The following is a 55,756-nucleotide window of genomic DNA, read 5'->3' on the forward strand; positions in this document are numbered from 1 at the left end:
GCTGATATGGCTCAGTTGGTAGAGCGCATCCTTGGTAAGGATGAGGTCCCCAGTTCGACTCTGGGTATCAGCACCATGAAAACGAAAGCCTCCCTGAAAAGGGAGGCTTTTTTGTTTTTACCATTCAGCTCATCGAGATCTGTCTGGCATCGAGATAGAAGCGGGCCTGCCCGGAAGCCTCTATCTGAATGGTTGCGACCAGCTGTTCGTTCCGTCTGTACTCCCACGGTTCGTCGATCACGGTCAATGGTGGCTTGTTGATGTCCAGCGTCTGCTGATACTCGTGAAACAAGCCTGCGCTGCCGATCTCGGTCAATCCTGCTCTCATCCCGGTCCACGCCCTTTATCGTTGCTCTCCTTCAATGATGTCAGTCTCATCTGCATTCTGTGTGAACGCTTTTCTATTAAATTGATCCGAGCTAAGTTGTGGATTGGCAAAGGCTATCAGCGTCTCTAAGGGGAAAGGTACATGTTGATAAAGAATGTGCGTCTGAGTGGCAGGGAGGGGCTGTGGCAGATCCTGTGTCAGGATGGTCTGATCAGGACCATAGCCCCCATGAGCCAGATCCTCCTCTCCACCCGGGAACTGGATGGGGAGGAGGGGATGGCGATGCCCCCCTTTATCGAGCCCCACATTCACCTCGATACTACCCAGACCGCCGGTGAGCCGAGCTGGAACCTCTCCGGTACCCTGTTCGAGGGGATAGAGCGCTGGGCCGAACGCAAGGCGCTGCTGACCCATGAGGATGTGAAGCGGCGGGCCATACAGACGCTGAAGTGGCAGATCGCCAACGGCATCCAGTTCGTTCGCACCCATGTGGATGTCTCCGACCCCAACCTGGTGGCTCTGAAAGCCATGCTGGAGGTGCGCGAGGAGATGAAACCCTGGGTCGAGCTGCAGATCGTCGCCTTCCCGCAGGAGGGGATCCTCTCCTATCCCAACGGCAAGGCCTTGCTGGAAGAGGCGCTCAAGCTGGGAGCCGACGTGATCGGCGCCATTCCCCATTTCGAGTTCACCCGGGAGTATGGGGTCGAAAGTCTGCATTACGTCTTCGATCTTGCCGAGAAGTATCAGGTTCTGGTGGATGTGCACTGCGACGAGATCGATGACGAGCAGTCCCGCTTTATCGAGACCCTGGCGACGCTCGCCTACGAGCGTGGTATTGGCCATCGCGTCACCGCCAGCCACACCACCGCCATGCACTCCTACAACGGGGCCTATGCCTCTCGCCTGTTCCGATTGCTCAAGATGGCGGACATCAACTTCGTCGCCAATCCGCTGGTGAACATTCACCTGCAGGGACGTTTCGATACCTACCCCAAGCGCCGTGGCATCACCCGGGTGAAGGAGATGCTGGAAGCGAACATCAACGTCTGCTTCGGCCACGACGATGTGTTCGATCCCTGGTATCCCATGGGAACGGCCAACATGTTGCAGGTGCTGCACATGGGGCTGCATGTCTGCCAGATCATGGGCTACGAGCAGATCAACGACAGCTTGAAGCTCATCAGCAGCCACAGTGCCCGCACCCTGAACGTGCAGGATCGCTATGGCGTCGAGGTGGGAAAACCGGCCAACCTGCTGATCCTGCCCGCCGAGAGCGGCTTCGATGCGGTGCGTCGTCAGGTGCCGGTGCGCTACTCCATCCGCCATGGCCGCGTGATTGCCGAGACCCGGCCAGCGCAGACCTCCCTGCATCTGGATCAGACAGAGCCGGTGGATTTTCGCCGATGAGGCGGCCAACCCCGCAGATTAATTGCCCCGCTATCCCCGCTTGCCGGCATTTTGCATAATGTCGGCCTGACACTTATGGAGCCTCCCTATGCAAACCTGGTTATTTGTCGCGGCCGGTGGTGCCATCGGCGCCTGCCTTCGTTTTGGTATCGCCGAGTTGATGGCGCTGCTGCTGGGACGCCACTTCCCCTACGGCACCCTGGTGGTCAACGTGGTGGGCTCCTTCATCATGGGCATCGCCTTTGCGCTGATCAGCCATGGCCATGTGGTGGAACACCCCATGAAGCCGCTGCTGATGGTGGGTATCCTCGGTGCCCTGACCACCTTCTCCTCTTTCGCCCTGGATACCGTGGTGCTGGCACAGCAAGGCGCCTATCTGAAGGCACTGCTCAACATAGGTCTCAATCTCTTCCTCTGTATGGCCATGGTGATGCTGGGAATGCAGTTGGTTGCCAGCCGGGTTTAAGGTGTCCGCAGGTCACCGGCTCTGGTAAACTGGCGGCCATTCTTTGCTCTATGGGTGTTTGAGGGATGTCGGAACAGACTAATACTACGCATTTTGGCTATAAAACCGTGGCGGCGACCGAGAAGGAAACTCTGGTGGCTGGCGTCTTCCATTCGGTGGCGGCCAAGTATGATCTGATGAACGATCTGATGTCATTCGGCATTCACCGCCTGTGGAAGCGCTTCACCATCGACTGTTCCGGTGTGCGCAAGGGTCAGAAGGTGCTGGATCTGGCCGGTGGCACCGGGGATCTGACCGCCAAGTTCTCCCGCATCGTCGGCGAGACGGGTCAGGTGGTGCTGGCGGACATCAACGACTCCATGCTCAAGGTGGGCCGCGACAAGCTGCGCAACCTGGGGGTGGCGAACAACGTCTCCTACGTGCAGGCCAATGCCGAGGCGCTGCCCTTCCCGGACAATCACTTCGACGTCATCACCATAGGCTTCGGCCTGCGCAACGTGACCGACAAGGACAAGGCGCTGGCCTCCATGTTCCGGGTGCTCAAGCCGGGTGGCCGTCTGCTGGTGCTGGAGTTCTCCAAGCCTTCGACCGAGGTGATCGCCAAGCTCTACGATCTCTACTCCTTCAAGCTGCTGCCGAAAATGGGCGAAATCGTCGCGAACGACGGGGAAAGCTACAAGTACCTGGCGGAATCCATTCGCATGCACCCGGATCAGCAGACCCTGGCGGGCATGATGGAGCAGGTTGGCTTCGAGCAGGTGGAGTTCTACAACCTGACTCAGGGTGTGGTTGCCCTGCACCGTGGTTACAAGTTTTAAGGTCGCCTATGCCGATGGATGCCATGGTCACCGCGGTGATCGAAACCAGCCTCAACCAGTTGCTGGAGCTCGACAAGCAGAGCCCGGCGCGGCTGCGCAAGCTCGTGGGCAAGGTGCTCAAGCTGGAGCTGCGTGAGCTCAAGCCGCTCTGGTTTGTCTTCTCCGAGCGTCGACTTGACGTGCTGGCCCGCTATGAAGGGGAGCCCGACGCCGTGCTGAGCCTGTCGCTGACGGCGATCGGCCTGCTGAGGGATCCTTCCGCCCTGACTCGCTATATCCGCGAGGAAAAGCTGGACTTGAGCGGCGATCCCCAGCTGGTGCAGGCCTTCAGCGCCCTGCTGGGGGAGCTGGACATCGACTGGGAGGAGGAGCTGTCGCGCTATACCGGCGACGTGCTGGCTCATACCCTGTGTGGCGGCGCCCGTCAGGCCCGTCGCGTGGTGGGCCGCGAGTTGTGCCGCTCCCAGCGCCAGCTGGCCGAGTACCTCACCGAGGAGGCCCGCCTCGCCCCCGGCCCGCTGGAAGTGGCGAGCTTCAACGACGACGTCGAGCTGCTGGCACAGCACATGAAGGCGGTCGAGTTGCGGCTCGCCCGCCTCGAGCAGCAGGTGAGCTGATGACCCCCAAGGAGTTCAAGCGCCTCTATCGTATCGTCAGCATCCTGCTGGAGCAGGGCATCGACGAGCTGGTTCCCGCCCGCTATCAACCCTGGCCCGGACGCCTGGTGCGCCGCAGCCTGTTCTGGCTCAAGAACAAACAGCCGGAGCTGTGCCGGGGCGCCCGTATTCGCCTCGCCTTCGAGGCCCTGGGCCCCATCTTCATCAAGTTCGGCCAGATGCTGTCGACCCGCCGGGATCTGCTGCCGCCGGACATCGCCGAAGAGCTGGCTCTGCTGCAGGACAGGGTGCCCCCCTTCTGCGGGCAGGAGGCCAGGCGCCAGATAGAGGCGAGCCTGGGTTGCCCCATCGAGACGCTGTTCGATGACTTCGACGAGACGCCGCTGGCATCCGCCTCCATTGCCCAGGTCCATACCGCCCGCTTGAAGGAGAATGGCCGGGAGATCGTCATCAAGGTGATCCGTCCCGACATAGAGCCCGTCATCGAGGCCGATCTGCGGCTGATGCAGGCGCTGGCCCGTCTGGTGGCCCGTTTCGTGCCCCAGAGCGCACGACTGCGCCCTGTCGAGGTGGTGGAGGAGTACCGCAAGACCATACTCGACGAGCTGAACCTGATGCGCGAAGCCGCCAACGCCATCCAGCTGAGGCGCAACTTCACCGGCTCGGAGGCGCTCTATGTGCCCGAGGTCTACACGGATCACTGCCGCGAGCAGGTGCTGGTGATGGAGCGCATCTACGGCATTCCCGTCTCCGACATCGCCGCGCTGGAGGCCAACGGCACCAACATGAAGCTGCTGGCGGAGCGCGGGGTCGAGGTCTTCTTCACCCAGGTGTTCCGTGACAGCTTCTTCCACGCGGACATGCACCCGGGCAACATCTTCGTCTCCTACGAGCATCCGGAGAATCCGCTCTGGATCGGCATCGACTGCGGCATAGTCGGCACCCTGAACCGGGAAGACAAGCGCTACCTGGCGGAGAACTTCCTCGCCTTCTTCAACCGTGACTATCAGCGGGTGGCGCAGCTGCACGTGGAGTCCGGCTGGGTACCGCCCGACACCAAGGTGGACGAGTTCGAGTTCGCCATCCGCACCGTGCTGGAGCCCATCTTCGAGAAGCCGCTCTCCGAAATTTCGTTCGGCCACGTGCTGCTCAACCTGTTTAACACCGCCCGTCGCTTCAACATGCAGGTGCAGCCCCAGCTGGTGTTGCTGCAGAAGACCCTGCTCTATGTGGAAGGGCTGGGGCGCCAGCTCTATCCCCAGCTGGACCTGTGGCAGACCGCCAAGCCCTACCTGGAAAGCTGGATGCACGAGCAGGTGGGCCCCAAGGCGGTGCTCAACGCGATCCGCGAGAAGGCCCCCTTCTGGGCGGAGAAGCTGCCGGAGCTGCCTGAGCTGGTCTACGAGACCCTGCGCCAGGCGCGGCATCAGCAGCACCACTTCGAGCAGATGTTTGCCGATTTTCGCCTGCACAGCCGCCGTCAGGGACAGGCCCGCTACCTCTTAGGGGTGGGAGCCAGCCTACTGTTGGTGGGTGTATTCTTGCTGACCCAGAAACAACATATTGAGTGGGGACAAATCAGTCTCGCCGGCGCCGGGTTATGCTGGCTGCTGGGCTGGTTGAAGACCCGCATTCATTAATTAAACTGCGCCATCAGGCGCCTATCCTGGAGAGAAAGTCATGGGTGGTATCAGTATTTGGCAATTGTTGATCATCGCAGTCATCGTCGTGCTGCTGTTCGGTACCAAGAAGCTGCGCGGTATCGGCGGTGATCTGGGTGCGGCCGTGAAGGGGTTCAAGAAGGCGCTGTCGGATGATCCGGCCGATGCCAAGCCCGAGCAGAAGGATGCGGAGTTCCCGGCCAAGCAGCTGAACGAGACGGCCAGCAGTGCCGAGACCGCCAAGCAGAAAGACAAAGATCAGGCCTAAGCCATGTTCGACATCGGTTTTTGGGAGCTGGTCGTCATCGGTGTCGTCGCCCTGGTGGTGCTGGGTCCCGAGCGGTTGCCGGTCGCCATCCGTACCGCCAGCCACTGGATCAGGCTGATCCGCAGTACCGCCAACTCGGTCAAGACAGAGCTGGAGCAGGAGCTGAAGTTGCAAGAGCTGCACAATGATCTGAAGAAGGCCGAGCAGTTGCAGATGAACAACCTGAGCCCAGAGCTGCAGGAGTCCATCGAGCAGTTGAAGGCGGCGGCCCAGTCGGTGAACCGTCCCTATCAGCCACAGCAGGAAGCGCAGAACGAGATCCGCCCGCCACGCTCCGAGCCGGTCGCCCAGGTTGAACCCGTCGTCCCGGTGGAGCCTGCCGTGCAGCTGACCGAGGTGCCGCCGGTCAACAGCCAGCGCGAGCCCGTCAGCGAGTCGGCCGGCAAGGGGGAGGTGAAGCCATGAGTCAGGCCGAACAACCCCTTATCAGCCACCTGGTGGAGCTGAGAACCCGCCTGCTGCGTTCCATCTCCGCCATCCTGCTGGCGTTTGTCGCGCTTATCTACTTCTCCAACGACATCTACGATTTCGTGGCCCGGCCGCTGCTCAGCCAGCTGCCTGAAGGAACCAGCATGATAGCGACGGATGTGGCGACTCCCTTCATCACGCCCATCAAGCTGACCCTGGTGGTCTCCTTCTTCGTGGCCATCCCCTATCTGCTCTATCAGGCCTGGGCCTTCATCGCCCCCGGCCTGTACCAGCACGAGCGGCGTCTCGTCATGCCGTTGGTGGCCTCCAGTGCCGTGCTCTTCTATGCCGGCATGGCGTTCGCCTACTACGTGGTGTTCCCCCTGGTGTTCGGCTTCTTCACCAGCACGGCCCCCGCCGGGGTGACGGTGGCGACCGACATTGCCAGCTATCTGGACTTCGTGCTGACCCTGTTCTTCGCGTTCGGGGTGGCGTTCGAGATACCTGTGGCCACCATATTGCTCTGCTGGACCGGGGTCACCACCCCCAAGAGTCTGAAGGAGAAGCGCCCCTACGTCATCGTCGGGGTCTTCGTGGTCGGCATGCTGCTGACCCCGCCCGATGTCTTCTCCCAGACCCTGCTGGCGATCCCCATGTGGGCCCTGTGGGAGATAGGTCTCTTCTTCGCCCGCTTCTATGTGAGGAAAGAGGACGAGGAAGAGCAGGAACAACCGGATGTGGAGAGCTGAGGCTCTGTTCGTCATCTGTTTGCCGGACGGCGAGAGGATGACGAAGTCCGCAGGAATAGCAGAACGAGGGGAGCTGAGGCTCCCTTCCTCTTTTCATGCATCCGTTCGAGGCGTATGGTGATGCCCCATCGAGTAGATGGTTTTCAAATACCTGATATGCATTCCTTTTGTTCGGAACCTCTGATCCCATGATCGACATTGGTCTCAACCTCACCAGCCCCCAGTTTGCCGGCGAACAGCCAGCACTGGTGGCCCGCGCCCGCGCCGCCGGGGTGGAGGCGCTGATCCTGACCGGTACCGATCTGGCCGGCAGCCACGAGAGTGCGGCACTGGCCGCCGAGTGGCCCGGTTACTGCTTCTCCACCGCCGGGGTACATCCCCACGATGCCAAGAGCGTGGATGAGCAGACCCTGCCCGCCTTACGCGCACTGGCGGCGCTGCCCCAGGTGGTGGCCATCGGCGAGTGCGGCCTCGACTACAACCGCGACTTCTCCCCCCGCCCGGTGCAGGATGCGGTGTTCGACACCCAGCTGGCGCTGGCCGCCGAGCTGGGGATGCCGGTGTTTCTCCACTGCCGCGATGCCCACACCCGCTTTGTCGAGATCCTGCGGCCCTGGTTGCCCAGATTGCCGGGGGCCGTGCTGCACTGCTTCACCGGCTCCGACGAGGAGCTGGACGAGTGCCTGGCGCTGGGGCTGCATATCGGGGTGACCGGCTGGTTGTGCGACGAGCGGCGCGGCCAGTTGCTGCGCGAGCAGGTGGCGCGCATTCCGGCCGGTCGGCTGATGATCGAGACCGATGCTCCCTATCTGGTGCCGCGGGATTTGAAACCGCGTCCGAAACGCAACGAACCCGCTTTTTTGCCGCACATCGCCCAGGTGGTGGCGGCCTGCCGTGGTGAAGCGCCCGAGGCCTTGCTGGCCCATACCCGGGCCACCTCCGCCGCATTTTTCCAACTTCCTCTTCTGGAGTGATTCATGGCCATAACTCTTCCGGGCGCCTTTCCGGGTCGCCGCCTGCGCCGGGTGCGCAAACATGATTTCAGCCGTCGTCTGGTGCGCGAGAACCAGCTGACCGTCAACGATCTCATCTATCCGGTGTTCGTGCTGGAGGGGGAGGGTCAGCGTGAGGCCGTCGCCTCCATGCCGGGGGTGGACAGGCTCTCCATCGATCTGTTGCTGGCGGAGGCCGAAGAGCTGGTGGCCCTCGGCGTGCCCGCTATCGCCCTGTTCCCGGTGACGCCGCTGGCGCAGAAGAGCCTGCTGGCGGAAGAGGCCTACAACCCGGACGGGCTGGCCCAGCGGGCGACCCGCGCCCTCAAGGCCCGCTTCCCGGAGCTGGGTGTCATCACTGATGTGGCGCTGGATCCCTTCACCACCCACGGTCAGGACGGCATCATCGATGACGAAGGCTATGTGCAAAACGACATCACCACCGGGATCCTGGTGAAGCAGGCGCTCTCTCATGCGCAGGCGGGGGCCGATATAGTGGCGCCGTCCGACATGATGGATGGCCGCATCGGAGCGATTCGCGCCGCGCTGGAGGAGAACGGCTTCGTCAACGTCCAGATCATGGCCTACTCCGCCAAGTACGCCTCCAGCTACTACGGCCCGTTCCGCGATGCGGTGGGCTCCGCCGCCAACCTCGGCAAGAGCAACAAGGCCAGCTACCAGATGGATCCGGCCAACGGCAACGAGGCCCTGCACGAGGTGGCGCTGGATATCGCCGAAGGGGCTGACAGCGTCATGGTCAAGCCGGGCATGCCCTACCTGGACGTCATCCGTCGGGTGAAGGATCAGTTCGGGGTGCCGACCTTCGCCTACCAGGTGAGCGGCGAGTACGCCATGCACATGGCGGCGATCCAGAACGGCTGGCTGAAAGAGAAGGAGTGCGTGCTGGAGTCCCTGCTCTGCTTCAAGCGGGCCGGTGCCGACGGCATCCTCACCTACTTCGCCAAGCGGGTCGCCCAGTGGTTGAAAGAGGACGCCCAACGCTGAGACGGGTAGCGTCGATGCCCTCACAATGCCGGCCCTTTGGCCGGCATTGTCGTCTCCGGATGCCGGATCGCTGCATTAATGAGCAGCTTTTGGCGAAATCTGGGCAGCAGACCCGGCTCTGGGCGGCAAAGGCTTGATAAATGGGGTTTCTGCCTACATCTTAGATGGTCCAAGCAAGCTTCTGGACGGCAGGGGCTGCAGAGCATTTAGAGGTACCGCAGATGACTAACCCTTTGCTGACGATGGACTCGCTGCCCCCCTTCAGCCAGATCCAGCCCGATCAGGTGCAGCCTGCCGTGACGCAGGCCATCGCCGATTGCAAACAGAAGATTGCCGATGTGCTGGCGCAGAAGGAGCCCCACACCTGGGACAGCCTGATCGCCCCGCTGGAAGAGGTCAATGACCGCCTGTCCCGGATCTGGTCGCCGGTCAGCCACCTCAACGCCGTACAGAACAGCGAGGCGCTGCGCGCGGCCCATGACGCCTGCCTGCCGCTGCTCTCCGAATTCCAGACCTATGTGGGCCAGCATGAAGGCCTCTATCAAGCCTATCTGGCCCTCTCCGAGAGCGACGACTTCCTCCTGCTGAGCGGCGCCCAGCGCAAGGAGATCCAGAATACCCTGCGCGACTTCCGCCTCTCCGGCATAGGTCTGCCCGCCGAGGCGCAGCAGCGCTATGGCGAGATCCAGTCTCGCCTCTCGGAGCTGGCCTCCCGCTTCAGCAACAACGTGCTGGATGCGACTCAGGGCTGGAGCAAGCTGGTGACCGACGAGGCCGAACTGGCCGGTCTGCCCGCGAGCGCGCAGGCGGCCGCCCGCCAGATGGCCGAGCTGAAGGGCAAGGAAGGTTGGCTGTTCACCCTGGATATCCCCTCCTATCTGCCGGTGATGATGTATGCGGACAACCGTGCCCTGCGGGCCGAGCTGTATGAGGCCTTCACCACCCGCGCCTCCGACCAGGGCCCCAACGCCGGCAAGTGGGACAACTCCGCCATCATGAGCGAGCTGCTCACCCTGCGCCGCGAGCTGGCCCAGCTGCTGGGCTTTGCCAACTACGCCGAGCTCTCCCTCGCCACCAAGATGGCGGACAAGCCCGAGCAGGTGGTGAGCTTCCTCACCGATCTGGCGGCCAAGTCCCTGCCCCAAGGCAAGGCCGAGCTGGAGGAGATCCGCACCTTCGCCGCCGAGCAGCACGGCCAGAGCGAGCTGGCGGCCTGGGATCTCGCCTACTACGCCGAGAAGCTCAAGCAGCACAAGTTCTCCATCTCCGACGAGCAGCTGCGCCCCTACTTCCCCGCCAGCAAGGTGGTGAAGGGGCTGTTCGAGGTGGTGAAGCGGGTGTTCGGCATGAAGGTGCGCGAGCGTCTCGGCATCGACACCTGGCACCCGGACGTGCGCTTCTACGACATCTTCGATGCCGAGGACGAGCTGCGCGGCAGCTTCTACCTCGACCTCTATGCCCGGGAACACAAGCAGGGCGGCGCCTGGATGGATGTCTGCCTGGGCCGTCGCTACCGTCAGGATGGCTCGCTGCAAAAGCCGGTGGCCTACCTGACCTGCAACTTCAACGGCCCGGTGGATGGCAAGCCGGCCCTGTTCACCCACAACGAAGTGGTCACCCTGTTCCACGAGTTCGGCCACGGCATTCACCACATGCTGACCCGGATCGACGTGGCCGGCGTGGCCGGCATCAATGGCGTGGCCTGGGATGCGGTGGAGCTGCCGAGCCAGTTCCTGGAGAACTGGTGCTGGGAGTCCGAGGCGCTGGCCTTCATCTCCGGCCATCATGAAACCGGCGAGCCGCTGCCCGCCGATCTGCTGGAGAAGATGCTGACCGCCCGCAACTTCCAGGCGGCGATGCAGATGCTGCGTCAGCTGGAGTTCGCCCTGTTCGACTTCCGTCTGCACCAGGAGTTTGACCCGGCCAATCCGGATCAGATCCCGGCCCTGCTGGCGGAGGTGCGCAGCCAGGTGGCCGTGATGACGCCGCCGGCGTTCAACCGCTTCCAGCACAGCTTCTCCCACATCTTCGCCGGGGGTTATGCTGCGGGCTACTACAGCTACAAGTGGGCCGAGGTGCTCTCCGCCGATGCCTTCTCCCGTTTCGAGGAGGAGGGGATCTTCAACCCGGCCACCGGCCAATCCTTCCTGAAGCACATTCTGGAGAAGGGGGGATCCAAGGAGCCGATGGAGCTGTTCCGTGCCTTCCGCGGTCGCGAGCCCAAGGTGGATGCCCTGCTGCGTCACAGCGGGATAGCCGCCTGAGGCCCGGCGCCTTCGCCGGCGTGAGCTTCAAGCAGGTACAGATTTGCGACATAGTGGGATCACAACGTGATTTTTGAGAGAAAAAGGGACCTTTTGGTCCCTTTTTTCAAGGCTTTTTAATATCTTGCGGAGTGCATGTTTGCACTGGCCCCGCCTCTTCAGTAGAGTCGGGTTCTACCTTCCAAGGAGAGAAAGAACCTTGCCATGAGGCGAGCACTCGAGTCTGTCTATCAAATCATCTCCAGCCTGTCTCATTCGAGTGGTCAGGGATATTTTGATACCTTTGTGAGTGAAATCGCCAACGCGGTCGGGGCTGACTTCGTCCTGGTTTCAGGCAAGGATCAGGCCGGGCTCTTCTTCACCGTGCATGCCGCCTATCCTGCCTCTCTCGACATCAATTCCTACAGCTTCCCCCTCGCGGACACTCCGGGCGAGATCGCCATGCAGCAGGGAGAAGCCTGGTTCAGCGATCGTACCCGGGAGCTGTTTCCCCATGCGGCCGTGCTGGAGCGTTGCCAGGTCAGGGCCTATGCCGGCGTCGCACTGAAGAGTGCCGAGGGCGAGACCCTGGGGCTGTGCAGCGTCATGTTCAAGCGGGCCACTCCCAGAATGGACAAGATCATGGGGCTGCTGCGACTGCTGGCGCCGCTCGCCGGCCGTGAACTGGCCCTGATGTATCAGCAGCAGCGTCAGTCGCCCCCAACCCAGCCGGAATGCCCCGACTTCCTGGACACCATGATGTCCCATGCGCCGGTCGGCATCGGCAAGCTCGATCTGAACGGCACCATCCTCTGGGTCAACCCAGCCATCGAGAAGATGCTGGGCTACAGCCAGCAGGAGCTGCTGCGGCTCACCGTCGCCGAGCTCAGCCACCCAGACGACTGGCTGACCAGCATCCCGCTCTACGACGCCCTCAAGCGGGGAGAGCGCCCCGCCTTTACCCAGGAGAAGCGCTACCTGCACCGGGACGGCTCTGTGCTGTGGGGCCGGGTGACAGTGACCCTGATCCGCAACGAGCAGATGCATCCCGACTACCTCATGGTGGTGCTGGAGAACATAGACCCCATGAAGCGCCATGCGGAGCAGCTCAAGCTCTCCCACCGGGTCTATGACAACCTCTCCGAGGCCATCCTGGTGTGCGATGCCGACAGTCGCATCATCTCGGTGAACCCGGCGTTCGAGAAGATCACCGGCTACAGCGAGGAGGAGGCCCGCGGTCAGCGTCCCAGCCTGCTCAAGTCCGGGCTGCACGATCAGACCTTCTACGCCGACATGTATCACGCCCTGGAGCGGGTGGGGATCTGGCGCGGCGAGGTGTGGAACAAGCGCAAGAACGGCAAGCTCTATCCCCAGCAGCTGATGATCAGCGCCCTGCGGGAAGGGGGCAGGATCAGCCAGTACATCGCCATCTTCAGCGATCTCTCCCAGACCAAGCTGGCGGAGCAGAAGATTGCCGCCCAGGCCAACTACGACAACCTCACCGGGCTGCCGAACCGCTGGCTGTTCGGCCGCTGCCTCGCCCGCTTCTGCGAGCGGGGGGAGCGCTTCGCGCTGATGGTGCTGGATCTCAACAACTTCAAGGCGGTCAACAACAGCATGGATCACCATGTGGGTGATGCCCTGCTGCGAGAGGTGTCGGATCGGCTGGTGAGCCGGGTGCGCACCGAGGATCTGGTGGCCCGCATTGGTGGCGACGAGTTTGCCTTCCTGGTGCCCGGCATCGTCAATCGCCGCCAGGCCGAGGTGTTTGCCAAGCAGGTGATAGGCGGCTTCGCCCGACCCTTCATGCTGGCCAATCAGCACCTCTATGTAACCGCGACCCTCGGCATCACCCTCTGCCCCAACGACGGCGGTGACAGCGACGAGCTGCTGCGCAATGCGGAGCAGGCGCTGTTCGTCGCCAAGCGGCAGGGACGCTCCCTCGGTACCTACAGCGCCTCCATGCGGGAAGAGGTGAGCCAGCGCCACCAGATGCAGCAGGATCTGGCGGAGGCCATCAAGCTGGCGCAGCTGACCATGGCCTATCAGCCCATCTGGGACAATCGCAGCGGCCGGGTCGCCAAGCTGGAAGCCCTGGTGCGCTGGTATCACCCCCACTGGGGTCAGGTCTCGCCGGCAGACTTCATCCCGCTGGCGGAAGAGGCGGGGCTCATCCAGGGGCTGGGTGCCCTGGTGCTCTGGCAGTCGTGCCGGGATCTGGCGAGGCTGCAGAAGTCCGGTTTCCCGGAGTTGCAGATGTCCATCAACCGCTCCACCCTGGAGTTCCAGACAATCGATCCCGAGGCAAACGAGTGGCTCAGGGTGATCCGCCACTTCGACCTGGACCCGGCGGACATCATCATAGAGATCACCGAGTCCCTGCTGATGGAGAGCAGCGATCAGCACAGGGTGCGGATCGATGCCCTGCGCGAGGCGGGCTGCAAGCTGGCTATCGACGACTTCGGCACCGGCTACTCGGCCCTCAACTACCTGCGCACCTTCCCGGTGGATCTGGTCAAGATAGACAGATCCTTCGTGCGCCACATCCCCTTCAACGAGCAGGACAGGCTGCTGCTGGACGGCATCATCAACATAGTGCACAACCTCGGCATGCAGGTGGTGATCGAGGGGGTGGAGACCCGGGAGCAGCTCAACTTCCTGTGCCAGAAGGGCTGTGCCTTCACCCAGGGCTATCTGCTCAGCCGCCCGCTGCCCTATGACGATCTGGTGGAATACCTGATCCTCAATCGCCAGGGGATGAACCTGGCCAACCTGACCACAGTGAGCTGATCCCCCGCTTCTGCTATCATGCCCGCTTCCGTGCCGCCATGAGTCTTCGTTATGCCCCATATCCAGGTTTTCAGTGAAGTGCCCGCCCGCGACGGCGAGCTGGACGCCCTGCGACTGCGTCTGGCCGAGGTGGAGTTTCCCGCCCCCTTTGCGCTGGTGCTGACTGACACCAGGCTGGAGCTGCGTAAGCTGGATGAGCCCAAGCTGGGTGCCGTCTATGTGGACTTCGTGGAAGGGGCCGTTGCCCACAGGCGCAAGTTCGGTGGCGGCCGCGGCCAGTCCATCGCCAAGGCGGTGGGGCTGAAGTCCGGGGCCATGCCGACCGTGGTGGATGCCACCGCCGGGCTCGGCCGCGACGCCTTCGTGCTCGCCTCCCTCGGCTGCAAGGTGACCCTGATAGAGCGCAGCCCCGTGGTGGCGGCCCTGTTGCAGGACGGCCTGGCGCGGGCGGCGCAGGATCCCGAGATAGGCTCCTGGGTCAGCGAGCGCATGCATCTCCTGCAGGGGCCTGCGGTGGACAACCTGCTGGCGTTGCCGGAACGGCCAGAGGTGATCTACCTGGATCCCATGTTCCCCCACAAGCAGAAGTCGGCGCTGGTGAAAAAAGAGATGCGGGTGTTCCAGTCGCTGGTGGGGCCGGATCTCGATGCGGATGCCCTGCTGCCGGCGGCGTTGCAGATGGCACAGAAGCGGGTGGTGGTGAAGCGTCCGGACTACGCGGGCTGGCTCAACGAGCACAAACCGAGCATGGCCATAGAGACCAAGAGCAACCGCTTCGACGTCTATGTGATGGCGGCGCTGGCGGGTTAACTGCCGGTGTGAGTCGCGGATGCAAAAAAGGAGGGCCAACCTGTGTTGGCCCTCCTTTTTGCCTTGAGGTCAGCTGGCGGGGGCGAAGCGGATATGCCGCGCTTCCCCCTGCCAGACGAGATCCAGGGTCGCCAGGTCGGCGAGGCTGAGACGCTCGCCGCTCTCCAGCAGCAGATACTCGACGCCGTCGCTGGCCTCTATGGTGCGGATCCTGTCATCCCATCGGCGACCGTCGCGGCTGGCGAGGGTCACCGGCAGTTGCCAGCGGGCGGCTATCTCGAGCCAGTCGTAGAGGTCACAGCTGATGGGTTGGTAATCCGGCATGATCGACTCCCAGACTGGCTGGTGATGAGGTCAGGCTTCCTGCACCCGGGTGGGCCAGCCCATCTTCTGCTGGCGCTCCACCTCGAGCCGCAGCTCGCTGGCGCGCAGGTAGTGTTCGTCCATCCACCCCTTGGGCAGGGTCAGGGTCAGCGACTCCTCCTCGGCCTGCAGGGTGAAGCTGGGCACTGTGCCCTGGGTACGGCGCATGCAGAGGATCAGCGCGATGCGCAGGATGCGGGCCAGCCGGATCGCCTGGCGACCGGTGACGGCGCCCTGCTTCTCCAGAGTGTCCAGCTTGAATTCGTCCCGCTGGTTGAACAGCAGGGCCGACAACAGCTTCTTCTGCGCCGGGGTGAAGCCCGGCATGTCGATGTTGTCGATGATGTAGGCGGCGTGTTGCGGCGCCTTCTTGTACTCGATGCAGAGGCCGATCTCGTGCAGCAGGGCGGCATAACGCAAGATCGGGCGACCGTAACGCTTGGAGAGTCGCCAGGCCGGTTGCAGCTGGTTGAACGCCTCGACGGCGGTGTCGCGCACTCGCTCGGCGTGTTCCTTGTCCAGCTGATAGCGGCTGATCAGGCTGTCGGCGGTTCTGTCCCGGGCATCACAGTCGTGATTGTTGCCGAGCAGACCGTAGATCAGGCCCTCCCGCAGGGCGCCACCCGCCAGCGTCATGCTCTCTATGTTCAGGGTCTCGAAGATGGCGATCAGGATGGCGAGGCCGGAGGGGAACACGGTCAGCCGCTCGGCGGCCAGCCCTTCCAGCTGCAGCCGATCCAGCCTGCCACAGGCGATGGCCTGACCCATCAGCTCCTGCAGCTTGGGCAGGGTGACCCGTTCGCTCTTCCCTTGCGCCAGCATGATCTCCTGCAGCGCCTGGACAGTGCCGGAGGCGCCGACACAGGTGCGCCAGCCGAGGGCGCGGTAATCTTCCGCCACCTTCTCCAGCACCGTCCTGGCGGCGGCAATGGCCTGCTGGAAACGGGCCTCGGAGAGCTCGCCGTCACCGAAGTGGTTGTTGAGCCAGGTGACACAGCCCATGTGCAGGCTGTTGAGCAGCTTGGCCTCACTGTGTTCGCCTATCACCAGCTCGGTGCTGGCGCCGCCGATGTCGATCACCAGCCGGTTGCCTTCCCCGGCGGAGGTCCAGGAGACCCCTTCATAGATGGTCTTGGCCTCTTCCTCGCCCGAGATGATCTCGATGCTGTGGTTGAGCACCCGTTCCGCTTCGCTCAGGAACTCGTCGACGTTGGTGGCGAGGCGCAGGGTGGCGGTACCCACCACCCGGATGTTGTCGGACGGAATGTCCTGCAACTGCTCGGAGAACAGGCGCAGGCAGTCCCAGCCCCGCTCCATGGCGGCACGGTTGAGGCGAAACTCAGGGTCGAGACCGGCGGCGAGGCGAACCTTGCGCTTGACCTTGGTGACGGTGCGCAGGGCACCGGCGACCTCGCGCACCACCAGCATGTGAAAGCTGTTGGAGCCGAGGTCGATGGCGGCATAGAGCGGCGAGTTGTGCAACTGGGCCCGTCCCTCAGTTCTTGCGTGGCGGACGGCGGCGGTTGTTGCTGTTGCCACCACCCTGGCGATCCCGCATGTTGCGGTTCACCGGCTGACGGTTGCGGAACACCCGTTTCGGGGGGGTCACGTCATCCAGCAGGGAATCGCGATCGTACTTGCTGACCGGGATGGGGTGATGGATGTACTCCTCGATGGCCGGCAGGTTGAAGGCATAGTCTTCACAGGCCAGGCTGATGGAGTGACCGCTCTTGCCGGCACGACCGGTACGACCGATACGGTGGACATAGTCTTCGGCGTCGTCGGGCAGGTCGTAGTTGAAGACGTGGGTCACGTCCGGGATGTGCAGACCACGGGCGGCCACGTCGGTGGCGACCAGGATGTCCAGGGTGCCCTTGGTGAAGTCTTCTAGGATCTTCATCCGCTTCTTCTGCGGCACGTCACCGGTCAGCAGGCCGACGCGGTGGCCGTCGTTCTCCAGCCACGCATGCACGTCTTCGCAGACATGCTTGGTGTTGGCGAAGACGATGGCTTTTTCCGGCCACTCCTCTTCCATCAGGGAGAGCAGCAGCAGCATCTTGTCTTCGTTGGAGGGGTAGAACAGCTCCTCCTTGATCCGCACGCCGGTCATCTGTTCCGGCTCGATCTGCACGTGTTCCGGGTGGTTCATGTGCTCGTAGGCCAGCTCCTGCACCCGCAGGGAGAGGGTGGCGGAGAACAGCATGCTCAGACGCTCGGTGGCGGGCGGCATGCGGCGGAACAGGAAGCGGATGTCCTTGATGAAGCCGAGATCGAACATGCGATCCGCTTCGTCCAGCACCACCACCTGGATGTTGCCGAGATCGATGACCTTGGACTTGAAGTAGTCGATGATGCGGCCGGTGGTACCGATCAGGATGTCGACACCCTGTTCCAGCACGGCCAGCTGCTTGTCATAGCCTTCGCCACCATAGGCGAGACCGAGCTTGAGCCCGGTGGAGGCAGACATGCCTTCTGCATCGTTGTAGATCTGGACCGCCAGCTCCCGGGTCGGGGCCATGATGATGGCGCGGGGCTGATTGACGAGGCGCGGCCTGGTCAGCGGATGGGTCAATAGATAGTTGAAGGTCGCGGCCAGGAAGGCAAGGGTCTTGCCGGTCCCCGTCTGGGCCTGACCGGCGAGGTCATGGCCTTCTACCAGCAGCGGCAGAGACAGTGCCTGGATGGGCGTACAATAGTGAAATCCCTTTGATTCCAGACCAGCCAGAACTTCGGGTTCGAGGCCCATTTGGGCGAATTTTTCGGTCGTTAGATGTGTTTTGCTCATGGCGGTAGGTTATCAGGTTAGGCTTGCAATAATAAACAGGATCATTTCAAATAGGGCAACTATTGCCTTTGTTGAACCATCAATAAAGCCTTAATTACTGACTGGAGTTGGAGATGAGTGACAAGATTGTTCAGCTGAGCGATGCCAGCTTCGAGGCCGATGTAATCAAAGCCGACAGCCCCGTTCTGGTCGATTTCTGGGCTGAATGGTGCGGTCCGTGCAAGATGATTGCCCCGATCCTGAACGAAGTCGCCCAAGAATATGCCGGTCGCGTGACAGTGGCGAAATTGAACATCGACCATAACGCCGACACTCCGCCCAAGTATGGCATTCGCGGTATCCCGACCCTCTTGCTGTTCAAGAATGGCGAAGTGGCAGCGACCAAGGTCGGCGCCCTGTCCAAGACTCAGCTGAAAGAGTTCCTGGACGGTAACCTGTAATAATCAAGAAGGAGCGCATTGCAATAATGCGCTCCTTGTGTTTTATCACCTAGACGCTCATCCCGATTGGTGCTAGTTTATCGCTCGTTTGCTAACCTTTTTGCCTGACTCTTTGCTTAACAGCAGCCTGGCAAGTCAAATCCGATCAGCATCAATCCAGCAGACTGTCTCCTCATTTCAATCCTTGCTTACAGACTTTCACCACTATGAATCTGACTGAATTAAAGAACACTCCTGTGTCCGAGCTGGTACAGCTTGGCGAATCCATGGGGTTGGAAAATCTGGCTCGGGCGCACAAGAAAGACATCATCTTCGCGATCCTCAAGGCGCACGCCAAGGGTGGCGAGGATATCTTTGGCGACGGTGTGCTGGAAATCCTGACCGACGGCTTTGGCTTCCTGCGCAGCGCAGACGGCTCCTATCTGGCAGGCCCGGATGACATCTATGTCTCCCCGAGCCAGATCCGCCGCTTCAACCTGCGTACCGGTGATACCATCTCCGGCAAGATCCGGCCGCCGAAAGAGGGTGAACGCTACTTCGCCCTGCTCAAGGTCAACGACGTCAACTACGACCGTCCTGAAAACTCCCGCAACAAGATCCTGTTCGAAAACCTGACCCCCCTGCACGCCAACGAGCGTCTGCGCATGGAGCGTGGCAACGGCTCTACCGAAGACATCACCGCCCGCGTGCTGGATCTGGCGTCCCCCATCGGTAAAGGTCAGCGTGGCCTGATCGTCGCACCGCCCAAGGCCGGTAAGACCATGCTGCTGCAGAACATCGCCCAGAGCATCGCCTACAACCACCCGGACTGCGAACTGATCGTTCTGCTGATCGACGAGCGTCCGGAAGAAGTGACCGAGATGCAGCGCATGGTGAAGGGTGAAGTGATCGCTTCCACCTTCGACGAGCCTGCCTCCCGTCACGTCCAGGTTGCCGAGATGGTGATCGAGAAGGCCAAGCGCCTGGTCGAGCACAAGAAGGACGTGGTGATCCTGCTGGACTCCATCACCCGTCTGGCCCGTGCCTACAACACCGTCATCCCGTCATCGGGCAAGGTGCTGACCGGTGGTGTGGATGCCAACGCCCTGCATCGTCCGAAGCGCTTCTTCGGTGCGGCCCGTAACGTCGAGGAAGGCGGCAGCCTGACCATCATCGCCACCGCGCTGATCGATACCGGCTCCAAGATGGATGAAGTCATCTACGAAGAGTTCAAGGGTACCGGCAACATGGAACTGCACCTCTCGCGCAAGATTGCCGAGAAGCGCGTCTACCCGGCCATCGACATCACCCGCTCCGGCACCCGCAAGGAAGAGCTGCTGACCGCGCCGGACGAGCTGCAGAAGATGTGGATACTGCGCAAGATCATTCACCCCATGGGCGAGATCGACAGCATCGAGTTCCTCATCGACAAGCTGGCAGCCACCAAGACCAACGACGAATTCTTCGACTCCATGAAGCGTCAGCAGAAATAACTGCATCTTGGAATGACAGAACCGCGGCCCAGGTCGCGGTTTTTGTTTATCTATTTCATGGCTGGCTTAGTAGTATGTAGCCTCGATGTCACAAGGAAAGGGACGTCATGAAGCTGGTATTTCTCATTGGACTCTGCTGGATGCTGGCTGCCCCTGTGCATGCCGATACCCCGCCGCAGCTGCAGGCACCTCTGGTGGCGGACGAGGGGTTGGAGGGGCACCGGGCGTACCTGGATAGCCGCATGGCATTGGAGCAGTTTGATGCCATGGACTCGCTGCTCGAGACCCTGTCGGTAGGGCAGCGGGAGTACTTGCTGCATCAGTTGCTGAGCGGGCTCAAGTCATCGGCCGCCCCCAGCCCCGCCCTGCTGGCCTGGGTACGGGAGCAGGCCGCCAAGGCGCCGCAATGGCTGGTGGAGGGGGAGGTGGACGGTTTCCTGGTGCAGCTGCCCGCCTATGATTTTGCCGCCGAGGCCCGGCTGGTGCTCAACCACTGGCAGCAACTGGCCTGGCAGGACAACTACCGCCAACTGCTGGAGCAGAACAGCTTCGACTACAAGCAGCTCTACTACAGCCGCAACCCTGAGCTGGCCCGGCAGCAACAGGCGCTGCTGGCCGTGCTCGATGACCAGCCCGCCCCAGTGCTGCGACGCGAGGCCGACCGGCTCGCCTCCCTCAATCTCTTCCTGCCTGACAACCAGTTGCTGCTGCACCTCATCGAACGGACGGGCGACACAGCGCTCTACCTGAAGCTGTGGCGCCAGCCTGTGGATCACGACAGCCTGGCGGCCCTGCATTCCATTTCCCGCTTCCATACCGGTCAGGAGGCGAGCGATCTGCTGATTGCCGCCAGCCGCAACGGGCGGTTGATGATCCCCGCCCTGCAGCAGCTCAGCCAGCTCTCGCCGCTGCCGGACGGTGCCCAGCAGTATCTGCTGGCGGAGCTCGGCAAGCACCAGTATGGCGGCCTGGTGGCCGGTCTCTTGCTGCAGATGGACGAGCCCAGGCTGCTGGGCCAGCTGGCGGACAGGCTCACCCGGCAGGAGCGGCGTCACGCCTCGTCCATCATGCTGCCCGATACGGGTACACCGGATGCGCGGCCAGGGTTATAATGCGGAACCTCCTGACCCCGCTAGGGTACCTGCATGAAATACAAGGACTTGCGTGATTTCATCGCGCAGCTGGAACAAACCGGACAGCTCAAGCGCATCAGCCGCGAGATAGACCCCTATCTGGAGATGACCGAGATCAGCGACCGCACCCTGCGTGCGGGCGGCCCGGCCCTGCTGTTCGAGAATCCCAAAGGCTATTCCATGCCGGTGCTGACCAACCTGTTCGGCACCCCGGATCGGGTCGCCATGGGCATGGGCCAGCCCAACGTCGGTGCCCTGCGCCAGGTCGGGGTCTGGCTCTCCTACCTGAAAGAGCCAGAGCCGCCCCGCGGCCTCAGGGAGCTGATGGAGAAGCTGCCCATCTTCAAGCAGGTGCTCAACATGCCGACCAAGCGGCTCTCCTCCGCCCCCTGCCAGCAGGTGGTGCTGGAGGGGGATGCGGTGGATCTGGACCAGATCCCCATCCAGCACTGCTGGCCCGGCGATGTGGCGCCCCTGGTGACCTGGGGGCTGACCATCACCCGTGGCCCCTACAAGAAGCGCCAGAACCTCGGCATCTACCGCCAGCAGAAGATCGGCAAGAACAAGCTCATCATGCGCTGGCTGGATCACCGCGGCGGCGCCATCGATTTTCGCGAGTGGCAGGAGGCCCACCCGGGTGAGCGTTTCCCGGTGGCGGTGGCGCTCGGTGCCGATCCTGCGACCATACTCGGCGCTGTGACGCCGGTGCCGGACAGTCTCTCCGAGTACGCTTTCGCCGGCCTGCTGCGGGGCAGCCGCACCGAGGTGGTGAAGGCCCTGAGCTGCGAGCTGGAAGTGCCCGCCAGCGCCGAAATCGTGCTGGAAGGCTATCTGGAGCCGGGGGAGATGGCGCCCGAGGGCCCCTATGGGGATCACACCGGCTACTACAACGAGGTGGACGAGTTCCCGGTGTTCACCATCACCCACATGACCATGCGCCGTGATGCCATCTATCACAGCACCTACACCGGCCGTCCGCCCGATGAGCCTGCCGTGCTCGGGGTGGCGCTCAACGAGGTGTTCGTGCCGCTGCTGCAGAAGCAGTTCCCCGAAATCGTGGACTTCTACCTGCCGCCGGAAGGCTGCTCCTACCGGATGGCGGTGGTGACCATCAAGAAGCGTTATCCCGGCCATGCCAAGCGGGTGATGCTGGGAGTCTGGTCCTTCCTGCGCCAGTTCATGTACACCAAGTTCGTGATCGTCTGCGACGACGACATCAACGCCCGGGACTGGAAGGACGTGATCTGGGCCATCACCACCCGGATGGACCCGGCGCGGGACACCACCCTGATCGAGCACACCCCCATCGACTACCTCGACTTCGCCTCGCCGGTCTCGGGGCTCGGCTCCAAGATGGGGCTGGATGCCACCAACAAGTGGCCGGGGGAGAGCAACCGGGAGTGGGGTCAGCCCATAGTCCAGGACGAGGCGGTGAAGCAGAAGATCGACGGGATCTGGGACGAGTTGAAGATCCTCGACTGAGCGACCCACCCGGGCTGGCGGCCATACCGACGCAAAAGTGCGGTATTGCCGTGCCGAATTGGGTATGCTCGACTGACTTGACCACCAACTGGTCGCCATAAAAACAGTGAAACCATGAGCGAAGCGGGCCGGGCAGGCCCCTCACAAGGACAAGAATGCAACGTATCAAGTGCCGCGTAGAGGAACTGCGCGAATATGTCGACACCATCTGGCACGTGGCCCTGACGCCGCAGCAAGCGGTGAGCTTCAAGCCTGGCCAGTATCTGCTGGTGGTGATGAGCGATTCGGACAAGCGCCCCTTCTCCATCGCCAACTCGCCGACCCGCTCCGGTGTGCTGGAGCTGCAGATCGGTGCCACCCCGGAAAACGCCTACGCCGGTCAGGTGCTGGCCCGCATGCGCGAGCAGGGGGAGATCGAGATCGAGCTGGCGGCGGGCAAGGCCTTCCTGCGCGACGAATCACCGCGCCCCCTGATCCTGATGGCGGGCGGTACCGGCTTCTCCTACGCCCGCGCCATCCTAGAGTATCTGATCGATACCGGCAGCAAGCGCCCGGTGTTCCTCTACTGGGGCGTGCGCCAGGCGCACTGGCTCTATGAGCAGGGGCAGATGCAGCAGTGGGAGCGCGACTATGCGCCGCTCACCTTCATCCCCGTGGTGCAGGAGCCACAAGCGGACTGGACCGGCAAGACCGGCCTGGTGCACAAGGCCATCATGGATGACTTCGTCAGCCTGCATGACTACGACATCTATGTGGCCGGTCGCTTCGAGATGGCGGGTGCCGCCCGCGAGGAGTTCAAGGTGCTGGGTGCCGAGCCCGAGCGCATCTTCGGCGACGCCTACGAATTTATCTGATCACCGCCTTCCCGAGGAACGCCGATCCGCTCCCTGCTCCCCTCGCGAGAGAAGGCGGGATGAGGGGGTGAGCAACTTGGTTCGCCAGCCCGCATCGGCCCATCCCCCTCGGGCATCAGAAACAACAAACCCCAGCCTGGCTGGGGTTTGTCTTATGTGCCGACGGGACGTCGCGCCGGATTACTCGCCCTTGGCGGCGAGCTGCTGTTCCAGCTGGGCCAGCTTGGCCTCGAGGGCGGTCAGCTTCTCCCGGGTGCGCAGCAGCACCTTGGTCTGCACGTCAAACTCTTCGCGGCTCACCAGATCCAGCTTGTTCAGCTGGGCCTGCAGCACCTGACGGGTCTTCTTCTCCACCTCTTCACCCATGCTGCGAATGCCGGGCGGCAGGGCGTTGTGTATCTGTTTGGCGATCTCTTCCAGTTTTTTCGGGTCGATCATGGGGTTCTCCTTAAGCAATGGCGCCATTCTACCGACAAATCCCCCCCTTTGCCGAGATCGGGGTGGCTTTTTGCGCCACTGGCGCTGAAAGGCTCTGGTCGGGTCTGGTGATAAGGGGAAGGCTGCTACCCTCTTTCGCCGGGGATCAATTCCAATTCCTTGATGTTGTACACAAAAAAATCAGATCAGATGACCGACCAGAGGCTTATTAATTGTTGCGTTGCTGTTAATATGACTCGGTCGGGTTTGGACCCTACCCCGTCAGGCTCATCATGGATAACAACATAAAAGAGATAAGGATATGAAAAAGAAGCTAATTTACGCGGCCGTCGTCAGTGCGCTGCTGAGCGGTTGTGGTGGCAGTGACGACAACAAAGGCGATACCTCAAGCTATCTCGATTATCTGCTGAGCGGCACCAATGCGGCGCGCCCCAGCGCCCTGGCCGCCCGTGCCAGTGACGGCACCCTGAAGTTCTCGACCGAAACGGCCGATCTCTCCAATCCAGTCTCCGCCCTCTCCACCCTGGATGGCTGGTCCACTACCCAGGCGATCCAGATAGTGCCCGTGACGGCCTCAGGCATCACGGTCAAGGCGCCGTCCGCCGCCGAATTCGGTGCCTCGGTGGCTCCGCTCTACCTGCTGGAGCTGGAGTTCGACAGCGCAGCCCTGCGCCCGAGTGGCGTGAAGAAGGTGCTGGCCTACGGGGTGGACTTCGTGGTCGCCGAGTCGGCGGGCAAGCTGAACCTGGTGCCGCTCAAGCCGCTCAATCCGGCTTCCTACTACATGATAGTGGCGACCGATTCGCTCAAGGACAGCAGCGGCAACCCCCTGCGACCGGGTAGCGACTACAGCAACTACAAGACCAGCACCGGCAGCAATGCCCAGGAGCAGACCATCAGCGGCCTGATCGCGCTGCAGGAAGGGCTGTTCAAGGCTGCCACCGGCATCACCAGCGACCACGTGATCTTCTCCGACTGGTTCGGTACCCAGTCCGGGGCCGACGTGCTGGTGGCGGTGAAGGGTGCGGCCGCTTCCGTACTCAAGAGCCCGACCCTGGACGCTGCCGCCCTGTGGAAGCAGGATGCCCTGGGCAACACCAGCCTGCCCGGTACCTACACCTTGGGGGTGACGGCAAACGCCGCCTTCCTGACCCAGCTGGAAGCCGAGCCCTTCCTGCCCCAGGAGCAGAAGGATGCCATTGCCGCCGCCTTTGGCCCAGGCACCCCGCTCAACGGCCTGGCGCAGGCAGCCAAGGTTTATAGCGGCACCGTCAAGCTGCCCTACTTCCTCTCCTCTCCGGCCACCGCCGGCTCCTGGGACAAGGCCAGGACCCAGTCCTGGCACGGCGCCATCCCCAGCCTCTATGCTATCGCCAATGCCCTGAAGGCACAGGATGCCGAGGTGATCGGCGGCCTGGTGGGCGCCGGTGTGGATCCGGCCCTGCTGGGCGAGCTCATCGCCGACCCGAGCCGTCAGGCCGAGCTGCTGGCGGAGGCGAGCAAGCTGATCGGGGTGACCCTCACCTCCGGCGGCCAGCCGCTGGATCCCGAGATGAACATAGGCCGCTTCAACCCGCTGCCGGCGCTGGAAGAGGTGCAGTCCGTGCCGATGCGGATCTTCGCCGCCGCGCCGCTGACAGCCATCACCGATGTGATCATCTATCAGCACGGCGTCACCTCGGTGAAGGAGAACGCCTACGCCCTGGCCCTTGGCCAGATCGGCGCCGGTGCCCAAGCAAAGAAGAACGTGGCCGTGGTGGTGATCGATCATCCGCTGCACGGTGAGCGCGGCTTCGCCCTGACCGGCAGCATGGACTCGGTCACCACGGATAAGAACCCGACCCCCTACCTGAACCTGAGCTACCTGACGGTGGCCCGCGACAACCTGAAACAGAGCGTGACGGATCTGCTGGGCCTGCGTCTGGCGGTCGGTCTGGCCAATGCCAAGGGCTTTTCCTCCAATGGCCAGCCTTCCAAATTAGGAGGTGCCGGTCTCAAGGTGCATTTCCTGGGTCACTCCCTGGGCGCCATCGCGGGGGCCAACCTGCTGGCGGTGGCCAACCAGTCCGTTGGCAACCCGACGGCGGATGCCCTGTTCAAGTTCGACACCGGCGGCCTGGCCATGCCGGGTGGCGGCATAGCGCCGCTGCTGCTGAACTCGCCGACCTTCGGCCCGACGATCCAGATGAGCGTGCTGACCGCTGGCAGTGCGGCCCTGAAGGCGGCCTTCACCGCCTATGCGCCTAACTGCAAGACGGCGGTGCCGACCTGCTTCGTCAACGAGTTCCTGCCGAGCCAGGACGCCGCCACCCAGGCCACCGCGGCCGGTACCCTGCAGAGCTACAGCTTCGCTGCCCAGTCGGTGCTGGACTCGGCTGATCCGATCAACCTGGGTCGCGGCATAGCGGCGGACTTCCCGCTGTTTGCCACTGAAGTCGTCGGCGACGGCGCCCTGAGCCTGTCGGATCGGGTGATCCCGAACAGCATTGCCACCGCCCCTCTGGGTGGCACCGAGCCGCTGTTCAAGGTACTGGCCCTGCAACCCCTGAGCGCGACCGGCGCGGCCAACCACCACGCTACCCGCTTCGTGGCCGGTGGTCACAGCTCGCTGCTGGCACCGGACGAGAACTTCGATCCGACCGGCGCCGTCACCACAGAGATGCAGACCCAGTTCGGCAGCTTCTTCGCGAGCGGTGGCACCGCGGTCAAGGTGACCGACGCCAGCCTGCTCAAGCAGTAAGCCGGCCGACCAATAACAACGCCGCCCCTGGGGGCGGCGTTTTCGTTTCTGCGACTCGGGTCGGGCCGGCCATCTGGCTGGCGGCTGCCGAGCAGATTGCAGCCGCCTCGATGACTACAACAACTCAGGCGGGCCTGTGGTGCCTGTCCAGCCAGCCTTGCGCCAGACCGACCAGCAGACCCACCAGATGGGCCATGTTGGCGGTGGGGGTGCCTAGCATGTCGAAGAAGCCGAGCACCAGCCAGATCAGCATGAAGCCCATCAGGGCCGGTGGCATGGTGAGGCCGCAGGCGGGCTGCAGTCTGGCACGCAGCCAGCTGTAGCCGAGCAGGGCATAGACCACCCCGGATAGGCCGCCAAAGCGCGGGCCGCTCACGAAAAACTCGGCGATATTGGGCAGCGCGGCCCCGACCAGCAGCAGGATAAACAGCTTGCCGCTGCCGAGCCGCTGCTCGATCTGGCCGCCGAGATACCACCACCACAGCAGGTTGAACACCAGGTGCAGCACCGAGAAGTGGATAAAGGCCGGGGTGACGTAGCGCCAGGCCTGCCAGTCGGTGAACTGGGCCAGGGTCGGGTGGAACGCCAGCTCGTCGAAGATGGGCAGGCCTATGGCATCCAGCGCATAGATGGCCAGACAGGCGATGATGACCACCAGGGTCAGGGGACCCGCCTGATGGAGGAAGTCGGTGACCGGATCCGTCATCCCCTTGCTGTAGTCGATACGGGCATCCGCCCGGCCGGATTGCCAGGAGGCCTCCATGTAGCGGGGGTGATTGGGCTCGGCGAGGAAGCGCTTCACCTCCTGCTGGGCCTGGGCGAGGCGCTGCTCGTCCGCCAGCCAGACGGAGACGCCGAGCTCGGACTGGGTCAGCTCGCACGAGATGCCCAGGGTGGCGAGGTAATCCACCAGCGCCTGGGCCATGCGGGCGTCCCCCAGCACCAGCAGCTGGATCATGCCGGCCGGGGAGGAGTGCCCCGCCCCTGTCATGCGTCCCCCGCCTGGATCGGGAACTCCCTGCGCCAGGCCTCGAAGCCGCCGTCCAGGCTGTAGACCTCGTCATAGCCCTGTTGCAGCAGATACTGGGCCGCTCCCTGGCTGCTGTTGCCGTGATAGCACATCACTATGACCGGCGTGTCGAAGTCCACCTCGTTCATGAAGCGAACCAGGGAACCGTTGGTGAGGTGGAAGGCGCCGACCGCGTGGGCCGTCTCGAAGGATTGGGGATCGCGAATGTCCACGAGACGGGCTTCGCCTGCGCTCAGCTTCTGGTGGGCATCATGGGCGCTGATATGGGCAAACTGGTCCATTGAGATGTCCTGAAAATGGAGGATTGAGGGCCAGTTTACCGCAAGCCGTGGCTTGCGCTAAGTCCGCAATGTGCCTTGCCATGTGCCGCAGGATCGCAATTTCCTTCAATATCGGCTTGGGCGGGCCGGATAGGCTGGTGGCTCAATCCTTTGCGTGAGCATCATCCATGGAAATCAGTCTGTTGCTGTCCATGTCCGGGTTTGCCCTGGCCATGTCCATCTCCCCCGGTCCGGTCAACCTGGTCGCCCTCGGCACCGGCGCTCGTTATGGCTTTCCGGCCAGTCTGCGCCACGTGGTGGGGGCGACCCTGGGCTTCATCCTGCTGCTCCTGCTGATGGGGCTGGGCCTCGGCGGTGCCCTGTCCCGCTGGCCGGTGGCGGCGGGCGCCATCCACTGGGGCGGCGTGCTCTTTCTCTGTTACATGGCCTGGCAACTGCTGGTGGACAGGGGGCAGCTGGAGCGGGTCGAGGGGGCGCCCCCCGCCTTCTGGTACGGGGCCCTGATGCAGTGGCTCAATCCCAAGGCCTGGCTCGCCGCCAGCATGGGGATGGGAGCCTATGGTGTCGCGGGCGGGGTGGGGCAGGTAGCCCTGTTTACTTCTATCTATCTGGTGATCTGCCTCGGCTCCATCGCCTGCTGGGCCTATGCCGGCAGTTGCATGCAGGGGCTGCTGCTCGTGCCTCGCCGGTTGCGCTGGTTCAATCGGGCCATGGCGCTCTTGTTGCTGCTCAGCGCAGCCTATCTGGTGCGTTCAGCCTGACGGGCGAGCTGGGTCCTGTACTGGCCCGGGGTGGCGGCGACCCGGCGCTTGAACTGGCGCTGGAAGTGGGCCTGATCCGCGAAGCCGCTGGCCAGGGCGACCTCGGCCAGGGGCTGCCCCTGCCTGAGCAGGGTGCGGGCGTGGCGGATCCGTCTATCCAGCAGATAGGCGTGAGGAGTCATGCCGTAATGGTGGCTGAAGGCGCGTACGAAGTGGGAGGGGGTGAGCCCGGCCACGGCGCTCAGCTGTGACAGGCTGAGGGGGCTGGCGCTGTCGTCCTGCATCAGCTCGGCAGCCCGTTGCAGGTGCCGGGGCGGGCGATCGTCCCACCTGGCCGGGGTGAGCCTGGCCAGCAACTGGCGGCTGAACAGGTGGCAGGCCACCTCGCGGGCCAGGGGATCCGGCGCCTCTACCAGCTGGTGATGGAGGTGTTGCAAGCCCCGGTAGAGCAGGGGATCCCGGCTCGCCGTCATGTCGAAGGGCCTGAACTCGCTGCCGAGGCCCGCCTCCTCCTGCTGGCTGCGCAGCCAGTCGGTATCGAGGTAGAACATCAGATAGGACCAGGGCTGATCCGCGATGGGATTGCAGGCGTGCACCTCTTCCGGGTTCATCAGCACCAGGGAACCCGGGCCGACCTCCTGCAGGCTGCGCTGGTTGAGGTAGTGACTGTGACCGCCGGTGATGGCGCCGATGGAGAAGTGGGGGTGGCTGTGCTTGTCGTAGCAGACGTGGCGGCCATCCTGCACCGCCCGCGCCTCGATGAAGGGCAGGGAAGGGTCGTGCCAGAAGCTGTGTCTGTCCGGCCCTGCCTCTGCCCTGCTCATGATCAGCCGCCGAGATAGGCCTGGCGCACTGCCGGGTTGGCGAGCAGGGCCGCCCCCGTGTCCTGCAGCACCACCCGGCCGTTCTCCAGCACATAGCCCCGATCCGCCAGCTTGAGCGCCTGGTTCGCGTTCTGCTCCACCAGGAAGATGGTCATCCCCTTCTGGCGGAGCTGCTCTATGGTGTCGAAGATCTGCTGGATGATGATGGGGGCCAACCCCAGGGAGGGCTCGTCCAGCAGCAGCAGGCGCGGCTTGCTCATCAGGGCCCGGCCTATGGCCAGCATCTGCTGTTCGCCGCCGGACATGGTGCCCGCCCGCTGCTCCAGCCGCTCGTGCAGCCGGGGGAACAGGGTGAATACCTGATCCAGCAGGGCAGGTTGCTCGGCCTTGTCGACGAAGAAGGCCCCCATCAGCAGGTTCTCCTGCACCGTCAGGCGGGCGAAGATGCGGCGCCCCTCAGGCACCACTGCGATGTCCTTGCGCATGATGCGGGCCGTGCTGAGGGAGTCTATCTGCTCCCCCTCGAACCAGATGCTGCCGCTGCTGGGCTTGGGTTCGCCGCACAGCGTCATCAGCAAGGTGGTCTTGCCGGCGCCGTTGGCGCCGATCAGGGTGACGATTTCCCCCTCTTTTATCTCGACGCTGACGTCGTGCAGCGCCTGGATCTTGCCGTAGTGGGTCGATACGTTGCGAAGTTCTAACATCTTGATTTCCTTACGACTCGCCCAGATAGGCCTTGATCACGGCCGGATTGCTGCGGATTTCATCCGGCTTGCCGTGGGCCAGCGGGGTACCCTGGTTCACCACGAAGATGCGGTTGGAGATCTCCATCACCAGCTTCATGTCGTGCTCGATGAGCAGCACCGAGACCCCAAACTCGTCCCTCAGGTTGGAGATGAGGTCGTTGAGTTCGTCGGTCTCGTGCGGGTTGAGGCCGGCGGCAGGCTCATCCAGCATCAGCAGCTCGGGTCGGGTCGCCATGCAGCGGGCGATTTCGAGGCGACGCTGCTGGCCATAGGCCAGGTTGCCGGCGGGGCGGTTGGCGAGATCCTTGAGGCCCACCTTCTCCAGCCAGAAGGCGGACTGCTCCAGCCCCTCTTTCTCGGCACGGCGGAAGGCCGGGGTCTTGAACAGGCCGGCGATGAAGCCGGTGTTGAGGTGTCTGTGCTGGGCCACCAGCAGGTTCTCCACCGCCGTCATCTCCTTGAACAGGCGCACGTGCTGGAAGGTGCGCACTATCCCCTTGCGGGCGATGAGGTGGCCGGGCAGCCCCTGGATCTCCTCGCCACGGTAGCGGATGGTGCCGCCGGTCGGACGGTAGAAACCGGTCAGGCAGTTGAAGATGGTGGTCTTGCCCGCCCCGTTGGGGCCTATGATGGAGATCACCTCTCCCTTGTCCACGTCCAGCTTGACGCCGTTGACCGCCAGCAAGCCGCCGAAGCGCATCGACAGATCGGAGACGTCGAGCAATTTGTTGTTGGTATCGTTCAGCTTGCTCATTTGCGCAGCTCCATATGGGGTCGGCTCATGGGCAGCAGTCCCTGCGGCCGCCAGATCATCATGAACACCATCAAGAGGCCGAACATCAGCATGCGGTACTCGTTGAACTCACGGGCCAGCTCCGGCAGCACCGTCATGACGATGGCTGCCAGCACCACCCCGATCTGGGAGCCCATGCCCCCCAGCACCACGATGGCGAGGACGATGGCCGACTCGATGAAGACGAAGGACTCCGGGCTGATGAAGCCCTGGCGCGAGGCGAAGAAGCTGCCGGCGAAGCCCGCGAAGCAGGCGCCTATGGTGAAGGCGGTCAGCTTGATGATGGTGGGGTTGAGCCCCAGGGATTTGCAGGCGATCTCGTCTTCCCGCAGCGCCTCCCAGGCACGGCCCAGCGGCATCCGCAGCAGGCGGTTGATGACGAACAGGGTCGCCACCACCAGCACCAGGGCCATCAGGTAGAGGAAGATGACCTTGTGGTTGGCGTTGTAGGCGATGCCGAAGAAGTCGTGGAAGGTGCCAAAGCCCCCGTCCTTGACGGTGCGGTTGAACTCCAGGCCGCCCAGGGTCGGCTTGGGGATGCCGGAGATCCCGTTCGGGCCGCCGGTCAGGGTAGTCATGTTGTTGAGCAGGATGCGGATGATCTCGCCAAAGCCCAGGGTGACTATGGCCAGATAGTCCCCCCTCAGCCGCAACACAGGGAAGCCGAGCAGGAAACCGAAGGTGGCCGCCATCAGGCCGGCGATGGGCAGGCACTCCCAGAAGCTCAGGCCGAAGTAGGTGTTGAGCAGGGCGTAGCTGTAGGCACCGACCGCGTAGAAGCCGACGTAACCGAGATCCAGCAGGCCGGCGAGGCCCACCACCACGTTCAGCCCCAGCCCCAGCATGATGTAGATCAGCGCCAGGGTGGCGAGATCGATGGCACCGCGCGAGGCCATGAAGGGCCAGCTGACCGCAAACAGCAGCACCAGGATGGCGGTGAGGTTATAGAGCTTGGGCGCCTCCTCCGGGCTCGGCAGCACCAGCTTGGTGAAGCCGACGGAGAAGCCGCTGATGGAGGCCTGGAACAGGCGACTGATCTGGCCGCGCAGCATCTGGAACCAGAAGACGATGGTGGCGCCCCCCAGCAACCAGGCCAGGGAGACATCGAGCCGGCTCACCACCAGCAGGTTGGAGCCATCGGTCTCCAGCTTGAAGCCGAGCAGCCAGAAGGAGAGCACCAGCAGCATCAGGCTGGCGATGCAGGCATGGATAAATTGTTTTTTCATACCTTCTCGACCTCCGGACGACCCAGGATGCCGGTGGGCATAAAGAGCAACACGAAGATGAGCAGGGCGAAGGCCATCACATCCTTGTATTCGGTGCTGAGGTAGCCGGCGGTGAGCGCCTCGACCACGCCGAGCAGCAGGCCGCCGATCACGGCACCAGGAATGCTGCCGATGCCGCCCAATACCGCTGCCGTAAACGCCTTGAGACCTGCCATAAAGCCGAGGTAGGGGTTGATGACGCCGTAATACATGCCGAGCAGCACACCTGCGATGGCGGCCAGGGCGGCCCCCAGCACGAAGGTGATGGAGATGACCACGTGGGTGTCTATGCCCAGCAGGTTGGCCATCTTGATGTCTTCCGAACAGGCGCGACAGGCGCGGCCCATGCGGGAACGGTTGATGAACTGGGTCAGCGCCAGCATGGTGATGAAGGTCACCACGAAGATGATGAGCTGCATGTAGGAGAGGCTGGCCTGGAAGCCGTCCTCACCGCCCAGGGTCCAGCCCCCGGAGATCAGGGTGGGCATGGCGATGTCGCGCGAGCCCTGTGCCATCCGCATCATGTTCTGCAAGAAGATAGACATGCCGATGGCGGAGATGAGGGGGATGAGGCGATTGCCGCCCCGCAGCGGGCGATAGGCGACCCGCTCTATGGTCCAGCCATAGCTGCCGGTGATGAGGATACTGATCAGAAAGGCGCCACCCAGCAGCAGCACTGTGCTGTCGATGCCCATCATCATGAGCCCCGCCATCACCATGAAGGCGACATAGGAGCCGATCATGTAGACCTCGCCGTGGGCGAAGTTGATCATGCCTATGATGCCGTAGACCATGGTGTAGCCGATGGCGATCAACGCATAGGTGCTGCCTATGGTCAATCCGTTCAGCAACTGCTGAACCAGATAAAGAAGGTGTTCGGACATACTGCGTTCCCTGTACTTGCCCGCAAAGAAAGGAGGGGGTGACGCTTGTCACCCCCGACCGGCAGATTATTTGACTTGGCTGGAGGTACCGTCGGCGTGCCACTGGAAGACACCGAACTCGAAGCCTTTGAGGTCACCGTTCGGTGCCCAGCTCAGGGGGCCCATGACGGTGTCGATCGGTGCGGCCTTCATGGCGGCAGCCACGGCAGCGGGATCATCCTCGCCCGCCTTGGCGATACCGGCCGCCAGAGCCTGCATGGCCGCGTAGGTGGTCCAGACGAAGGGACCGGAGGAGTCCTGACCCTTGGCCTTGAACGCTTCCACGATGGAGGCGTTGGCAGGCAGCAGATCGTACTTGTTCGGCAGGGTGACCAGCAGGCCTTCGGAGGCCGGGCCGCCGATGGCGGAGATGTCCTTGTTACCCACACCTTCCGGACCCATGAACTTGGCCTTCAGGCCCTTCTCGCCAGCCTGGCGCAGGATCAGGCCCAGCTCCGGGTGGTAGCCGCCGTAGTAGACGAAGTCCACGTTCTCTTTCTGCAGCTTGGCGATCAGGGCGGAGAAGTCCTTGTCCCCGGCGGTGATGCCTTCAAAGGCCACTACCTTGACGCCCGCCTTGTCCAGGGCTGCCTTGACGCTGGAGGCGATGCCTTCACCGTACTGCTTCTTGTCGTGGATGACGGCCACGCGCTGGGGTTTGACCTGCTCGATGATGTACTTGGCGGCGGTCGGGCCCTGGTCGCTGTCCAGGCCTATGGTACGCATGGTCAGCTGGTAGCCACGCTCGGTGATCTTGGGGTTGGTGGAGGCCGGAGTGACCATCAGCACCCCTTCATCTTCATAGATGTCGGAGGCGGGCAGGGTGTTGTCTGAGCAGAGGTGGCCGACCACGAACTTGACGCCGTCGTTGATCACCTTGTTGGCGATGGCCACGGCCTGCTTGGGATCGCAGGCGTCGTCATAGATGACGGCTTCGATCTGCTTGCCCTTGATGCCGCCCGCCTTGTTGATCTGTTCGACCGCCATCTTGCCGCCGGTGAACTGCATGTCACCGTACTGGGCGACCGGGCCGGTCAGGGGGCCGGCGATGCCGATCTTGATGGTATCGGCCGCATTGGCCATGGAGACTGATCCAAACAGAGCCAAAGAAACCGCTGCCCTGACTGCCATTTTGCTCAAGTTATTCATTGATTCGTCCCTTAATCAGTGGATTGTTTCATTTTCCGTGTGTCATTCCGAGCCTGTGTCCCGCCAGCCCGGCAATAGATAAGGTTCTATCATTCCTCACCGTGCAATAACAAGATGTTAAAGATACTAACCGGAACGGGTTGGCCAGGGCATTTATGAAACAAATGCCCTGCTTTAATTTATATTTTGGAGTTTAATATCGCGGATGTCGATTAACATACTGACAACAAATTGTCACGATGACAATTTTCAGAGTAAAAAACTGACGATATTTCATTCTGCGTCCGCTCTCATTTTGACCAAATTCCGTTTGCGCAAAAAGAAATGACCGCCTAGATTAGCCAAGATTGACAATTCGCTGGCAGCTCTCGTTAAAACCAAGCCTTTATTCGGGAAATCTGCTACTGTTCCGCCTTTGTTATTCAGGAGACAGAGATGGCCACTATCAAGGATGTCGCCTCCAGGGCAGGCGTATCCATCTCCACCGTCTCACATGTACTCAATCACACCCGTCGGGTCAGCGAAGATGCAACCCAGAAAGTGCTTGAGGCGGTGGCAGAACTCAACTACGCGCCCAATTCGGTAGCGCGCAGCCTCAAGATCAACTCGACCAAGACCATCGGCATGCTGGTCACCACCAGTGCCAACCCCTTCTTTGCGGAAGTGGTGCAAGGGGTGGAAGCCTACTGCTTCGAACAGGGTTACAGCCTGATCCTGTGCAACACCGAGAACCAGCCCCCCCGTCAGCAGCACTATCTGCGCATGCTGATGGAGAAGCGGGTCGACGGCTTGCTGGTGCTGGGGACCGACATCGACACCCCGCTGCGGGACATGCTGCGGATCCACAAGAACGTGCCTCAGGTGGTACTGGACTGGGGAACCGAGTGCGACTTTGCCAACGTGATCAACGACAACGCCCGCATAGGTGCGCGCCTGGCCGTGCGTCATCTGCTGGAGCAGGGTCACACCGAGATCGTCTGCATCACGGGCCAGATCGACAAGCCGACCACCCAGCAGCGGCTGGACGGGGTGCGTGACGCCCTGGGCGAGCATGGCCTGACCCTGAAGGACGAGCAGATCTTCGAAGGGGATTACGAGAGCCAGAGCGGCTACGACGCCATGCAGCGGATCCTGGCCCTGACGCCGCGGCCGACCGCTGTCTTCGCCTTCGACGATCCCATGGCGATCGGCGCCATCTGCGCCGCCTGGGAAGCCGGGGTCAAGGTGCCGGACGACATCTCCATGATCGGCTATGACGACATCGAGATGGCGCGCTTCTCCAGCCCGCCGCTCACCACCATCCGCCACCCCAAGGCCGAGTTGGGCCTGCTGGCGGTGCAGCAGCTGGTGAGCCGGATCCGCAACAAGGAGCTGGAAGTCGAGTCCATGACGGTCCAGCCCGAGCTGATCGTCCGCCGCTCGGTCAAGTCCCTGCGCTGATCGCCTGGCCTCGGGCACCACGAAAAACCCCCTCCCTCGCGAGGGGTTTTTTGTTTTTGGGGTCTCAGGCCTTGAGGCCGAGCCGTCTGGCGAGCCGGTGCAGGTTGCCGCCGTCCAGCTCAAGCGCCCGGGCGGTGGCGGCCCAGTTGCCGTCATGGGCGGCCAGGGTCTGCTCTATCAGCTGGAGCTGGAAGGCGTCGGTGGCGGCGCGCAGGCCGAGGCCAGCGGCGACGGGCGGGGCAGGGGTGGCCGTGCTGGCGGCAGGCAGCGGCGATACCGCCGCCCCCAGATTGAAGTGATGGGCATCCAGGGCCGGGGACTGGCTGCCCTGCTCGGCCCGCGCCAGCACGGCGGCTCTGTGGATGGCGTGCTCGAGTTCCCGCACGTTGCCCGGCCAGTCGTGACCCTCGAGCAGTGCCAGTGCCCCGGGCAGGATGCGCAGCCGCTCCAGCCCCAGGCTGACCCGGCAGCGTTCGCAAAAATAACCGGCCAGCAGGGGAATGTCCCCGGGACGTTCCCGCAGCGCCGGGGCCTGGATCGGGAAGACGCTCAGCCGGTGGTAGAGGTCGGCCCGGAACTGCCCCTCGACCACAGCCTGCTTCAGATCCCGGTTGGTGGCCGCCAGGATGCGCACATTGACCTTGAGCGGGGTGTCGTCGCCGATGCGCTGCAGATCCCCGTATTGCAGCACCCGCAACAGCTTGGCCTGCAGCGCCAGCGACAGCTCGCCAATCTCGTCGAGAAACAATGTGCCCTTGTCCGCCAGTTCGAACTTGCCCGCCCTGTTGTGGATGGCGCCGGTGAAGGCCCCCTTCACGTGACCGAACAGCTCGCTCTCGGCCACCGATTCCGGCAGGGCGGCGCAGTTGAGGTAGACCAGGGGGGCGCTGGCGCGGGGTGAGCCCTGATGCACCGCCTTGGCGATCAGCTCCTTGCCTACCCCCGTTTCCCCCAGGATCAGCACGTTCAGCTCCGAGCTGGCGACTACCTCTATCTCGTGGCGCAGGCGGGCCATGGCGGGGGAGCGGCCTATCATCTCCGGCTGGCCCTCGGCATGGGGGACTGAGGCGAGCGGCTCGCTGCTCTGGCGGGCGAGCCGCTCCAGCAGCAGGGCGTTGCTGAGGGCGGCGGCGGCCAGGGCCCCCACCAGCCGCAGCTCCTCGTCGCTGATGCCGTCGAACTGGGTCGGGTTCATGCCGTCTATGGTCAGGGCGCCGATCAGGGTCTGATCCGAGAAGAGCGGCAGGCCGACGCAGGCGTGCACCTTGAAGTCGTCGTGATCCGGGATCAGGCCGTCATAGGGGTCGGGCAGGGCGCTGTCGGCGGGGAAGCGCACCACGTCGCCGGCCCGGGCGATGGCCTCCATGCGCGGGTGATCCTTGAGGGCGAAGCGGCGCCCCAGCACGTCCTGCATCAGGCCGTCGATGGCGAGCGGGATGAACTGGCCCCCCTCGAAGCGCAGCAGGGCCGAGGCGTCCGAGTGCAGCAGGCTGCGCACGCTCTGGATCAGGCGGTGGAATCTGTCCTGATGGGAGATGCCGAGTTGCAGGTCGAGGGCGATGCGCGCCAGGCTGTCGGTCGAGATCACAATGATTGTCCTAATGACACTATGTTTGTGATTTTGACTATATGGTGTGATTGTCATAATGACAACAACTGAGGTTTGCGTTCAATAAAAACAATGAGTTATAAGTTGGCATGCCTGCTGCAATAGCCAGTTCAGTCGAACATCCACTATTGCATTCGAGGAACTGCCTGATGAGCATTCACGTCAAGAACAACATCCACTGGGTCGGCCAACGGGACTGGGAGGTACGCGACTTCCACGGTACCGAGTACAAGACCCATAAGGGCACCAGCTACAACAGCTATCTCATCCGCGAAGGGAAAAACGTACTGATCGATACCGTCGATCACAAGTTCAGCCGCGAGTTCGTGCAGAACCTGGCGGCCGAGATCGATCTCGCCACCATCGACTATGTAGTGATCAACCACGCCGAGGAGGATCACGCCGGCGCCCTGACCGAGCTGATGGCCCGCATCCCCGGCACCCCCATCTACTGCACCCACAACGCCATCGACTCCATCACAGGCCACCATCACCACCCGGAGTGGAACTTTCACCCGGTCAAGACCGGTGACAGCCTGGATATCGGCAACGGCAAGCAACTGGTATTCATCGAGACCCCCATGCTGCACTGGCCCGACAGCATGATGACCTATATGACAGAAGATGCCGTGCTCTTCTCCAACGACGCCTTCGGCCAGCACTACTGCGACGAGCACCTGTTCAACGACGAGGTGGATCAGACCGAGCTGATGGAGCAGTGCCAGCGCTACTACGCCAACATACTGACCCCCTTCAGCCCGTTGGTGACCGCCAAGATCAAGGAAGTGCTCGGTTTCAACCTGCCGGTGAGCATGGTGGCCACCTCCCACGGCATCGTCTGGCGCGAGGATCCCACCCAGATCATCCTGAAATACCTGGAGTGGGCCGACCACTATCAGGAAGACCGCATCACCCTCTTCTACGACTCCATGTCCAACAACACCCGCATGATGGCCGATGCCATAGCCCAGGGCATCCACGAGGTGGACCCCCGCGTGGCGGTGAAGATCTACAACGTGGCCCGCCACGACAAGAACGAGATCCTGACCCAGGTGTTCCGCTCTAAGGGGATACTGGTGGGCTCCTCCACCATGAACAACGTCATGATGCCCAAGGTGGCGGGTATGCTCGAAGAGATCACCGGCCTGCGCTTTCGCAACAAGCGTGCCTCGGCCTTCGGCAGCTACGGCTGGACCGGCGGCGCGGTGGACCGGATCCAGACCCGGCTGATGGATGCAGGCTTTGACATCAGCATCTCCCTCAAGGCCAAGTGGCGGCCGGATGGCTCGGCGCTGGCCGAATGCCGCGAGCATGGCCGTCAGCTGGCCCGCCAGTGGGCGCTGCACCCCCTGGAGGCGCCCCGCCCGATCACCACAACTCAGACAGACGTGACGCCTGTCCCCCTGATGCCAGCTGTTGAGCCGACAGCCGCAGCGGCCACCGCCGAATGGGATGACGACCAGGCCATGCTCTGCACCGTCTGCCAGTGGGTCTACGACCCGGCGCTGGGTGAGCCGGATCAGCTGGTGGCGCCGGGTACCCCCTGGGCTGAGGTCCCTGACAGCTTCCTCTGCCCGGGCTGCGGCATCGGCAAGGAGGTATTCGAACCCTGCGCCGTGGAGGCCTGTGTATGAGTGCAGCAACTCAGAGTGACGCCGGCATCAGCCGGGAGATAGTGGTGATCGGCAGCGGCTTCGCTGCCCAGCAGCTGGTCAAGAGTCTGCGCAAGCTGGACGCCGAGCAGCCCATCCGCCTCATCACCGCCGACAGCGGTGACGAGTACAACAAGCCGGACTTGAGCCACGTGGTGAGCCGGGGCTGCGCCGCCGCGGCCATGACACGCCAGAGCGGCAGCGACTTTGCCGAGCAGCAGCGCATTGCGCTGCTGCCCTACTGCCCGGTGCTCGGGATCGACCCTGCCAGGCGCACCCTGTTGACCTCGCAGGGCAGCTTCCCCTATGGCCAGCTGGTGCTGGCCACCGGTGCCAGCGCGGTACGCCCCGAGCTGCCAGGCAGCGAGCATCTGGTCACCCTCAACAGCCAGCAGGAGTATGCCGCCGCCGAGGGGACAATCCAGCAGGCCCGCCGCATCCTGGTGCTGGGAGCCGGCCTCATCGGCTGCGAGCTGGCGATGGACATGGCGAGCGATGGTCGCGAGGTCACCCTGCTGGATCTGGCCGACAGCCCCCTCAGCGCCCTGCTGCCCGCCACCCTGACCCAGCCGCTGCAACAGGCGCTGCGCAGCCAGGGGGTCAGCCTGCAGTTCGGGACAGGTCTCGCCAGGATAGACGCCCAGCCGGGCGATGGCTGGCGCGTCACCCTGAGTGACGGGCGCGTCAGCGAGCAGGATCTGGTGATCGCCGCGATCGGCCTGCGGCCGAATCTGGCCCTGGCCCGCGGGGCCGGGCTGGCAGTGGAGCGTGGCATCCTGGTCGACGATCGGCTGCAGACCAGCGACCCCCATATCTTCGCGCTGGGGGATTGTGTGCAGTGGCAGGGTCAGCTGCTCCCCTTCCTGCAACCCATTGTGCTGGGGGCCAATGCGCTGGCGCGCACCCTGCTCGGCACGCCGACCCCGCTGGCCCTGCCGCCCATGCTGGTGAAGGTGAAGACGCCGCGCTACCCGCTGCAATTGGCGGGCCGCACCCGGGGTGAAGATCTCGCCTGGCAGTGCCGCTGGAACAGCCACGGTATGGTGGCCGAGGCCCGCGACCAAGCTGACGAGCTGTGCGGCTTCGTGGTGGGTGGGGATCAGATGAGCGCCGCCTTCCCGCTGCTGCGCCAGTTGCCCCGTTAACCCCTTTCATTGCACTGGCCGGATCGACCCGGCCACTCGAGGAGAACCGATATGTCCCTGCAACCGATACCGTCTCACTGGGTGGTGCGCCGCTCCACTCCCTTCTTTACTCGCGCCAACGTGCCCGCAGCCCTGCTCAGCCACCACAACACCGCGGCCGGGGTGTTCGGCCAGCTCTGCGTGATGGAGGGCACAGTCACCTATCACGGCTTTGCCGACGAGCAGGCCGAGGAGCCCGAGCTGAGCCTGGTGATCCGGGCCGGGGAGTTTGCCACCAGCCCGCCCCAGTACTGGCACAGGGTCGAGCTGTCGGAGGATGCCCGCTTCAACATCCACTTCTGGGCCGAGCAGGCAGAATCCGACCAGCCGCTGTTCAACAGCCGCAAGGCATAAGGTTCAACCATGGAGAGGGGCATTGGGCGCAAATGTCCCCCTCTGCCCATGCAGATCAAAATAATCAACTCAGATGTTCGTTATCCTGCCCCCATATCCGCATGAGTGCTATGAGGGAGATGCATGAGCCTGATTGAAGCGATGACCATGGCCGCCGGCCTGGCCTATCTGGTGCTGCTGGCATGGCAGGCGCGATCGGGTTGGCAGTGGCGCCTCGCCCTCGGTCTGCTGCTCATGTTCTGGTTGCTGGCGGCAGACAGCCTGCTCTGGCTCGGCGTGGGGCTGGTGGCCGCCGCGCTTGCCCTCTGGCACCAGCGGCGGCCGCTGCCCGCCCTCGAGGCGCTCGACAGCCAGTGGCTGCGTGCACGCACGCGCCAGCTGCTGCTGCTCTGTTGGGGGCTGGTGACGCTGCAATACGGCCTGCACATCTGGCAGCTGGGGCAGGGGATACCCCCCTGGCTGGTACGCCCTGACGTGGTGGACGGCTTTCTGCCCATCGCAGGCGGCCTCGGGCTGCGGGCCTGGCTCGGACAGGGTCTGGTGGATCCCCACCATCCGGCGGCCACCGTCACCGTGCTGGTGCTCTCGCTGTCGGCCCTGCTGCTGGGACGGGCGTTCTGTGCCTGGTTCTGCCCCCTTGGGCTGGTGGGTGAGTGGCTGCACGGCCTGCGCAGCCGATGGATAGCGGGGGAGTGGACGCCGCCGCGCTGGCTCGATGTCGTGTTGCGCGGCCAGAAGTTTGTGGTGCTCGGCTTCTTGCTCTTCATCATCCTGCTGGCGGTGCCCGCCGCCGCCCTGCCCGGCTACCTCGCCAGCCCCTACCATCAGGCGGCGGACATGAAGATGGGGGCCTTCTTCTTCAACCTGACCCTGATCTCGGGCCTCTGTCTTGGCTGGGTGCTGCTGCTCACCGCCAGCTTCCGGCAGGGGTTCTGCCGCTACCTCTGCCCCTATGGCGCCTGGCTGGCCCTGCTCGGCCTGCTGACCCCATTGCGCATTCGCCGTGACCCGGCCCGTTGCCTGCGAAGCGCGGGCCACGACTGCGACAAGTGCAGCCGGGCCTGCCCGTCGCGCATCCAGGTGCACCAGCTCATCGCGGTGCGCAGTCTCGAGTGCACCAGCTGCCTGAGCTGCGTGGCTGCCTGCCCGAAGCGGGCAGATGCATTGCACCTGGGCACGCAGGGGCGCCGACTTGCCCCCCGCCAGTTGCTGGGGCTGCTCTGCCTGTTGCTGCTGGTGTTGCCGCTGCTCTCTTACGGCCTGCTGGAGGTCTGGGTCAGCCAGACACCGCTGGCGGATCGCTACGAGCTGCTGCAACGGCTGCCCTGGTTGAGCCATTGAGTCGCCGTGTGCGTCGGGGTGGGACAGTGTCCACCCCGTTGCGACGGCGACCTGTATAAATTTCCCCCGGCAAATTGTTAGCGCCATCCCACTTTGCTCATATTGGAATTGATCATATGCAAGGGCCCACCATAATGGACCCTGTTAATTGGCGTTGTTAATTCCAACCAGATGAGCAACAACATGAATATCAAGGTCAGCTATCCCAAGTGGTTTACCCTGGACCATAAAATCGCGTTCTTCTTCCCGCTGTAATTCCCCGCGGCGGCGCGGCATGCCTGCCATGCCACTAGCCCGCCTCCATTCCTGAACTGAAATAGCTGCACCCGTTTTCGTCTGTTTATTCCGGCGAGGCGATGTCGTGCACCCATTCTCAATATTTCCCACCTGCCGGATATTCTATTTTCGGCGGGGGAAGAGACACATTCTGAATATTTAAATCTGGGGTGTTTATATTATGGAAAACTTCAAGCATCTGCCCGAACCCTTCCGTATTCGTGTCATCGAGCCGGTCAAGCGCACCACCCGCGCCTACCGGGAGGAGGCCATCGTCCGCGCCGGCATGAACCCCTTCCTGCTGGACAGCGAAGACGTCTTCATCGATCTGCTGACCGACAGCGGCACCGGCGCCATCACCCAGGACATGCAGGCCGCCATGCTGCGCGGTGACGAGGCTTACAGCGGCAGCCGCAGCTACTACGCCCTGCAGCAGGCGGTGCAGGAGATCTTCGGCTATTCACTCACCATCCCCACCCACCAGGGGCGCGGCGCCGAGCAGATCTACATCCCTGTGCTCATCAAGAAGCGGGAGCAGGAGAAGGGGCTGGATCGCAAGAAGATGGTGGCGCTCTCCAACTACTTCTTCGACACCACCCAGGGCCACACCCAGATCAACTGCTGCGTGGCGAAGAACGTCTACACCAGGGAGGCGTTCGATACCTCGGTCACCGCCGACTTCAAGGGCAACTTCGATCTGGTGAAGCTGGAGGAGGCCATCCTGGAGGCGGGCCCCGCCAACGTGCCCTACATCGTCAGCACCATCACCTGCAACTCCGCCGGGGGGCAGCCGGTGTCCATTGCCAACCTGAAGGCGGTGTACGAGCTCGCCAGAAAGTACGACATCCCCGTCATCATGGACTCCGCCCGCTTCGCCGAGAACGCCTACTTCATTCAGCAGCGCGAGCCCGGCTACGCGAACTGGTCCATCGAGGAGATCACCAAGGAGTCCTACAAGTACGCGGACGGCCTCGCCATGTCGGCGAAGAAGGATGCCATGGTGCAGATGGGGGGGCTGCTCTGCTTCAAGGACGACAGCATGCTGGAGGTCTACACCGAGTGCCGCACCCTGTGCGTGGTGCAGGAGGGCTTCCCGACCTACGGGGGTCTGGAGGGGGGCGCCATGGAGCGCCTCGCGGTGGGCCTGCGGGACGGCATGCGCCAGGACTGGCTGGCCTATCGCATCGGCCAGGTGCAGTACCTGGTGGATGGCCTCGAGGCCCTAGGCGTGGTGTGCCAGCAGGCGGGGGGCCACGCGGCCTTCGTGGACGCGGGCAAGCTGCTGCCCCACATCCCGGCGGATCAGTTCCCGGCTCACGCCCTGGCGTGCGAGCTCTACAAGGTCGCCGGCATCCGCGCGGTGGAGATTGGCTCACTGCTGTTGGGGCGGGATCCCGCCACCGGCAAGCAGCACCCCTGCCCGGCGGAGCTGCTGCGCCTCACCATACCGCGCGCCACCTATACCCAGACCCACATGGATTTTGTCATCGAGGCCTTCGGCGAGGTGAAGAAGAATGCCAGGAACGTGAAGGGTCTGGACTTCATCTATGAGCCGGCCGTGCTGCGCCACTTCACCGCCAGGTTGAAGGAGGTCGAGCCTCAGGGCCAGGTGGTCAGCAAGAAGAGTGAAAAATTAATAGAAGCATAACGAGTCAGGGGCACTTAATCAGGTGCCCCATTTTTTTCACAGCTCTGTGAAATTTCGGGAGTGACACCACATGACATCGAAACCATCCGTGACGGGAGGGGCCTGCATCATTGCCAGCGTCTGTGTCGGCGCCGGCATGCTGGGGTTGCCGAGTGCGGGGGCGGGCGCCTGGACCAGCTGGTCCTCGCTCGCCATTATTCTCACCATGATCGTCATGACGGTCTCCGGCTGGATGTTGCTGGAAGCCTTCAAACCCTATGAATTGACCGCCTCCTTCAATTCGGTGACCAAGGATTTGCTAGGTCACAAGATCAACGTCTTCAACAACCTGACCGTCTATTTCGTGGGCGGCATCCTGCTCTATGCCTATATCACCTCCTCGGGTCTGATCCTGAGCGGCCTGCTCGGCATCAACAGCCAGCTGGCGTCCGTGCTGTTCGTGCTGGTCTTCTCCTGCTTCGTCTGGCATTCGACCCGGGCGGTGGATCGCATCTCTGTGGTGCTGATCGCCTTTATGGTGCTGAGCTTCGTGTTCGGGGTGTCGGGCCTTGCCGCCAACATAGACGCGACCATGCTGTTCCACTCCCTCACCGAGGAGCTGGGTCAGGCCCCCTATGCCCTGGCCATGCTGCCGGTGGCGCTCACCTCCTTCGGCTACCACCACTCGGTGGCGTCGATGCGGGCCTATTATGGCGAGGAGCAGAAGGCCAAGCAGGCGATCCTGGGGGGCACCCTGATCGCCCTGGCGCTCTACCTGCTGTGGCTGCTCAGCATCTTCGGCAACCTGCCTCGCAATGCCTTCGGCCCCATCATCGCCAAGGGGGGCGACGTCGATGTGCTGCTCGGTGCGCTGGCCTCGGTGATCGAGTCGAAGCGGGTATCCAACGCCATCAACCTCTTCTCCATGGCGGCCATCCTCTCCTCCTTCATCGGGGTGGGCCTGGGGGTGTTCGACTATCTGGCGGATCTGTTCAAGTTCGACAACAGCCGCCAGGGCCGCGCCAAGTCCTGGGGCGTCACCTTCCTGCCGCCCCTGCTGCTCTCCTTGCTGTTCCCGTTCGGCTTCGTGGTGGCCATCGGCTATGCCGGGGCGGCGGCGACCGTCTGGGCCTGCATCATCCCCGCCCTGCTGGCGAAGAAGTCCCGGGAGCTGGCTCCACAGGGGGGCGGCTTCAAGGCCCCCGGCGGTCAACCCATGGTGGTGGCCGTCATCGTCTTCGGGGTGCTGACGGCCGTCTTTCACCTGATGGCCATGGCGGGCATGCTGCCCATCTATACCGGATGACCTCAACCTTCCGGCAAGCCGACATGGGGCGCCTGCGGGCGCCCCATGTGGTATCTGGCGTCTGAACCGCCCCGAACAGATGGCAACGGCCGGATATCACCCCTGTTTCCCCCCATTTTCCCTCCGGATTTGATACCCGAAGGCATGCAGGGTAAAGTCCCCCGGCGCCAGCATTGGCGAACGCAGGAGAAGCACGGCGGCGCGCCGTGACCAGTCAACAATCCGTTTGGGGGAGTAATGGAACAGAAACCATCGTTGGTGGGCGGGGCATGCATCATTGCCGGCGTCTGTGTGGGAGCCGGCATGTTGGGACTGCCGAGTGCGGGCGCGGGTGCCTGGAGTCTCTGGTCCATGCTCGCGGTGGCGCTGACCATGGTGGTGATGACGGTTTCCGGCTGGATGCTGCTGGAATCCTATCGCGGTTATCCCCTGCGCGTCTCCTTCGATACCGTGACCCGGGATCTGCTGGGGGAGAAGGTCAATGCCCTCAATAACCTGAGCGTCTACTTCGTCGGCGGCATCCTGCTCTACGCCTACATCACCTCGGCCGGTCTCATCATAGACGGCATGACGGGGATGGGCAGCCAGCTGGGCTCCATCCTCTTTACCCTACTCTTCTCCCTGCTGGTGTGGCACTCCACCCGGGCGGTGGACCGCATCTCAGTGCTGCTGGTGATCCTGATGGGGCTGAGCTTTGCCTTCGGCATCTCTGGCCTGTCGATGAACGTTCGCCTCGATCTGCTGCTCGACCGGGTCGGCAGCGAGACCCACTACGCCCCCTATGCCCTGGTGATGTTGCCGGTGGCGCTCACCTCCTTCGGCTATCACCACTCGGTGTCGTCCATGCGGGCCTACTACGGCGAGGAGCGCCGTGCCAGCCGCGCCATCATGGGGGGCACCGTCATCGCGCTGACCTTCTACCTCATCTGGCTGGTGAGCGTGTTCGGCAACCTGCCCCGCAGCGAGTTCGGCCCGGTGATCGAACAAGGGGGCAACGTGGATGCCCTGCTCAAGGCGCTCGGTTCGGTGATCGAATCCAGGGCGGTGGCCAATGCCCTCAACGCCTTCTCCATGGCGGCCATTCTCTCCTCCTTCATCGGGGTGGGCCTGGGGGTGTTCGACTATCTGGCGGATCTGTTCAAGTTCGACAACAGCCGCGCCGGTCGTGCCAAGTCCTGGGGCGTTACCTTCCTGCCGCCTCTGGTGCTCTCCCTGCTGTTCCCGTTCGGCTTCCTGGTGGCCATCGGCTATGCGGGCGCCGTGGCCACCCTGTGGACCTGCATCATACCGCCGCTGCTGGCCTGGAAGGTGCGCAAGGCGGCGCCTGATGGCAGCGCGGGCTTCCGCGCTCCCGGCGGTATCCTGATGATAGGGCTGGTGATCCTGTTCGGGGTGCTGACCGCCGCCTTCCACCTGCTCAACATGGCGGGGCTGCTGCCTGTCTATACCGGCTGATCGGCACTCCTTGCGATCCTATGTAGAAAAAACGGCGCCTTCGGGCGCCGTTTTGCCGTGGTCAGCATGGGCAGCTGAGGGCCGACACTTCGCCCGCCGTTTTGCCGTGGTCAGCATGGGCAGCTGAGGTCTGGCACTTCGCCCGCCGTTTTGCCGTGGCTAGTATGGGCAGCTGAGGTCTGACACTTCGCCCGCCATCGAAGCATTGCCATGGCTATGCCACTACTCTGGAGCCTCTTGTCACCAAGGAGAGTCAGGGATGTACGATATTCACGTGATGCTGCCCGATAACCCGGGCACACTGGGGCTGTTCGGGAGCTTGATGGGGCGGGCCGGTGTCAGTCTGGAAGGAGGTGGCATGTTCACCCTGGGGGGCGCAGGCCATGCCCACTTTCTGGTGGAGGATGGCGCCGCTGCGGCCCGGGCCGCCGAACAAGGGGGGCTGGAGGTGGTGGCGGTGCGCGAGGTGCTGGTGCGCCGCCTCAAGCAGGAGGTGCCGGGGCAGCTGGGGGCCATCTGCAGCGCCCTGGGGGAGGCCTCGGTCAACATCATTACCCTGTACAGCGACCATGCCAACCAGCTGATCCTGGTGACCGACGACATCGACAAGGCCCGCGCAGGGTCACGGCAGAGTGGCAGTGACAGGGGCAAGCAGAGAGTAGCGAGATGAGCAAGCAGGAGAGCCTGGAACAAGGTCTGGCGCAGGTGGCGGCCGCCATCGCCGATGGCAGCCGCGCCCGCATGCTGTGCGCCCTGATGGATGGGCGCGCCTGGACGGCCACCGAGCTGAGTCTGGTGGCCGAGGTGTCGGCGTCAACCGCCAGCAGTCACCTGGCCCGGCTCCAGCAGCAGGGGCTGACGGCCTGTGTCAGGCAGGGCAAGCATCGCTACTACCGCATCGCGAGCCATGACGTGGCGCTGGTGGTGGAGCAGCTGATGGGGCTGGTGGACATGGGCACGGGGGCCAGGAGCAAGACCCCGGAGCGGCTGCGCTTTGCCCGTAGCTGTTATGACCATCTGACGGGGGAGCTGGGGGTGAGGCTCCATGACGGCCTGATGAGCCAAGGCTGGCTGGAGGCCGAGGGCTATGGGCTGACCCCGCAGGGGGAGCAGCATCTGGCCCAGCTTGGCATCGACTGCGTGGCGACCGGCAAGCGCCCCTTCGCCTGCCACTGTCTCGACTGGAGCGAGCGGCGCATGCATCTTGGCGGCCAGCTGGGTGCCCGCCTGCTCGGCCATATGCTGGACAAGGGGTGGCTGGTGCGCGAGCCGGATAGCCGTGAGCTGACCCTGACCCCCAAGGGGCAGCGGCAGTTGCAACGGCAGCTCGGCGTCGTGCTGTGAGGAGTCATGGCCTTGCCGGGGGGATGGCGGTAACGGCGAGGTGAGAGTCGGGATCTCGGCTGCAGCTTGATTGATAACGGCTTTTCCATTGTCGCCGCAGGATAGAAAGCCCAGGCATGGTCATCATGCGGGGCTTTTGATTGTGGGCAGATATGGCTTCAGGCGTTCATGGTGGGTTATTCCACCGGGGTCAGACGGAAGCCTTTGCCTTGCATGCACAGGTTGATCAGCTCGGCCTGCTCTTCGTCTTCGATCTTGTTGAGTTTGACCTGATATTGGCACTCGGATAAGGCATCTGTTCTCTGGGCTTCAGAGGCACCCGCTTTCGTATATTCACTGCTGGGAGTGGAAGAGCAAGCGCTCAGTACCAGAATGGCGCCAAGAAGGATAAGGTGACGTTTCATGAAAATACCCTTTGCAGTGATGCATATTGAAATGCAGCCAATATATTGATCTGTCAATTGCCCGGCAGCTATTCCGGCCAATCCAATGACAGATATTTCGCCATTATATAGACCCCTGGCCTGAAGATATTAACCGGGGCTGAATGACGACGCAGAAAGCCATATTCCCTTGCCATCCAATCCATCACCTCCAAGACAGAACCCCACCGAAAGACACCGGCAGACCGGCATCTTCTCCTCCCAAAATTGGGACACCCACCTGATGGGAAATCGAATGAACTGGGACGAATGAACTGGGACACCCACCAATGGGAAATGGCGGATAACTTGAAAGCCCCGCTCATGTGCAGACTGATTCGAAGGTATGAAACGGTGGTGATAGTGCTAGCTGTGAGCTTGAACGAGCGTCAGTGGCTGCCAGTGGGCAATCAGTGCCCGTGCAACGTCAAAGAGGGCCGCTGTCATCGATGGATTGGCAGTGAACTCGCGAGTTTTTAAGGTATCAAAGGCTGGGTTGATAACATCGTGTCTGGCCACAATGGACCGCGTAGCGCTGGCAGCAAAGCTTGTCGCCAATCGCCCGGATACCGTGACGCCGAAACAGGGTGACTTGCCCCAACCACTGCCCCTCTTCTATGCCCAGGCGCTGGAGTACAGGTGCGAGATGATGCGGGATATGGCCATGCTTGTCTAGGCGAATGGCTCGTCCCGTCCAATCCACCAGCGCCAGATAATCGGCAAAATAGCAGGGGAGTGCCTCTGGCTGACCTTCTCTTGCAAAGGGCAGCAGCAAGGGGAGCTTTGTGGCTAGATCAGCGGTTTGCTCGGTACGTTGCTGGACGCTGGTGAAGTCGCTCTCCTCCGGAGTGGTTGCGATGCCAGCTCGAATGGGATTGAGGTCGACATAGGTCATGCAGGCCAGCAGTGCCGACTCGGTGAGCAGGGCCTGGCTTTTGAAGCGCCCTTCCCAGAAGTGGCCCTTGCAGCCATCTTCCTGATTGGCCTGGCGGGCCAGCGACTCGTTCAGCAAACGTACCAGCCAGCTGATGGAATGGAGACGCTCCCGCCACTGGGCGATCAGCTGGTGCACGACGTCCAGCTCGGGTGCTATCAGTTCCTCCCCCTGATACCATCGCCGCACCAGCAAGGGCCATTGAAACAGACGGGACCAGCGTTCAGCCACCTCATGTTCACTCCATTCATGGGCCATGTTGGCCTGTACCTTGAGTACCAGGTGATAGTGATTGCTCATCACGGCATAGGCGCAGATGCCGATGGCAAAGACCTGCGACAGCTGGCCCAGCTTGTCGGCAACCCATTGGCGCCTGTGCTCGTAGCTTTGGCCTGAGTGATCATCCTGACCGCAGAGAAAGGCACGCCGGACACAGCGGCTGACCACGTGGTAATAAGGCGTATCGGCGAGGCTGATCTGGCGTGAACGGGCGATGGTCATGGTGGCTCTCTCCTCGGGTCTCTCGGTTTAAGGAAAGTGGAGGGAGAGTGAGTTGTCAAAGCTGGGGTTGGGTGGGTGTCCCAGCTTTTACCATGGCCGATCTTGATCAATAGTTATGCCGCGCCAGCCACCGCCCTGTAGGTTCGATTAGCGCAGCGTAATCGGACGATCGAGTGGCCTTGGTTGCGGATGTTGCCGTGCAACAGAGGCGGCCTGCCGGAGGGGAGAATTCGGCTGGCCATTATGGTGGGAGAATCTATTTACGCGAATGTCCGATTACTCCTGACGGCTAATGGAACCTACGCGCTAATTTAATTATCAGGTGGCCTTGTTAATAAAATGCATGAAGCATGCTTTGGGATCGTATTGGTCATTACTTCTAATATCAGGGATTCGGTAATGTTTATTTAGAGCGTTTATTTGATTTAATGCCTGTAGTCCAATGCGAGAAAAATGTTCTCTTCTATATGCGTGATACTCAGGATAGTCCGGCGGATAGCTTTCCTCACCAACTAGTTTTAGGTTTTCAAGAGTATCCCTAAGGCGTTTTGGAATAGATATTATTTCAAACATAAGCCCAGAGGGTAGTAATGTATATTCACCTGTCGGTAACGTTATGCTTGGATATTTTACGGTTGTATCCCATAGACCTCGCTCATCTTGCTGCATGGGGTCATTAATAGAGTTGAAGCACTCACCAACGAAGTCATCTAAAACAATCACTAAGTTGATAGCGAGAAACTCCGCTTCTTTTGTTTTTTTATTTTTTTCAGAGCGTGACTCTTTAAACCATGTAAAAAGAGACAAAAATATTTGAGCGCTTATGGTAACGATACCACCTAAAACTACCTTTCCTGTATCTGATTGAAAGAAGTCCATTTTTCACCCTGTTAAATAATATTTCCCTGTTGGTGCTGATGGTTTTTATATAGTTAATTGTCACGAGAATGGCTATTTTCCATCAGTGAATATGATATTTCAATTAAAAACGGCACCAAAAGGTGCCGTTTTATATATCACTTACTCAACCCAAATCACTGCAGCAGCGAGATATCCGCGACTTGCAGGAACAGGTTGCGCAGGTTGTTCAGCAGCGCCAGACGGTTGGCCTTGAGGGCTTCGTCGTCGGCCATCACCATGACTTTGTTGAAGAAGGTGTCGACCGGCTCGCGCAGGGCGGCCAGGCGGGTGAGGGCAGCCTGATAGTCACCGGCAGCGAACAGCGGGGCCAGTTCGGCTTGCAGTTCGGCAACCTGGGTGGCCAGCGCCTTCTCGGCGGCATCGACCAGCAGTTCCGGTTTGACGGCAGTCGGCAATTCGCCTTCGACCTTGGCCAGGATGTTGCTCACGCGCTTGTTGGCAGCAGCCAGTGCCAGTGCGGCATCCAGGCTGCGGAAGTGGCTGACGGCCTTGACGCGGCGATCGAAGTCGAGCGGACGGGTCGGGTGGCGGGCCAGTACGGCCAGCACCACGTCGGCACCGATGCCTTCGTCCTGATAGGCGGCGCGGAAGCGGCCCAGCATAAAGTCGACCACGTCGGTAACGACGGTGTTGTTGGTCAGCTTGTCGCCGTAGACACGTACCGCTTCTTCCACCAGTTCAACCAGATCCAGGTCCAGCTGCTTCTCGGTCATGATGCGCAGGGCACCGATGGCGGCGCGGCGCAGGGCGAACGGGTCTTTATCGCCCTTCGGCAGCATGCCGATGCCAAAGATACCGGCCAGGGTGTCGAGCTTGTCGGCCAGCGCCACGGCGCAGGCTTCCAGAGCGGACGGCAGGGCATCACCGGCGAAGCGCGGCATGTACTGCTCGTTGAGGGCTACGGCCACTACTTCGTCTTCGCCGTCGTGACGGGCGTAGTGCATCCCCATCACGCCTTGGGTGCTGGCGAACTCGCCGACCATGTTGGTCATCAGATCGCACTTGGAGAGCAGACCGGCACGCTTGGCCTGAGCCACGTTGGCGCCGATGCGCTTGGCGATGAAGCCGGCGACGGTCTCGATGCGCTCGACCTTGGCCTTGACTGTGCCCAGCTGTTGCTGGAACAGCACGGTTTCGAGGCGCGGCAGGCGGGAAGCCAAGCTCTGCTTCAGATCGGTCTTGAAGAAGAACTCGGCGTCGGACAGACGGGGGCGAACCACCTTCTCGTTGCCGCTGATGATCTGGCTCGGGTCCTTGGACTCGATGTTGGTGACGAAGATGAACTTCGGCAGCAGCTTGCCGTTCTTGTCGTAGACCGGGAAGTACTTCTGGTCACCCTTCATGGTGTGCACCAGCGCCTCGGCCGGCACGGCCAGGAACTTCTCTTCGAAGTTGGCGGTCAGCACCACAGGCCATTCGACCAGGGCGGTGACTTCTTCCAGCAGGGCGTCGTCCAGATCGGCGACACCACCGAAGGCGGCGGCGGCGGCTTCGACGTCAGCCTTGATCTTGGCCTTGCGCACCATAAAGTCGGCTACTACCTTGCCTTTTTCCAGCAGGATCTGCGGGTACTGGCTGGCGTTGTCGATGGTGAACTCGCTCTCGCCCATAAAGCGGTGACCGCGCAGGGTGCGGGCGGAGTCGATACCCAGAATGTGGGCGGGAACCAGATCCCCATCCAGCAGCAGGGTCACGGTGAACACCGGACGCACGAACTGGATGGTCTTGTCGCCCCAGCGCATCATCTTGGGGATGGGCAGCTTGGCCAGAGCCTGGCTAACCAGTTCACCCAGCAGCTCGCGCGCCGGACGACCTTCAACCTTGGCGGTGTGGACCAGCCACTCGCCCTTGTCGGTGACCAGACGCTCGGCCTGTTCAACCGTGATGCCGTTGCCACGGGCCCAGCCTTCGGCAGCCTTGGTCGGCTTGCCGTCGGCATCGAACGCCTGGGCCACGGCCGGGCCGCGTTTCTCGACGCTCTTGCTCGGCTGCTCGCCGGCCAGCTCGTGCACCTTGAGTGCCAGACGGCGCGGTGAGGCAAACCACTCGACGTCGCCGAAGGCCAGATCGGCCTTGGTCAGTTCGCTCTTGAGGTTGTCGGCAAAGGCTTCGGCCAGGGAGCGCAGGGCTTTGGGAGGCAGCTCAGCAGTGCCGATCTCTACCAGAAATGTATGTTGTGCCATGTCCGTTCCTTAACCTTGCTTGTTCTCTGTGCGCTGACACATAGGGAAGCCCAGCGCTTCGCGGGAGGCGTAGTACGCCTCTGCCACGGCCTTGGTCAGGGTGCGAATGCGCAGTATGTAGCGCTGACGCTCGGTGACCGAGATGGCCTTGCGGGCATCCAGCAGGTTGAAGGAGTGAGCGGCTTTGAGGATGCGCTCGTAGGCAGGCAGCGGCAGCGGTTTTTCCAGTGCCAGCAGGTGCTGGGCTTCCTTCTCGTACTGCTCGAAGCAGTGGAACAGGAACTCCACATCGGCGTGTTCGAAGTTGTAGGTGGATTGCTCCACTTCGTTCTGGTGGAACACATCGCCGTAGGTGGTCTTGCCCAGGGGGCCGTCAGACCAGACCAGATCGTAGACGCTGTCCACGCCCTGGATGTACATGGCCAGACGCTCGAGACCATAGGTGATCTCGCCGGTGACCGGCTTGCACTCGAGGCCGCCAACCTGCTGGAAGTAGGTGAACTGGGTCACTTCCATGCCGTTCAGCCACACTTCCCAACCCAGACCCCAGGCACCCAGCGTCGGGTTTTCCCAGTTGTCTTCCACGAAGCGGATGTCGTGGATCTCGGGATCCATGCCCAGCTCTTTCAGGGAGCCCAGATAGAGCTCCTGAATGTTGTCGGGGGAGGGCTTGATGATCACCTGGAACTGGTAGTAGTGCTGCAGGCGGTTCGGGTTCTCGCCGTAGCGGCCGTCAGTGGGACGGCGGGACGGTTGTACGTAGGCGCAGGCGATGGGCTCCGGGCCCAGGGCGCGCAGGCAGGTCATGGGGTGGGAGGTACCGGCACCCACTTCCATATCCAGCGGCTGAATGATGGTACAGCCCTGGCGGGACCAATAGTCCTGCAACTGCAGGATCAGGCCCTGAAAGGTTTTGACATCGAATTTTTGCATAGTGTTTTTCGCGCGAAATGAAATCAGAGCAAGATTTGCTGAATGTGAACCGAGGGAGTATACCGTCTGGCATGGTCGGATAATAGGCGAAATTACAGAGGATTAGTGGGGCTATGCCGCCGCTTGCCCTATGATGTCGCCGACGGAAGCGGCCTGCCGATGGCCGATGAAATGACAAGGGAGAGGAAATGGAACTGCGCTGCGCCTGGGTGACCAGGGACCCGGAATACATCGAATACCATGACAAGCAGTGGGGCAGGCCGGTCCGTGACCCGCGGGAGCTGTTTGCCAAGCTCTGCCTCGACGGTCAGCAGGCGGGGCTGTCGTGGATCACCATCCTCAAGCGTACCGAGAGCTACCATCGCGCCTATGCCGACTTCGATCCGCTGCGCATCGTGCAGTTCGACGAGCAGGATGTGGAGAGATTGATGCAGGATACCGGCATTATCCGAAACCGGCTCAAGGTGCAGTCGATCATCAAAAACGCCCGCGCCTATCTGGCGCTGGAGGCGGAAGGGATCGACTTCGTGGAGTATCTGTGGGGCTTCGTGGGCGGCGCCCCCATCGTCAACCAGCGCCAGGGCAACGGCGACATTCCGGCGACCTCACCGGAGTCGGATGCCATGTCCAAGGCCCTCAAGAAACGCGGCTTCACCTTCGTCGGCAGCACCATCTGCTACGCCTTCATGCAGGCGGTGGGCATGGTGAACGATCATCTGGTCAGCTGCCCCTGCCACGCCGAGTGCCAGCAGTAGGGGTAGATCGGGCGCATGTCAAAGAAGAAGGGAGGCTCAGGCCTCCCTTCTTCTTTGTGGGGCCGCCATCAACCGGGTTCTAGGGCGTGGCTCAGCGCCTCGCACAGCTCGTCGCTGCTCATCAGCCGCACGAAGGGGCCGGCCAGGGTGGCGTTGTGGTGGGCGATGATCTGGGTTGCGGCCAGCTGCGGCGTATCCATGCAGGTATGGGCATCGCTCACCAGCACCACGGCGTAGCCGAGATCCGCCGCCGCCCGGCAGGTGGTATCGATGCAGTATTGGGTCTTCATGCCGGTGACGATCAGGGTCTGCACCCCGTCCTCCTTCAGCCAGTCGTCGAGACCGGTGCCATGAAAGGCGCTGGGACGCTGCTTGTCGAACACCCGGTCGGCGTCGCCGACGACCAGCTCAGGGGCAAGCTGCCAGAGCGGGCTGCCGGCGGCGATGGGGCTGCCGGCCGGGCCCGTGTGTCGCACCGCCAGCACGGGGAGACCGGCACTGCGGGCCGCCTGGCTCAGGCGATTGATGTTGGCCAGGGCCTCGGCCCCGGCATGGGGTGCCTCCGGGCCGTGAAGGAGGCCCACCTGGATGTCGATGATGAGCAGAGCGGGGCGGGAGAGGGACGACATGGGCATGGCTCCGTGAGAAAGGTCACCCACTCTGGGGCCATGGGCTCTTGTGAGACAACCCCGCATCTGGGGGGAGGCAAGCGCTGTCCCATCTTGCCCGCCCTGTCTTTGTGCTGGCGCCGGGCGTGATGAAGGAGCACCTCGTCGGCCGCCGCTGCCAGGCCAGGCTCCAACGGGGCAGGGGCCCGTTTTCTCCTTTCGGTACAGCTGGCATACAGTCACTCCTGCTCAAAATTGGCCCATCAACTTTGAGGGTTAATCCATGTCACTGAATTCATCTCGCATTCGCACGGCCGGCAGTTTGCTTCTGGCGGCTTGTTCCCTGCTGGCAACGCTGCCCGCCCAGGCGACCGATCGCCAGGATTCCCGCGACGTGCGTCAGGAGGTGCGTCCCGAGATCCGCGATGCCAAGCAGGACTGCCGTGAAGCCGATCAGAAGGACAACTACGAGTGCCGTCAGGACAAGCGTGAAGTGAAACAGGACGTCAGAGAGAAAGCCAACGACGTCAAACGCTGATGAGCGCGCCCGATTAGCCGGCAAGCGGCATATCGGGCCCTCAGCCGAGCAGGCTCGCCGACCCCAAGGGCCTGCTGGCGGGTAACTCGCGAGACACCACCACCCGTGAATTCATATAAATCAGTTGCCGGATGCCCCGCCATCTCGTCGACCCCGTGGAGTTAATCATGAAGAAATGTGCCTTTATCTTGCTGGCTGCCAGCGCCCTGCTCTCCTCGTTGCCGGCGCAGGCAACCGAACAGGCCGCAGAGCGCCGTGATGCCCGTGACGTG

At 62.6% G+C, this 55,756-nt stretch carries 53 protein-coding genes, 1 tRNA gene and 1 pseudogene (1 of these 55 cut by a window edge); 35 read left to right on the top strand and 20 right to left on the bottom strand.

Annotated features, from left to right (window positions below):
- Positions 1-76 (top strand) — tRNA-Thr (locus HB860_RS20090).
- Positions 77-124: 48 nt separating this feature from the next.
- On the opposite strand, the pseudogene HB860_RS20095 reads toward HB860_RS20090, so the two are convergent.
- A pseudogene (locus tag HB860_RS20095) lies at positions 125-378 on the bottom strand (hypothetical protein).
- Between the two features lie 91 nt (positions 379-469).
- Between HB860_RS20095 and HB860_RS20100 the strand changes: the two are divergent.
- From HB860_RS20100 to HB860_RS20160, 13 genes are all read left to right on the top strand, one after another.
- Complete coding sequence (locus HB860_RS20100) at positions 470-1,735, top strand: cytosine deaminase (protein WP_247627727.1); 1,266 nt, start codon at positions 470-472, stop codon at positions 1,733-1,735.
- An 88-nt stretch (positions 1,736-1,823) separates the two neighbouring features.
- Entirely contained in the window at positions 1,824-2,201 is a 378-nt protein-coding gene (crcB, locus tag HB860_RS20105) for a fluoride efflux transporter CrcB (protein ID WP_139438501.1), read from the top strand.
- Between the two features lie 65 nt (positions 2,202-2,266).
- On the top strand, positions 2,267-3,019 hold the full coding sequence (ubiE, locus tag HB860_RS20110) for a bifunctional demethylmenaquinone methyltransferase/2-methoxy-6-polyprenyl-1,4-benzoquinol methylase UbiE (protein ID WP_139438504.1): 753 nt from the start codon (positions 2,267-2,269) through the stop codon (positions 3,017-3,019).
- An 8-nt stretch (positions 3,020-3,027) separates the two neighbouring features.
- A complete protein-coding gene (locus tag HB860_RS20115) occupies positions 3,028-3,636 on the top strand; it encodes a ubiquinone biosynthesis accessory factor UbiJ (protein ID WP_247627728.1) in 609 nt (202 codons plus the stop codon).
- Positions 3,636-5,276: a ubiquinone biosynthesis regulatory protein kinase UbiB gene (gene ubiB / locus HB860_RS20120; protein ID WP_139438510.1), complete on the top strand. Its 1,641-nt coding sequence runs from the start codon at positions 3,636-3,638 to the stop codon at positions 5,274-5,276. Before HB860_RS20115 ends, ubiB begins: the two co-directional genes overlap by 1 nt.
- Before the next feature lie 40 nt (positions 5,277-5,316).
- The gene (gene tatA / locus HB860_RS20125; RefSeq protein ID WP_025328841.1) at positions 5,317-5,565 is read left to right on the top strand and encodes a Sec-independent protein translocase subunit TatA; all 249 of its coding nucleotides are present in this window, start codon (positions 5,317-5,319) and stop codon (positions 5,563-5,565) included.
- A gap of 3 nt (positions 5,566-5,568) precedes the next feature.
- Positions 5,569-6,030, top strand: coding sequence for a Sec-independent protein translocase protein TatB (gene tatB, locus HB860_RS20130; RefSeq protein ID WP_247627729.1), 462 nt, complete (start codon positions 5,569-5,571; stop codon positions 6,028-6,030).
- Positions 6,027-6,782, top strand: a complete 756-nt coding sequence (gene tatC / locus HB860_RS20135) for a twin-arginine translocase subunit TatC (RefSeq protein WP_247627730.1) — start codon at positions 6,027-6,029, stop codon at positions 6,780-6,782. Before tatB ends, tatC begins: the two co-directional genes overlap by 4 nt.
- A 188-nt stretch (positions 6,783-6,970) precedes the next feature.
- Positions 6,971-7,756: a TatD family hydrolase gene (locus HB860_RS20140; protein WP_247627731.1), complete on the top strand. Its 786-nt coding sequence runs from the start codon at positions 6,971-6,973 to the stop codon at positions 7,754-7,756.
- 3 nt (positions 7,757-7,759) lie between these two features.
- A complete protein-coding gene (hemB, locus tag HB860_RS20145) occupies positions 7,760-8,779 on the top strand; it encodes a porphobilinogen synthase (protein ID WP_247627732.1) in 1,020 nt (339 codons plus the stop codon).
- A 221-nt stretch (positions 8,780-9,000) separates the two neighbouring features.
- On the top strand, positions 9,001-11,043 hold the full coding sequence (prlC, locus tag HB860_RS20150; RefSeq protein ID WP_247627733.1) for an oligopeptidase A: 2,043 nt from the start codon (positions 9,001-9,003) through the stop codon (positions 11,041-11,043).
- A gap of 204 nt (positions 11,044-11,247) precedes the next feature.
- Entirely contained in the window at positions 11,248-13,812 is a 2,565-nt protein-coding gene (locus HB860_RS20155; protein ID WP_247627734.1) for a sensor domain-containing phosphodiesterase, read from the top strand.
- A gap of 51 nt (positions 13,813-13,863) precedes the next feature.
- Positions 13,864-14,622: a class I SAM-dependent methyltransferase gene (locus HB860_RS20160; protein ID WP_282101277.1), complete on the top strand. Its 759-nt coding sequence runs from the start codon at positions 13,864-13,866 to the stop codon at positions 14,620-14,622.
- A gap of 69 nt (positions 14,623-14,691) precedes the next feature.
- Here HB860_RS20160 and HB860_RS20165 read toward each other — a convergent pair whose 3' ends face one another.
- The 3 genes from HB860_RS20165 to rhlB are packed head-to-tail and all read right to left on the bottom strand — an operon-like array spanning position 14,692 to position 17,770.
- Positions 14,692-14,946 carry a Rho-binding antiterminator gene (locus HB860_RS20165; RefSeq protein ID WP_247627735.1) on the bottom strand — a complete coding sequence of 85 codons (255 nt, stop codon included), beginning with the start codon at positions 14,944-14,946 and terminating at the stop codon, positions 14,692-14,694.
- Between the two features lie 30 nt (positions 14,947-14,976).
- A complete protein-coding gene (gene gppA, locus HB860_RS20170; protein WP_247627766.1) occupies positions 14,977-16,467 on the bottom strand; it encodes a guanosine-5'-triphosphate,3'-diphosphate diphosphatase in 1,491 nt (496 codons plus the stop codon).
- A gap of 13 nt (positions 16,468-16,480) precedes the next feature.
- Positions 16,481-17,770 (bottom strand): ATP-dependent RNA helicase RhlB, encoded by a 1,290-nt coding sequence (gene rhlB / locus HB860_RS20175; RefSeq protein WP_025328830.1) that lies wholly within the window; start codon positions 17,768-17,770, stop codon positions 16,481-16,483.
- A gap of 113 nt (positions 17,771-17,883) precedes the next feature.
- Between rhlB and trxA the strand changes: the two genes are divergently transcribed.
- From trxA to fre, 5 genes are all read left to right on the top strand, one after another.
- The gene (gene trxA / locus HB860_RS20180; RefSeq protein ID WP_025328829.1) at positions 17,884-18,210 is read left to right on the top strand and encodes a thioredoxin TrxA; all 327 of its coding nucleotides are present in this window, start codon (positions 17,884-17,886) and stop codon (positions 18,208-18,210) included.
- 206 nt (positions 18,211-18,416) lie between these two features.
- Positions 18,417-19,682, top strand: a complete 1,266-nt coding sequence (gene rho, locus HB860_RS20185; RefSeq protein WP_010672370.1) for a transcription termination factor Rho — start codon at positions 18,417-18,419, stop codon at positions 19,680-19,682.
- 107 nt (positions 19,683-19,789) lie between these two features.
- The gene (locus tag HB860_RS20190; RefSeq protein WP_247627736.1) at positions 19,790-20,794 is read left to right on the top strand and encodes a hypothetical protein; all 1,005 of its coding nucleotides are present in this window, start codon (positions 19,790-19,792) and stop codon (positions 20,792-20,794) included.
- Between the two features lie 33 nt (positions 20,795-20,827).
- A complete protein-coding gene (gene ubiD / locus HB860_RS20195) occupies positions 20,828-22,297 on the top strand; it encodes a 4-hydroxy-3-polyprenylbenzoate decarboxylase (RefSeq protein WP_247627737.1) in 1,470 nt (489 codons plus the stop codon).
- 155 nt (positions 22,298-22,452) lie between these two features.
- Positions 22,453-23,151 carry an NAD(P)H-flavin reductase gene (fre, locus tag HB860_RS20200; protein WP_042648685.1) on the top strand — a complete coding sequence of 233 codons (699 nt, stop codon included), beginning with the start codon at positions 22,453-22,455 and terminating at the stop codon, positions 23,149-23,151.
- A 180-nt stretch (positions 23,152-23,331) separates the two neighbouring features.
- Here fre and ubiK read toward each other — a convergent pair whose 3' ends face one another.
- Positions 23,332-23,589, bottom strand: a complete 258-nt coding sequence (ubiK, locus tag HB860_RS20205; protein ID WP_010672374.1) for a ubiquinone biosynthesis accessory factor UbiK — start codon at positions 23,587-23,589, stop codon at positions 23,332-23,334.
- Positions 23,590-23,890: 301 nt separating this feature from the next.
- Between ubiK and HB860_RS20210 the strand changes: the two genes are divergently transcribed.
- Entirely contained in the window at positions 23,891-26,329 is a 2,439-nt protein-coding gene (locus HB860_RS20210; protein ID WP_247627738.1) for a VolA/Pla-1 family phospholipase, read from the top strand.
- A gap of 124 nt (positions 26,330-26,453) precedes the next feature.
- On the opposite strand, the gene glpG is transcribed toward HB860_RS20210, so the two are convergent.
- Complete coding sequence (glpG, locus tag HB860_RS20215) at positions 26,454-27,287, bottom strand: rhomboid family intramembrane serine protease GlpG (RefSeq protein WP_247627767.1); 834 nt, start codon at positions 27,285-27,287, stop codon at positions 26,454-26,456.
- Positions 27,288-27,316: 29 nt separating this feature from the next.
- The gene (glpE, locus tag HB860_RS20220) at positions 27,317-27,640 is read right to left on the bottom strand and encodes a thiosulfate sulfurtransferase GlpE (protein ID WP_043763931.1); all 324 of its coding nucleotides are present in this window, start codon (positions 27,638-27,640) and stop codon (positions 27,317-27,319) included.
- Between the two features lie 167 nt (positions 27,641-27,807).
- Between glpE and HB860_RS20225 the strand changes: the two genes are divergently transcribed.
- Positions 27,808-28,401 carry a LysE family translocator gene (locus HB860_RS20225; RefSeq protein WP_247627739.1) on the top strand — a complete coding sequence of 198 codons (594 nt, stop codon included), beginning with the start codon at positions 27,808-27,810 and terminating at the stop codon, positions 28,399-28,401.
- Here HB860_RS20225 and HB860_RS20230 read toward each other — a convergent pair.
- The 6 genes from HB860_RS20230 to HB860_RS20255 form a co-directional block, all read right to left on the bottom strand.
- On the bottom strand, positions 28,380-29,225 hold the full coding sequence (locus HB860_RS20230; RefSeq protein WP_247627740.1) for an AraC family transcriptional regulator: 846 nt from the start codon (positions 29,223-29,225) through the stop codon (positions 28,380-28,382). The genes HB860_RS20225 and HB860_RS20230 overlap by 22 nt on opposite strands.
- A gap of 2 nt (positions 29,226-29,227) precedes the next feature.
- On the bottom strand, positions 29,228-29,929 hold the full coding sequence (locus HB860_RS20235; protein ID WP_025328819.1) for an ABC transporter ATP-binding protein: 702 nt from the start codon (positions 29,927-29,929) through the stop codon (positions 29,228-29,230).
- Between the two features lie 10 nt (positions 29,930-29,939).
- Positions 29,940-30,725, bottom strand: coding sequence for a high-affinity branched-chain amino acid ABC transporter ATP-binding protein LivG (gene livG / locus HB860_RS20240; RefSeq protein ID WP_139438547.1), 786 nt, complete (start codon positions 30,723-30,725; stop codon positions 29,940-29,942).
- Positions 30,722-31,990, bottom strand: coding sequence for a high-affinity branched-chain amino acid ABC transporter permease LivM (locus HB860_RS20245; protein ID WP_247627741.1), 1,269 nt, complete (start codon positions 31,988-31,990; stop codon positions 30,722-30,724). Before HB860_RS20245 ends, livG begins: the two co-directional genes overlap by 4 nt.
- Positions 31,987-32,913, bottom strand: a complete 927-nt coding sequence (livH, locus tag HB860_RS20250) for a high-affinity branched-chain amino acid ABC transporter permease LivH (RefSeq protein WP_025328816.1) — start codon at positions 32,911-32,913, stop codon at positions 31,987-31,989. Before livH ends, HB860_RS20245 begins: the two co-directional genes overlap by 4 nt.
- 66 nt (positions 32,914-32,979) lie before the next feature.
- Positions 32,980-34,101 carry a branched-chain amino acid ABC transporter substrate-binding protein gene (locus HB860_RS20255; protein WP_162519276.1) on the bottom strand — a complete coding sequence of 374 codons (1,122 nt, stop codon included), beginning with the start codon at positions 34,099-34,101 and terminating at the stop codon, positions 32,980-32,982.
- 435 nt (positions 34,102-34,536) lie between these two features.
- Between HB860_RS20255 and HB860_RS20260 the strand changes: the two genes are divergently transcribed.
- Positions 34,537-35,541 carry a substrate-binding domain-containing protein gene (locus HB860_RS20260; protein ID WP_025328814.1) on the top strand — a complete coding sequence of 335 codons (1,005 nt, stop codon included), beginning with the start codon at positions 34,537-34,539 and terminating at the stop codon, positions 35,539-35,541.
- Positions 35,542-35,605: 64 nt separating this feature from the next.
- On the opposite strand, the gene norR is transcribed toward HB860_RS20260, so the two are convergent.
- Positions 35,606-37,129, bottom strand: coding sequence for a nitric oxide reductase transcriptional regulator NorR (gene norR, locus HB860_RS20265; RefSeq protein WP_247627742.1), 1,524 nt, complete (start codon positions 37,127-37,129; stop codon positions 35,606-35,608).
- A gap of 170 nt (positions 37,130-37,299) precedes the next feature.
- Here norR and norV point away from each other — a divergent pair, with 170 nt between their 5' ends.
- The 10 genes from norV to HB860_RS20310 all read left to right on the top strand — a co-directional run bounded on the left by norV (position 37,300) and on the right by HB860_RS20310 (position 47,689).
- A complete protein-coding gene (gene norV, locus HB860_RS20270; protein WP_247627743.1) occupies positions 37,300-38,784 on the top strand; it encodes an anaerobic nitric oxide reductase flavorubredoxin in 1,485 nt (494 codons plus the stop codon).
- Positions 38,781-39,947 carry an NADH:flavorubredoxin reductase NorW gene (gene norW / locus HB860_RS20275; RefSeq protein ID WP_247627744.1) on the top strand — a complete coding sequence of 389 codons (1,167 nt, stop codon included), beginning with the start codon at positions 38,781-38,783 and terminating at the stop codon, positions 39,945-39,947. The genes norV and norW overlap by 4 nt, the downstream gene beginning before the upstream one ends.
- Before the next feature lie 51 nt (positions 39,948-39,998).
- Positions 39,999-40,340 (top strand): DUF1971 domain-containing protein, encoded by a 342-nt coding sequence (locus tag HB860_RS20280; RefSeq protein ID WP_247627745.1) that lies wholly within the window; start codon positions 39,999-40,001, stop codon positions 40,338-40,340.
- A 123-nt stretch (positions 40,341-40,463) separates the two neighbouring features.
- Positions 40,464-41,681, top strand: a complete 1,218-nt coding sequence (locus HB860_RS20285) for a 4Fe-4S binding protein (protein ID WP_247627746.1) — start codon at positions 40,464-40,466, stop codon at positions 41,679-41,681.
- 183 nt (positions 41,682-41,864) lie between these two features.
- Positions 41,865-41,936 (top strand): tryptophanase leader peptide, encoded by a 72-nt coding sequence (tnaC, locus tag HB860_RS22400; protein ID WP_223302601.1) that lies wholly within the window; start codon positions 41,865-41,867, stop codon positions 41,934-41,936.
- A gap of 202 nt (positions 41,937-42,138) precedes the next feature.
- On the top strand, positions 42,139-43,605 hold the full coding sequence (gene tnaA, locus HB860_RS20290) for a tryptophanase (RefSeq protein ID WP_247627747.1): 1,467 nt from the start codon (positions 42,139-42,141) through the stop codon (positions 43,603-43,605).
- Positions 43,606-43,675: 70 nt separating this feature from the next.
- Entirely contained in the window at positions 43,676-44,890 is a 1,215-nt protein-coding gene (locus HB860_RS20295; protein ID WP_139438598.1) for an aromatic amino acid transporter, read from the top strand.
- A 237-nt stretch (positions 44,891-45,127) separates the two neighbouring features.
- A complete protein-coding gene (locus tag HB860_RS20300) occupies positions 45,128-46,345 on the top strand; it encodes an aromatic amino acid transporter (RefSeq protein WP_139438601.1) in 1,218 nt (405 codons plus the stop codon).
- Between the two features lie 259 nt (positions 46,346-46,604).
- The gene (locus tag HB860_RS20305) at positions 46,605-47,015 is read left to right on the top strand and encodes an amino acid-binding protein (RefSeq protein WP_247627748.1); all 411 of its coding nucleotides are present in this window, start codon (positions 46,605-46,607) and stop codon (positions 47,013-47,015) included.
- Positions 47,012-47,689: an ArsR/SmtB family transcription factor gene (locus tag HB860_RS20310; RefSeq protein WP_247627749.1), complete on the top strand. Its 678-nt coding sequence runs from the start codon at positions 47,012-47,014 to the stop codon at positions 47,687-47,689. The genes HB860_RS20305 and HB860_RS20310 overlap by 4 nt, the downstream gene beginning before the upstream one ends.
- A 176-nt stretch (positions 47,690-47,865) precedes the next feature.
- Here HB860_RS20310 and HB860_RS20315 read toward each other — a convergent pair whose 3' ends face one another.
- From HB860_RS20315 to glyQ, 5 genes are all read right to left on the bottom strand, one after another.
- Positions 47,866-48,093 carry a lipoprotein gene (locus HB860_RS20315; protein WP_159392280.1) on the bottom strand — a complete coding sequence of 76 codons (228 nt, stop codon included), beginning with the start codon at positions 48,091-48,093 and terminating at the stop codon, positions 47,866-47,868.
- Positions 48,094-48,595: 502 nt separating this feature from the next.
- The gene (locus HB860_RS20320; RefSeq protein ID WP_247627750.1) at positions 48,596-49,546 is read right to left on the bottom strand and encodes a transposase; all 951 of its coding nucleotides are present in this window, start codon (positions 49,544-49,546) and stop codon (positions 48,596-48,598) included.
- A 318-nt stretch (positions 49,547-49,864) separates the two neighbouring features.
- Positions 49,865-50,425, bottom strand: coding sequence for a hypothetical protein (locus HB860_RS20325; protein ID WP_247627751.1), 561 nt, complete (start codon positions 50,423-50,425; stop codon positions 49,865-49,867).
- Between the two features lie 155 nt (positions 50,426-50,580).
- Positions 50,581-52,650, bottom strand: coding sequence for a glycine--tRNA ligase subunit beta (gene glyS, locus HB860_RS20330; protein ID WP_247627752.1), 2,070 nt, complete (start codon positions 52,648-52,650; stop codon positions 50,581-50,583).
- Positions 52,651-52,659: 9 nt separating this feature from the next.
- Positions 52,660-53,583 (bottom strand): glycine--tRNA ligase subunit alpha, encoded by a 924-nt coding sequence (gene glyQ, locus HB860_RS20335; RefSeq protein WP_139438622.1) that lies wholly within the window; start codon positions 53,581-53,583, stop codon positions 52,660-52,662.
- Between the two features lie 188 nt (positions 53,584-53,771).
- On the opposite strand from glyQ, the gene HB860_RS20340 reads away from it, so the two are divergent.
- The gene (locus HB860_RS20340) at positions 53,772-54,338 is read left to right on the top strand and encodes a DNA-3-methyladenine glycosylase I (protein ID WP_247627753.1); all 567 of its coding nucleotides are present in this window, start codon (positions 53,772-53,774) and stop codon (positions 54,336-54,338) included.
- Between the two features lie 68 nt (positions 54,339-54,406).
- Here HB860_RS20340 and HB860_RS20345 read toward each other — a convergent pair whose 3' ends face one another.
- A complete protein-coding gene (locus tag HB860_RS20345; protein ID WP_247627754.1) occupies positions 54,407-54,967 on the bottom strand; it encodes a cysteine hydrolase family protein in 561 nt (186 codons plus the stop codon).
- Between the two features lie 262 nt (positions 54,968-55,229).
- On the opposite strand from HB860_RS20345, the gene HB860_RS20350 reads away from it, so the two are divergent.
- Together HB860_RS20350 and HB860_RS20355 are read left to right on the top strand one after the other, a co-directional pair.
- Positions 55,230-55,484, top strand: coding sequence for a hypothetical protein (locus HB860_RS20350; RefSeq protein ID WP_139438627.1), 255 nt, complete (start codon positions 55,230-55,232; stop codon positions 55,482-55,484).
- Between the two features lie 167 nt (positions 55,485-55,651).
- A protein-coding gene (locus HB860_RS20355; RefSeq protein ID WP_106885433.1) for a hypothetical protein crosses the window boundary here: on the top strand, positions 55,652-55,756 show its 5' end (the start). The gene runs 138 nt beyond the window's last position; 105 of the gene's 243 nt are visible here — the first part of the coding sequence; its start codon is at positions 55,652-55,654; its stop codon lies off the right edge, out of view.

Source organism: Aeromonas genomosp. paramedia, assembly GCF_023093515.1.
In the GTDB taxonomy this organism is placed as follows: Bacteria; Pseudomonadota; Gammaproteobacteria; order Enterobacterales; family Aeromonadaceae; genus Aeromonas.

Coding starts and splice junctions, on each gene's coding strand:
- HB860_RS20100 (WP_247627727.1), top strand. CDS start 470: ATGTTGATAAAGAATGTGCGTCTGAGTGGCAGGGAGGGGCTGTGGCAG.
- crcB (WP_139438501.1), top strand. CDS start 1,824: ATGCAAACCTGGTTATTTGTCGCGGCCGGTGGTGCCATCGGCGCCTGC.
- ubiE (WP_139438504.1), top strand. CDS start 2,267: ATGTCGGAACAGACTAATACTACGCATTTTGGCTATAAAACCGTGGCG.
- HB860_RS20115 (WP_247627728.1), top strand. CDS start 3,028: ATGCCGATGGATGCCATGGTCACCGCGGTGATCGAAACCAGCCTCAAC.
- ubiB (WP_139438510.1), top strand. CDS start 3,636: ATGACCCCCAAGGAGTTCAAGCGCCTCTATCGTATCGTCAGCATCCTG.
- tatA (WP_025328841.1), top strand. CDS start 5,317: ATGGGTGGTATCAGTATTTGGCAATTGTTGATCATCGCAGTCATCGTC.
- tatB (WP_247627729.1), top strand. CDS start 5,569: ATGTTCGACATCGGTTTTTGGGAGCTGGTCGTCATCGGTGTCGTCGCC.
- tatC (WP_247627730.1), top strand. CDS start 6,027: ATGAGTCAGGCCGAACAACCCCTTATCAGCCACCTGGTGGAGCTGAGA.
- HB860_RS20140 (WP_247627731.1), top strand. CDS start 6,971: ATGATCGACATTGGTCTCAACCTCACCAGCCCCCAGTTTGCCGGCGAA.
- hemB (WP_247627732.1), top strand. CDS start 7,760: ATGGCCATAACTCTTCCGGGCGCCTTTCCGGGTCGCCGCCTGCGCCGG.
- prlC (WP_247627733.1), top strand. CDS start 9,001: ATGACTAACCCTTTGCTGACGATGGACTCGCTGCCCCCCTTCAGCCAG.
- HB860_RS20155 (WP_247627734.1), top strand. CDS start 11,248: ATGAGGCGAGCACTCGAGTCTGTCTATCAAATCATCTCCAGCCTGTCT.
- HB860_RS20160 (WP_282101277.1), top strand. CDS start 13,864: ATGCCCCATATCCAGGTTTTCAGTGAAGTGCCCGCCCGCGACGGCGAG.
- HB860_RS20165 (WP_247627735.1), bottom strand. CDS start 14,946: ATGCCGGATTACCAACCCATCAGCTGTGACCTCTACGACTGGCTCGAG.
- rhlB (WP_025328830.1), bottom strand. CDS start 17,770: ATGAGCAAAACACATCTAACGACCGAAAAATTCGCCCAAATGGGCCTC.
- trxA (WP_025328829.1), top strand. CDS start 17,884: ATGAGTGACAAGATTGTTCAGCTGAGCGATGCCAGCTTCGAGGCCGAT.
- rho (WP_010672370.1), top strand. CDS start 18,417: ATGAATCTGACTGAATTAAAGAACACTCCTGTGTCCGAGCTGGTACAG.
- HB860_RS20190 (WP_247627736.1), top strand. CDS start 19,790: ATGAAGCTGGTATTTCTCATTGGACTCTGCTGGATGCTGGCTGCCCCT.
- ubiD (WP_247627737.1), top strand. CDS start 20,828: ATGAAATACAAGGACTTGCGTGATTTCATCGCGCAGCTGGAACAAACC.
- fre (WP_042648685.1), top strand. CDS start 22,453: ATGCAACGTATCAAGTGCCGCGTAGAGGAACTGCGCGAATATGTCGAC.
- ubiK (WP_010672374.1), bottom strand. CDS start 23,589: ATGATCGACCCGAAAAAACTGGAAGAGATCGCCAAACAGATACACAAC.
- HB860_RS20210 (WP_247627738.1), top strand. CDS start 23,891: ATGAAAAAGAAGCTAATTTACGCGGCCGTCGTCAGTGCGCTGCTGAGC.
- glpG (WP_247627767.1), bottom strand. CDS start 27,287: ATGATCCAGCTGCTGGTGCTGGGGGACGCCCGCATGGCCCAGGCGCTG.
- glpE (WP_043763931.1), bottom strand. CDS start 27,640: ATGGACCAGTTTGCCCATATCAGCGCCCATGATGCCCACCAGAAGCTG.
- HB860_RS20225 (WP_247627739.1), top strand. CDS start 27,808: ATGGAAATCAGTCTGTTGCTGTCCATGTCCGGGTTTGCCCTGGCCATG.
- HB860_RS20230 (WP_247627740.1), bottom strand. CDS start 29,225: ATGAGCAGGGCAGAGGCAGGGCCGGACAGACACAGCTTCTGGCACGAC.
- HB860_RS20235 (WP_025328819.1), bottom strand. CDS start 29,929: ATGTTAGAACTTCGCAACGTATCGACCCACTACGGCAAGATCCAGGCG.
- livG (WP_139438547.1), bottom strand. CDS start 30,725: ATGAGCAAGCTGAACGATACCAACAACAAATTGCTCGACGTCTCCGAT.
- HB860_RS20245 (WP_247627741.1), bottom strand. CDS start 31,990: ATGAAAAAACAATTTATCCATGCCTGCATCGCCAGCCTGATGCTGCTG.
- livH (WP_025328816.1), bottom strand. CDS start 32,913: ATGTCCGAACACCTTCTTTATCTGGTTCAGCAGTTGCTGAACGGATTG.
- HB860_RS20255 (WP_162519276.1), bottom strand. CDS start 34,101: ATGAATAACTTGAGCAAAATGGCAGTCAGGGCAGCGGTTTCTTTGGCT.
- HB860_RS20260 (WP_025328814.1), top strand. CDS start 34,537: ATGGCCACTATCAAGGATGTCGCCTCCAGGGCAGGCGTATCCATCTCC.
- norV (WP_247627743.1), top strand. CDS start 37,300: ATGAGCATTCACGTCAAGAACAACATCCACTGGGTCGGCCAACGGGAC.
- norW (WP_247627744.1), top strand. CDS start 38,781: ATGAGTGCAGCAACTCAGAGTGACGCCGGCATCAGCCGGGAGATAGTG.
- HB860_RS20280 (WP_247627745.1), top strand. CDS start 39,999: ATGTCCCTGCAACCGATACCGTCTCACTGGGTGGTGCGCCGCTCCACT.
- HB860_RS20285 (WP_247627746.1), top strand. CDS start 40,464: ATGAGCCTGATTGAAGCGATGACCATGGCCGCCGGCCTGGCCTATCTG.
- tnaA (WP_247627747.1), top strand. CDS start 42,139: ATGGAAAACTTCAAGCATCTGCCCGAACCCTTCCGTATTCGTGTCATC.
- HB860_RS20295 (WP_139438598.1), top strand. CDS start 43,676: ATGACATCGAAACCATCCGTGACGGGAGGGGCCTGCATCATTGCCAGC.
- HB860_RS20300 (WP_139438601.1), top strand. CDS start 45,128: ATGGAACAGAAACCATCGTTGGTGGGCGGGGCATGCATCATTGCCGGC.
- HB860_RS20305 (WP_247627748.1), top strand. CDS start 46,605: ATGTACGATATTCACGTGATGCTGCCCGATAACCCGGGCACACTGGGG.
- HB860_RS20310 (WP_247627749.1), top strand. CDS start 47,012: ATGAGCAAGCAGGAGAGCCTGGAACAAGGTCTGGCGCAGGTGGCGGCC.
- HB860_RS20315 (WP_159392280.1), bottom strand. CDS start 48,093: ATGAAACGTCACCTTATCCTTCTTGGCGCCATTCTGGTACTGAGCGCT.
- HB860_RS20320 (WP_247627750.1), bottom strand. CDS start 49,546: ATGACCATCGCCCGTTCACGCCAGATCAGCCTCGCCGATACGCCTTAT.
- HB860_RS20325 (WP_247627751.1), bottom strand. CDS start 50,425: ATGGACTTCTTTCAATCAGATACAGGAAAGGTAGTTTTAGGTGGTATC.
- glyS (WP_247627752.1), bottom strand. CDS start 52,650: ATGGCACAACATACATTTCTGGTAGAGATCGGCACTGCTGAGCTGCCT.
- glyQ (WP_139438622.1), bottom strand. CDS start 53,583: ATGCAAAAATTCGATGTCAAAACCTTTCAGGGCCTGATCCTGCAGTTG.
- HB860_RS20340 (WP_247627753.1), top strand. CDS start 53,772: ATGGAACTGCGCTGCGCCTGGGTGACCAGGGACCCGGAATACATCGAA.
- HB860_RS20345 (WP_247627754.1), bottom strand. CDS start 54,967: ATGTCGTCCCTCTCCCGCCCCGCTCTGCTCATCATCGACATCCAGGTG.
- HB860_RS20350 (WP_139438627.1), top strand. CDS start 55,230: ATGTCACTGAATTCATCTCGCATTCGCACGGCCGGCAGTTTGCTTCTG.